Annotated in this window: 69 protein-coding genes (1 of these 69 cut by a window edge); 25 read left to right on the top strand and 44 right to left on the bottom strand. The window is 58.5% G+C overall.

Features of this window, described 5'->3' with window-relative positions; genetic code table 11:
* On the bottom strand, window positions 1-145 hold the 5' portion of the coding sequence (gene grxC, locus R6X40_RS13005) for a glutaredoxin 3 (protein WP_318414137.1). The gene continues 113 nt to the left of window position 1, outside the view; 145 of the gene's 258 nt are visible here — the first part of the coding sequence; the start codon lies at window positions 143-145; its stop codon lies off the left edge, out of view.
* A gap of 48 nt (window positions 146-193) precedes the next feature.
* Window positions 194-982, bottom strand: a complete 789-nt coding sequence (locus R6X40_RS13000; RefSeq protein ID WP_318414135.1) for a ComF family protein — start codon at window positions 980-982, stop codon at window positions 194-196.
* A 68-nt stretch (window positions 983-1050) separates the two neighbouring features.
* Between R6X40_RS13000 and R6X40_RS12995 the strand changes: the two genes are divergently transcribed.
* Complete coding sequence (locus tag R6X40_RS12995; RefSeq protein WP_318414133.1) at window positions 1051-1941, top strand: methyltransferase domain-containing protein; 891 nt, start codon at window positions 1051-1053, stop codon at window positions 1939-1941.
* A gap of 14 nt (window positions 1942-1955) precedes the next feature.
* Here R6X40_RS12995 and R6X40_RS12990 read toward each other — a convergent pair whose 3' ends face one another.
* The 6 genes from R6X40_RS12990 to R6X40_RS12965 all read right to left on the bottom strand — a co-directional run bounded on the left by R6X40_RS12990 (window position 1956) and on the right by R6X40_RS12965 (window position 6231).
* Window positions 1956-2129 (bottom strand): Flp family type IVb pilin, encoded by a 174-nt coding sequence (locus R6X40_RS12990; RefSeq protein ID WP_318414131.1) that lies wholly within the window; start codon window positions 2127-2129, stop codon window positions 1956-1958.
* Window positions 2130-2268: 139 nt separating this feature from the next.
* On the bottom strand, window positions 2269-2589 hold the full coding sequence (locus tag R6X40_RS12985) for a hypothetical protein (RefSeq protein WP_318414130.1): 321 nt from the start codon (window positions 2587-2589) through the stop codon (window positions 2269-2271).
* 193 nt (window positions 2590-2782) lie between these two features.
* The gene (mutT, locus tag R6X40_RS12980; protein ID WP_318414129.1) at window positions 2783-3196 is read right to left on the bottom strand and encodes an 8-oxo-dGTP diphosphatase MutT; all 414 of its coding nucleotides are present in this window, start codon (window positions 3194-3196) and stop codon (window positions 2783-2785) included.
* A gap of 2 nt (window positions 3197-3198) precedes the next feature.
* On the bottom strand, window positions 3199-3978 hold the full coding sequence (locus tag R6X40_RS12975; protein ID WP_318414128.1) for a GNAT family N-acetyltransferase: 780 nt from the start codon (window positions 3976-3978) through the stop codon (window positions 3199-3201).
* Window positions 3978-5219: a bifunctional glutamate N-acetyltransferase/amino-acid acetyltransferase ArgJ gene (gene argJ, locus R6X40_RS12970; RefSeq protein ID WP_318414126.1), complete on the bottom strand. Its 1242-nt coding sequence runs from the start codon at window positions 5217-5219 to the stop codon at window positions 3978-3980. Before argJ ends, R6X40_RS12975 begins: the two co-directional genes overlap by 1 nt.
* A 145-nt stretch (window positions 5220-5364) precedes the next feature.
* Entirely contained in the window at window positions 5365-6231 is an 867-nt protein-coding gene (locus tag R6X40_RS12965) for a peptidylprolyl isomerase (protein ID WP_318414125.1), read from the bottom strand.
* 293 nt (window positions 6232-6524) lie between these two features.
* Between R6X40_RS12965 and secA the strand changes: the two genes are divergently transcribed.
* From secA to R6X40_RS12950, 3 genes are all read left to right on the top strand, one after another.
* A complete protein-coding gene (gene secA / locus R6X40_RS12960; protein WP_318414124.1) occupies window positions 6525-9236 on the top strand; it encodes a preprotein translocase subunit SecA in 2712 nt (903 codons plus the stop codon).
* A gap of 421 nt (window positions 9237-9657) precedes the next feature.
* Entirely contained in the window at window positions 9658-11079 is a 1422-nt protein-coding gene (locus tag R6X40_RS12955; protein ID WP_318414123.1) for a lipopolysaccharide biosynthesis protein, read from the top strand.
* On the top strand, window positions 11076-12359 hold the full coding sequence (locus R6X40_RS12950; RefSeq protein WP_318414121.1) for a GNAT family N-acetyltransferase: 1284 nt from the start codon (window positions 11076-11078) through the stop codon (window positions 12357-12359). The genes R6X40_RS12955 and R6X40_RS12950 overlap by 4 nt, the downstream gene beginning before the upstream one ends.
* Before the next feature lie 27 nt (window positions 12360-12386).
* Here the strand turns inward: R6X40_RS12950 and R6X40_RS12945 are convergent, their stop codons facing one another.
* Window positions 12387-14015 (bottom strand): AMP-binding protein, encoded by a 1629-nt coding sequence (locus R6X40_RS12945; protein WP_318414120.1) that lies wholly within the window; start codon window positions 14013-14015, stop codon window positions 12387-12389.
* Between the two features lie 105 nt (window positions 14016-14120).
* The gene (locus R6X40_RS12940) at window positions 14121-14345 is read right to left on the bottom strand and encodes a hypothetical protein (protein WP_318414118.1); all 225 of its coding nucleotides are present in this window, start codon (window positions 14343-14345) and stop codon (window positions 14121-14123) included.
* A 553-nt stretch (window positions 14346-14898) separates the two neighbouring features.
* Here R6X40_RS12940 and R6X40_RS12935 point away from each other — a divergent pair.
* Window positions 14899-15738, top strand: coding sequence for a tyrosine-type recombinase/integrase (locus tag R6X40_RS12935; protein ID WP_318414116.1), 840 nt, complete (start codon window positions 14899-14901; stop codon window positions 15736-15738).
* A 38-nt stretch (window positions 15739-15776) separates the two neighbouring features.
* A complete protein-coding gene (locus R6X40_RS12930) occupies window positions 15777-16181 on the top strand; it encodes a hypothetical protein (RefSeq protein WP_318414114.1) in 405 nt (134 codons plus the stop codon).
* A 559-nt stretch (window positions 16182-16740) separates the two neighbouring features.
* Here the strand turns inward: R6X40_RS12930 and R6X40_RS12925 are convergent.
* From R6X40_RS12925 to R6X40_RS12905, 5 genes are all read right to left on the bottom strand, one after another.
* Window positions 16741-17067 (bottom strand): hypothetical protein, encoded by a 327-nt coding sequence (locus R6X40_RS12925; protein ID WP_318414113.1) that lies wholly within the window; start codon window positions 17065-17067, stop codon window positions 16741-16743.
* On the bottom strand, window positions 17051-17506 hold the full coding sequence (locus R6X40_RS12920; RefSeq protein ID WP_318414111.1) for a hypothetical protein: 456 nt from the start codon (window positions 17504-17506) through the stop codon (window positions 17051-17053). Before R6X40_RS12920 ends, R6X40_RS12925 begins: the two co-directional genes overlap by 17 nt.
* 30 nt (window positions 17507-17536) lie before the next feature.
* Window positions 17537-17899 (bottom strand): hypothetical protein, encoded by a 363-nt coding sequence (locus R6X40_RS12915; RefSeq protein WP_318414109.1) that lies wholly within the window; start codon window positions 17897-17899, stop codon window positions 17537-17539.
* The gene (locus R6X40_RS12910) at window positions 17899-18894 is read right to left on the bottom strand and encodes a glycoside hydrolase family 19 protein (RefSeq protein ID WP_318414107.1); all 996 of its coding nucleotides are present in this window, start codon (window positions 18892-18894) and stop codon (window positions 17899-17901) included. Before R6X40_RS12910 ends, R6X40_RS12915 begins: the two co-directional genes overlap by 1 nt.
* An 84-nt stretch (window positions 18895-18978) precedes the next feature.
* Complete coding sequence (locus R6X40_RS12905) at window positions 18979-19488, bottom strand: hypothetical protein (protein ID WP_318414105.1); 510 nt, start codon at window positions 19486-19488, stop codon at window positions 18979-18981.
* A gap of 314 nt (window positions 19489-19802) precedes the next feature.
* On the opposite strand from R6X40_RS12905, the gene R6X40_RS12900 reads away from it, so the two are divergent.
* Entirely contained in the window at window positions 19803-20555 is a 753-nt protein-coding gene (locus tag R6X40_RS12900) for a class I SAM-dependent methyltransferase (protein WP_318414103.1), read from the top strand.
* On the opposite strand, the gene R6X40_RS12895 is transcribed toward R6X40_RS12900, so the two are convergent.
* The 28 genes from R6X40_RS12895 to R6X40_RS12765 form a co-directional block, all read right to left on the bottom strand.
* Window positions 20546-20836, bottom strand: a complete 291-nt coding sequence (locus tag R6X40_RS12895) for a hypothetical protein (protein WP_318414101.1) — start codon at window positions 20834-20836, stop codon at window positions 20546-20548. The two genes, R6X40_RS12900 and R6X40_RS12895, sit on opposite strands and share 10 nt — an antisense overlap.
* Window position 20837: 1 nt before the next feature.
* A complete protein-coding gene (locus R6X40_RS12890; protein ID WP_318414099.1) occupies window positions 20838-22631 on the bottom strand; it encodes a hypothetical protein in 1794 nt (597 codons plus the stop codon).
* Between the two features lie 68 nt (window positions 22632-22699).
* Entirely contained in the window at window positions 22700-24739 is a 2040-nt protein-coding gene (locus R6X40_RS12885) for a hypothetical protein (RefSeq protein WP_318414098.1), read from the bottom strand.
* A complete protein-coding gene (locus R6X40_RS12880; RefSeq protein WP_412178376.1) occupies window positions 24739-25134 on the bottom strand; it encodes a DUF6950 family protein in 396 nt (131 codons plus the stop codon). Before R6X40_RS12880 ends, R6X40_RS12885 begins: the two co-directional genes overlap by 1 nt.
* On the bottom strand, window positions 25134-25706 hold the full coding sequence (locus R6X40_RS12875; protein WP_318414094.1) for a hypothetical protein: 573 nt from the start codon (window positions 25704-25706) through the stop codon (window positions 25134-25136). The genes R6X40_RS12880 and R6X40_RS12875 overlap by 1 nt, the downstream gene beginning before the upstream one ends.
* Entirely contained in the window at window positions 25706-26431 is a 726-nt protein-coding gene (locus tag R6X40_RS12870; protein WP_318414092.1) for a hypothetical protein, read from the bottom strand. The genes R6X40_RS12875 and R6X40_RS12870 overlap by 1 nt, the downstream gene beginning before the upstream one ends.
* Window positions 26431-28698 (bottom strand): phage tail tape measure protein, encoded by a 2268-nt coding sequence (locus tag R6X40_RS12865; protein WP_318414091.1) that lies wholly within the window; start codon window positions 28696-28698, stop codon window positions 26431-26433. Before R6X40_RS12865 ends, R6X40_RS12870 begins: the two co-directional genes overlap by 1 nt.
* Window positions 28699-28701: 3 nt before the next feature.
* The gene (locus R6X40_RS12860) at window positions 28702-28872 is read right to left on the bottom strand and encodes a hypothetical protein (RefSeq protein ID WP_318414089.1); all 171 of its coding nucleotides are present in this window, start codon (window positions 28870-28872) and stop codon (window positions 28702-28704) included.
* 134 nt (window positions 28873-29006) lie between these two features.
* Window positions 29007-29363, bottom strand: coding sequence for a hypothetical protein (locus tag R6X40_RS12855; RefSeq protein ID WP_318414088.1), 357 nt, complete (start codon window positions 29361-29363; stop codon window positions 29007-29009).
* Window positions 29364-29375: 12 nt separating this feature from the next.
* On the bottom strand, window positions 29376-30068 hold the full coding sequence (locus R6X40_RS12850) for a phage tail tube protein (RefSeq protein WP_318414086.1): 693 nt from the start codon (window positions 30066-30068) through the stop codon (window positions 29376-29378).
* Window positions 30069-30077: 9 nt separating this feature from the next.
* Window positions 30078-30461, bottom strand: coding sequence for a DUF3168 domain-containing protein (locus R6X40_RS12845; RefSeq protein ID WP_318414084.1), 384 nt, complete (start codon window positions 30459-30461; stop codon window positions 30078-30080).
* Entirely contained in the window at window positions 30462-30911 is a 450-nt protein-coding gene (locus R6X40_RS12840) for an HK97-gp10 family putative phage morphogenesis protein (protein ID WP_318414082.1), read from the bottom strand.
* Complete coding sequence (locus R6X40_RS31600; protein ID WP_412178370.1) at window positions 30911-31234, bottom strand: phage head closure protein; 324 nt, start codon at window positions 31232-31234, stop codon at window positions 30911-30913. The genes R6X40_RS12840 and R6X40_RS31600 overlap by 1 nt, the downstream gene beginning before the upstream one ends.
* Window positions 31234-31806, bottom strand: a complete 573-nt coding sequence (locus R6X40_RS12835; RefSeq protein WP_318414080.1) for a head-tail connector protein — start codon at window positions 31804-31806, stop codon at window positions 31234-31236. The genes R6X40_RS31600 and R6X40_RS12835 overlap by 1 nt, the downstream gene beginning before the upstream one ends.
* Window positions 31807-31808: 2 nt before the next feature.
* The gene (locus tag R6X40_RS12830; RefSeq protein WP_318414078.1) at window positions 31809-32174 is read right to left on the bottom strand and encodes a hypothetical protein; all 366 of its coding nucleotides are present in this window, start codon (window positions 32172-32174) and stop codon (window positions 31809-31811) included.
* 65 nt (window positions 32175-32239) lie between these two features.
* The gene (locus R6X40_RS12825) at window positions 32240-33517 is read right to left on the bottom strand and encodes a phage major capsid protein (protein WP_318414077.1); all 1278 of its coding nucleotides are present in this window, start codon (window positions 33515-33517) and stop codon (window positions 32240-32242) included.
* 49 nt (window positions 33518-33566) lie between these two features.
* Complete coding sequence (locus tag R6X40_RS12820; protein ID WP_318414075.1) at window positions 33567-34166, bottom strand: HK97 family phage prohead protease; 600 nt, start codon at window positions 34164-34166, stop codon at window positions 33567-33569.
* Complete coding sequence (locus R6X40_RS12815) at window positions 34150-35418, bottom strand: phage portal protein (protein ID WP_318414074.1); 1269 nt, start codon at window positions 35416-35418, stop codon at window positions 34150-34152. Before R6X40_RS12815 ends, R6X40_RS12820 begins: the two co-directional genes overlap by 17 nt.
* Window positions 35415-37169 carry a terminase large subunit gene (locus tag R6X40_RS12810; RefSeq protein ID WP_318414072.1) on the bottom strand — a complete coding sequence of 585 codons (1755 nt, stop codon included), beginning with the start codon at window positions 37167-37169 and terminating at the stop codon, window positions 35415-35417. Before R6X40_RS12810 ends, R6X40_RS12815 begins: the two co-directional genes overlap by 4 nt.
* Window positions 37170-37176: 7 nt before the next feature.
* Window positions 37177-37803: a P27 family phage terminase small subunit gene (locus R6X40_RS12805; RefSeq protein ID WP_318414071.1), complete on the bottom strand. Its 627-nt coding sequence runs from the start codon at window positions 37801-37803 to the stop codon at window positions 37177-37179.
* Window positions 37804-37921: 118 nt separating this feature from the next.
* A complete protein-coding gene (locus R6X40_RS12800) occupies window positions 37922-38326 on the bottom strand; it encodes an HNH endonuclease (protein ID WP_318414070.1) in 405 nt (134 codons plus the stop codon).
* A gap of 222 nt (window positions 38327-38548) precedes the next feature.
* On the bottom strand, window positions 38549-39208 hold the full coding sequence (gene nusG, locus R6X40_RS12795; protein ID WP_318414068.1) for a transcription termination/antitermination protein NusG: 660 nt from the start codon (window positions 39206-39208) through the stop codon (window positions 38549-38551).
* On the bottom strand, window positions 39192-40412 hold the full coding sequence (locus tag R6X40_RS12790; RefSeq protein WP_318414226.1) for a helix-turn-helix domain-containing protein: 1221 nt from the start codon (window positions 40410-40412) through the stop codon (window positions 39192-39194). The genes nusG and R6X40_RS12790 overlap by 17 nt, the downstream gene beginning before the upstream one ends.
* 5 nt (window positions 40413-40417) lie before the next feature.
* Window positions 40418-42451 carry a DNA cytosine methyltransferase gene (locus tag R6X40_RS12785; protein ID WP_318414066.1) on the bottom strand — a complete coding sequence of 678 codons (2034 nt, stop codon included), beginning with the start codon at window positions 42449-42451 and terminating at the stop codon, window positions 40418-40420.
* Window positions 42452-42751, bottom strand: coding sequence for a hypothetical protein (locus R6X40_RS12780; RefSeq protein WP_318414065.1), 300 nt, complete (start codon window positions 42749-42751; stop codon window positions 42452-42454).
* Window positions 42748-44178: an MT-A70 family methyltransferase gene (locus tag R6X40_RS12775; RefSeq protein WP_318414063.1), complete on the bottom strand. Its 1431-nt coding sequence runs from the start codon at window positions 44176-44178 to the stop codon at window positions 42748-42750. Before R6X40_RS12775 ends, R6X40_RS12780 begins: the two co-directional genes overlap by 4 nt.
* Before the next feature lie 202 nt (window positions 44179-44380).
* Window positions 44381-44854, bottom strand: a complete 474-nt coding sequence (locus tag R6X40_RS12770) for a phage regulatory CII family protein (RefSeq protein ID WP_318414061.1) — start codon at window positions 44852-44854, stop codon at window positions 44381-44383.
* 229 nt (window positions 44855-45083) lie between these two features.
* Window positions 45084-45245, bottom strand: a complete 162-nt coding sequence (locus R6X40_RS12765) for a Cro/CI family transcriptional regulator (protein WP_318414059.1) — start codon at window positions 45243-45245, stop codon at window positions 45084-45086.
* A gap of 149 nt (window positions 45246-45394) precedes the next feature.
* Between R6X40_RS12765 and R6X40_RS12760 the strand changes: the two genes are divergently transcribed.
* Window positions 45395-46069: a helix-turn-helix domain-containing protein gene (locus tag R6X40_RS12760; protein WP_318414058.1), complete on the top strand. Its 675-nt coding sequence runs from the start codon at window positions 45395-45397 to the stop codon at window positions 46067-46069.
* Here the strand turns inward: R6X40_RS12760 and R6X40_RS12755 are convergent.
* A complete protein-coding gene (locus R6X40_RS12755) occupies window positions 46066-46437 on the bottom strand; it encodes a hypothetical protein (protein ID WP_318414056.1) in 372 nt (123 codons plus the stop codon). The two genes, R6X40_RS12760 and R6X40_RS12755, sit on opposite strands and share 4 nt — an antisense overlap.
* A 134-nt stretch (window positions 46438-46571) precedes the next feature.
* Here R6X40_RS12755 and R6X40_RS12750 point away from each other — a divergent pair, with 134 nt between their 5' ends.
* From R6X40_RS12750 to R6X40_RS31595, 17 genes are all read left to right on the top strand, one after another.
* Window positions 46572-46793 (top strand): Arc family DNA-binding protein, encoded by a 222-nt coding sequence (locus R6X40_RS12750; protein WP_318414054.1) that lies wholly within the window; start codon window positions 46572-46574, stop codon window positions 46791-46793.
* Between the two features lie 313 nt (window positions 46794-47106).
* Window positions 47107-47322 carry a hypothetical protein gene (locus R6X40_RS12745; RefSeq protein ID WP_318414052.1) on the top strand — a complete coding sequence of 72 codons (216 nt, stop codon included), beginning with the start codon at window positions 47107-47109 and terminating at the stop codon, window positions 47320-47322.
* A 5-nt stretch (window positions 47323-47327) separates the two neighbouring features.
* Entirely contained in the window at window positions 47328-47525 is a 198-nt protein-coding gene (locus R6X40_RS12740) for a hypothetical protein (protein WP_318414051.1), read from the top strand.
* A complete protein-coding gene (locus R6X40_RS12735; RefSeq protein ID WP_318414049.1) occupies window positions 47522-47695 on the top strand; it encodes a hypothetical protein in 174 nt (57 codons plus the stop codon). Before R6X40_RS12740 ends, R6X40_RS12735 begins: the two co-directional genes overlap by 4 nt.
* The gene (locus tag R6X40_RS12730) at window positions 47695-47901 is read left to right on the top strand and encodes a hypothetical protein (RefSeq protein WP_318414047.1); all 207 of its coding nucleotides are present in this window, start codon (window positions 47695-47697) and stop codon (window positions 47899-47901) included. Before R6X40_RS12735 ends, R6X40_RS12730 begins: the two co-directional genes overlap by 1 nt.
* Window positions 47901-48071, top strand: a complete 171-nt coding sequence (locus R6X40_RS12725; RefSeq protein WP_318414046.1) for a hypothetical protein — start codon at window positions 47901-47903, stop codon at window positions 48069-48071. Before R6X40_RS12730 ends, R6X40_RS12725 begins: the two co-directional genes overlap by 1 nt.
* Window positions 48071-48304, top strand: a complete 234-nt coding sequence (locus R6X40_RS12720; protein WP_318414044.1) for a hypothetical protein — start codon at window positions 48071-48073, stop codon at window positions 48302-48304. Before R6X40_RS12725 ends, R6X40_RS12720 begins: the two co-directional genes overlap by 1 nt.
* Window positions 48301-48822, top strand: a complete 522-nt coding sequence (locus R6X40_RS12715) for a hypothetical protein (protein WP_318414042.1) — start codon at window positions 48301-48303, stop codon at window positions 48820-48822. Before R6X40_RS12720 ends, R6X40_RS12715 begins: the two co-directional genes overlap by 4 nt.
* Entirely contained in the window at window positions 48819-49979 is a 1161-nt protein-coding gene (dnaN, locus tag R6X40_RS12710; protein ID WP_318414040.1) for a DNA polymerase III subunit beta, read from the top strand. Before R6X40_RS12715 ends, dnaN begins: the two co-directional genes overlap by 4 nt.
* Before the next feature lie 10 nt (window positions 49980-49989).
* A complete protein-coding gene (locus R6X40_RS12705; RefSeq protein ID WP_318414039.1) occupies window positions 49990-50199 on the top strand; it encodes a hypothetical protein in 210 nt (69 codons plus the stop codon).
* On the top strand, window positions 50196-50426 hold the full coding sequence (locus R6X40_RS12700) for a hypothetical protein (protein WP_318414037.1): 231 nt from the start codon (window positions 50196-50198) through the stop codon (window positions 50424-50426). Before R6X40_RS12705 ends, R6X40_RS12700 begins: the two co-directional genes overlap by 4 nt.
* On the top strand, window positions 50423-50869 hold the full coding sequence (locus R6X40_RS12695; RefSeq protein WP_318414036.1) for a hypothetical protein: 447 nt from the start codon (window positions 50423-50425) through the stop codon (window positions 50867-50869). Before R6X40_RS12700 ends, R6X40_RS12695 begins: the two co-directional genes overlap by 4 nt.
* On the top strand, window positions 50859-51146 hold the full coding sequence (locus R6X40_RS12690; protein WP_318414035.1) for a hypothetical protein: 288 nt from the start codon (window positions 50859-50861) through the stop codon (window positions 51144-51146). Before R6X40_RS12695 ends, R6X40_RS12690 begins: the two co-directional genes overlap by 11 nt.
* Window positions 51139-51597, top strand: coding sequence for a hypothetical protein (locus R6X40_RS12685; protein WP_318414033.1), 459 nt, complete (start codon window positions 51139-51141; stop codon window positions 51595-51597). The genes R6X40_RS12690 and R6X40_RS12685 overlap by 8 nt, the downstream gene beginning before the upstream one ends.
* Window positions 51590-51799, top strand: a complete 210-nt coding sequence (locus R6X40_RS12680; protein WP_318414032.1) for a hypothetical protein — start codon at window positions 51590-51592, stop codon at window positions 51797-51799. Before R6X40_RS12685 ends, R6X40_RS12680 begins: the two co-directional genes overlap by 8 nt.
* Window positions 51796-52353: a hypothetical protein gene (locus R6X40_RS12675; RefSeq protein WP_318414030.1), complete on the top strand. Its 558-nt coding sequence runs from the start codon at window positions 51796-51798 to the stop codon at window positions 52351-52353. The genes R6X40_RS12680 and R6X40_RS12675 overlap by 4 nt, the downstream gene beginning before the upstream one ends.
* On the top strand, window positions 52350-52568 hold the full coding sequence (locus R6X40_RS31595) for a Lar family restriction alleviation protein (protein ID WP_412178369.1): 219 nt from the start codon (window positions 52350-52352) through the stop codon (window positions 52566-52568). Before R6X40_RS12675 ends, R6X40_RS31595 begins: the two co-directional genes overlap by 4 nt.
* Window positions 52569-52727 lie beyond the last annotated feature (159 nt).

Genomic DNA, 52727 nt, shown 5'->3' with positions numbered 1-52727 from the left:
TCGACCGCTCGATCATCTTCTGGCGAACATCCGGAGCATAGGTCGCGTCATGCTCCTCGAACGTCACGCCCTTGGTTTCCAGAAGTTTCTTCGCTGCGGAACAATAACCGCAGAACTGACGGGTATAAATAACGACCGAAGCCATGAGTTGATCTGCTCCTTCGCCGGCCCTGCGCCAGCATTACATACCGTGTCATATAAGACCGGACACGGCTCTTGCAAAGGTCAAAACGGTCACATCGGCGGCACCCGCCTTCTTCAGCGCCCGGCTGGCTGCCGATACAGTCGCGCCCGTCGTATAGACGTCATCGACCAGAACGATCCGCTTGCCGAACAGCGCCGCCTTCCCGGCCTCCGTCACAGAAAAGGCACCGCGGACGTTGTCATGACGCTGGCTTGCCCCCAGCCCCACCTGCTGGGCGGTGCGCCGGTTGCGGATCAACGCGGTCGCCAGAAAGGGCTTTTCCGAGATACGGGCAATCGCCCGGGCAAGCTCGGCGGACTGGTTGAATTTGCGGCTCCAGAGCCGGAACGCATGCAGCGGAACGGGGACGATCGCATCACAAGCCAGGACATTGCCGTCGCTGGCCCGGATCATCCATTCCGCCATCATCACAGCCAGATCGGTGCGGTCGCGGTATTTCAGGCCATGGACAAGCGACTTGGCAATGCCGTCATGGATGGCAACAGAGCGCAGCCGCTCGAACGCAGGCGGATTGGCAATTGCATCGGCCGACAGGATGCCAGCCCCGAGATCATGCGAAAACGGCAACCCGAGTACCTCGCAATACGGCCGCTCAATCAGCCGCAGCGTCGCCCAGCAGGCGGGACAGACGCCGCGATGTTGCCCCACCATGCGGCCACAGCCGCTGCAGACCGGCGGATAGACCGCATCGACTGCCGCCGCCCACAGACCGCGCAGGCCTCCACGCAGACCGCTTGCAAGCCGCCACCCAGGATTTTCCGCCCCTTCGTCCCCCATGAGGTTGACTTTACGGCGAGCCGGGTTTCATTGCGATCAGATTTTTGGACGATCGGGGAAGCAAGGCCATGGATATCGTTTTCGACCAGAGGCTCGTCGAAGCCCGCCGCAAGCGCGCCTTTCGCGACGGCGATCCGAAGGCGCAATTCCTGCTGGAGATTGCAGCACAGGAGCTGTCCGAGCGCCTGAGCGTGGTTGAACGCCATTTCGACAAGGCCGTGGAACTGCATGGCTATACCGGCCTGACGGCCCGCTACATCGCCAATACCGGCAAGGTGACGGAAATCGAAAGGGTCGAGACTGATGCGGCCTTTGCCGCAACGGATGAAAAAATCACCGCCGCATCGCTCGAGGCGGTACCGCTCGCACCGGAATCTGTAAACCTGGTCGTCTCGCCGCTGTCGCTGCACCTGACCAACGACACGCCCGGCGTATTCATCCAGGTGCGCCGTGCGCTCAAGCCCGACGGGTTGTTCCTCGCCGCCATTCCCGGGTCCGGCACCTTGCAGGAGTTGCGCGAGGTCCTTCTTGCGGCCGAAAGCGAAATGACCGGCGGCGCCAGCCCGCGCGTCATCCCCTTCGCCGATGTCCGCGATATCGGTGCGCTGTTGCAACGCGCTGGTTTCAGCCTGCCGGTCGCCGATACCGAAAGCTATACGGTGCGTTACGCGTCGCTGTTCTCATTACTGAAAGACCTGCGGTCGATGGGAATGACCAATCCGCTCGCAGCCCGCAGCCGCAAGCCGTTGACCTGGAAGTTCTTCGTGCGCGCCGCTGAAATCTATGCCGAACGTTTTGCCGATCCGGATGGCCGCATCCGGGCAACGTTCTCAATCATCTATATTTCCGGATGGGCGCCGCACGAAAGCCAGCAGAAACCACTGAAACCTGGTTCGGCAAAGCAACGGCTATCAGATGCGCTGAGCACGCGCGAACTGCCACTGAAAGGTGAACAATAGGAATGTCTGCTGACCTAGATAGGCTTGGCAAGGAAGGTGTTGGTGATCGTCTGAAAGACCGCCAGCAGGGAATCCGAGAACGCCCCTAGCCCGGCAATCATCCCGATCGAAATCAAGCTGGCCAGCAGTCCATATTCGATTGCCGTGGCCGCGGATTTGTCGTTCAACAATCGGATCAATGTCGTCATGGGCTCCCCCAGCCTGTCCTGTGCATGCCCGACAGGTGAGATCACCCGAAAAGCAGGAAAATGCGCGCCGTCGTTATCGGTCGATCCCGACCTGGCTGGTAACGGACAGAAACGCCGGATATTCCCGGCTTCAAGGACGTCAGCAGCCGCTTTTGCTTCCATTACCATCGATAATGCAGACGGCACCCGGCATTTCCTGCAGCACGCTGCGGCGCACCGTGTAACGCTTGGTGGGCGGGTTGCTCGGGATAGAGCCGGTCCTGATATTGTCGTAGTCTATCGGCGCGTCAGCCAACACCTTGTTGTCCGTCTTCGACGTCAACATCGGCGTCAGGATGAGGGTCAGCGCGATGACGGCTGTACCGAACAGCAGCGACAGATTGAGCGCACCGGTGCGGCGGCTCTGGGTTGTCACCAGATCCTTGTCCTGAACCGTTCTCCAAAAATCGTCGTCGACCATCGTCTGCCTCTTCGAATACGTGCGTTTTCCTGAAGACGGCTACCTCACCGCTTCACCATGTCGACGCCTATAAAAACCGGCATCGGTTACGGGAAACATCCCCAAACCATTAGACACCGGTACTTACTCGAAGCTGATTTTGCGGGAGGGTGATAAATGTTCGATTAATAAAATAGAAATTTGCGAGATTAGATCAGAGCAAATCCATTAAGTAGGGGATAAGTGGCTCGTCGGCGGGCGGCATCGGATAGTCGCGCAGGGCCTTCGGGCGAACCCATTTCACCGCCTGGCCTTCCCGGCCATAAGCAACGCCCTCGTAGCGCCGGCAGACGTAAAGCGGCATCAGCAGGTGGAAATCGTCGTAGGTGTGGCTGGCAAATGTCAGCGGCGCCAGGCAAGCAACCTTGGTGCGAACCCCCAGTTCCTCGTCCAGTTCGCGGATCAGCGTTTCCTCCGGCGTCTCACCGGGCTCGACCTTGCCTCCGGGAAACTCCCAGAGCCCCGCCAGGGATTTGCCCTCAGGCCGCTGAGCAAGCAGGATCCGGCCATCGCTATCGACCAGCGCGCAGGCCGCAACCAGGAGAATTTTTCGGCCGGTTACTTCCATCGTCAAACTCCTTCGCGCCGGTAAGCATACCGGTAGACATCCCTGAAGCCGAACTTGCGATAGAGCTTGATGGCGGCCTCATTGTCACTCTCGACAGAAAGCCAGGCAGTACGAGCACCTCGCAGACGGGCCCAACGCAACGAGGCGTTGACGATGGCGCTGCCCACGCCCTGCCGCCGCACGCTCTCAGCAACGGCAACCTGCAGAATTCCGGCAAGATCGTTGTCATGCACAGCAAGCGATACCGCGATCGGTCCCTCGTCCTGCGCCTCGAAAAGAAACAGTCCGCATTCCGGCTTGATCGCGTTGATGACTTCGGTGAGACCCGCCTTGTCCTGGCTGCTTTCACCACAGATCTGCAGCCGGGCATCGACGAAACGGCCAACATCGCGCAACGGCAAATGCTCGATCGATTCCGTCGTATCGTTCGGGGGAATATCCGCCATCATGACAATGGTTTCGGAAAAGACCGGCCAGCGATGCTCATTCATGTAAGAAATCAGCAGCGGTGGGGTTAGCGGTGTCTGGCGGACGGTCAGCGGACGGCCATAGTCGGAAAAACGCTTGGCAGCCTTCTGAAGCCGGATTTCGATATCGCGACCGTCGGACGGGTCGAGCGGATTGACCGAATTCAACCGTTTGGAGTCATGTCCCGCCGTCAGGCGGATCAGCCAGCTGCCGTCATACTGCACCGAAGCTGCGGGCCAGGCGCGAAAACCGACGGCTTCCAGGCGGCGCACATTCGGCAGATCGGTTTTCGAAATCGCATCCTGCACTGTCATCAGCTCCGGTAGTCGCCGTTAATCTCGACATATTCCTTCGTCAGATCGCAGGTATAGACAGTCGCCTTGCCGGAGCCGAGACCGATCTCGACGCGGATGGTTATGTCTTCTTCTTTCATCACGGCTGTTGCTGCGGCCTCCGAATAGGTCGGATCGCGTTCGCCATCAACGGCGACGCGCACATCGCCGAACCAGATCGCCAACCGGTCGCGGTCGGCCAGTTCGCCGGACTTGCCGACAGCCATGACCACGCGGCCCCAATTGGCATCCTCGCCGGCAACGGCCGTTTTCACCAGCGGCGAATTGGCGATCGACAGGCCAATGCGCTTGGCAGCCTGATCACTTTCGGCACCTTCAACGGTGACGGCAACCATTTTACGAGCACCTTCACCATCGCGAACCACCTGCAGTGCCAGATCACGCAGGAGGTCGTTCAGCGCCGCACGGAAGCCATCCAGCGCCGGATCGGCCGGGCTGACAATCTTCGCCTGTCCGTCCTTGCCGGCCGCACCTGTGGCAAACAGCATCAGTGTGTCGGAGGTCGAGGTATCGCTATCGACGGTGACGGAATTGAAGGTTGGGCCTGTGCCTTCAGACAGTAAAACCTGCAGCGCTTCGGGCGCAATATTCGCGTCGGTAACGACAAAGGACAGCATCGTCGCCATGTCGGGTGCGATCATGCCAGCGCCCTTGGCGATGCCGTTGATAGTAACCGCGACTCCGCCAATTTCGGCGCTGCGGGTGGCAACCTTCGGATAGGTATCGGTGGTCATGATCGCCTTGGCGGCCTCGAACCAGAAATCGCCGGTCGCCTGCACGGTCATGTCGCTGAGAACGCCCGCAAATTTCGTCGCATCCAAGGGTTCGCCGATGACGCCGGTGGACGCAAGAAACACTTCACCGGTCGAACATCCGACCGCTTCAGAAGCCGACTGCGCCGTAAGCTCGGTCGCAGCCTTGCCCTTCTTGCCGGTGAAGGCATTGGCATTGCCGGAATTGACCACCACGGCACGAGCGATGCCGCCAGACAGGTTCTGACGGCAGAAATCGACGGGAGCCGAAGGGCATTTTGATTTTGTGAAAACACCGGCAACGGCCGCCGGCTCATCGAAAACCATCAACAGCACATCGGTACGGTTCTTGTACTTGATGCCTGCAGCGGCTGTCGCCATGCGGACGCCGCGTACCGGCGGCATGTCGGCGAAGGATTTCGGGGCAAGCGGGGAAACGGAACCGGACATGATCAACCCTGTTTAACGGTGATGGCCCGGCCTGGCGGGCCCACAAACGAAATCCCGAAGGGCCTGACGCCTCCGGGACCTGTGTCGTTCAATTGATATCAGAAAGGCGTGACCGGCCAAAGACGGGCGGTCACGGCCGATCTCATCAGTTGGCGGTTGCGGCTTCCGCCTTGTTGGCCTCGTCGTACGCCTTCTTCAGGGCCGGGTCGGTGATATCAACGCCGGCTTCCTTCTTGGCGGCAGCCAGAAGCTCGATATACTTGTCGCGCATGACGAGCTGCTTGACCTGCGGCTCGACCTGCTCAAACGGCGGCGGTGGCTGCATGCGCTTGTCTTCGAGCAGGATGACATGGAAACCGAACTGCGTCTTGACCGGCACTTCCGTGTACTTGCCCTTTTCAAGCTTGAAGGCAGCTTCCGAGAATTCAGGAACCATGCGGTCCTTGGTGAAATAGCCGAGATCACCGCCATCAGCCTTGTTCGGGTCGGTCGACTTTTCCTTGGCGATGGTCGCGAAGTCCTTGCCGGCGTCCAGATCCTTGATGACGGCCTTGGCTTCTTCCTCGGTCTTCACCAGAATATGACGGGCCTTGGCTTCTTCCTGCGCAGGAATCTTGGCAACTTCCACGTCGTAACGCGCCTTTACCTCTTCCGTCTTGACGGCATCGACAACGTGCTTCTTGAAGAAGGCGTTGTGCAATTCCCGGTCGGTCAGATAGGCGAGACGCTTCTTGAAATCTGCGTCGTTCTGCAGGCCTTCCTTGTCGGCATCCTTGGCCAGAAGCTTGACGTCGATCAGGCCGGAAAGCGCAGCTGCGCGCTTCTGGTCTTCCGGCAGCTGTGCGAGCTGCGGGTCAAGACCGGTGAGCGCATAATCGAGTTCCGACTGGTGAATCTCGGAACCGCCAACCTTGGCAATCACGGGATCCGCAGCGTCCTGCGCTGCTGCCGGGCCTTGTGCGGCCATGACAGCGATCAGGGCAACTGCCGCAAGCATTTTGTATTTCAACATCCTCATACCTTCCACGCTGGTATCCGGAACCGCGGTCACGGCCGGCCTCAAACGCTCCACATCATCAGATTGTGGCCGTTCTGTAGCCTCCTACCAAGCTTCGATGACAAGAACCCATGGAAATAAGGCGTCCTGTTACTAATCCTTGGTATTCGCGAACCTTAACTCCCGTTGACATAATTCGACCCCCCTCTTATCTGTCACGCAACCTCGCGTCCAGAACAGTTCCGGGCGTTTCATAGTATTTCGCGGAAATTGCCCGCGTTGGCGACATAGAAGAAAGGACCATTCTTATGGTCAGTCTCGGCGGCATCGCCCGCAAAATCTTCGGTTCATCGAACGACCGCCGTGTGCGTGGCTACAAAGCCAAGGTCGACGCCGTCAACGCCCTGGAAGCTGAAACCAAAGCGCTTTCTGACGAGGCACTGGCCGCCAAGACCGTCGAGTTCCGCCAGCAGTTCGCCGACGGCAAGACGCTTGATGATCTGCTGGTGCCTGCGTTCGCCGTTGCCCGCGAAGCCGCACGCCGCGCACTTGGCCTGCGACCTTTTGACGTCCAGCTGATCGGCGGCATCATCCTGCACGAAAAATCGATCGCTGAAATGAAGACCGGTGAAGGCAAGACGCTGGTGGCGACGCTGCCGGTCTACCTGAACGCTATTGCCAGCAAGGGCGTGCATGTCGTCACCGTCAACGACTACCTGGCGACGCGCGACTCCGCGACGATGAACAAGATCTACGCGTTCCTCGGGTTGACGACGGGCGTTATCGTCCACGGCCTGACCGATGATCAGCGCCGCGCCGCCTATGCCTGCGACGTCACCTATGCGACCAACAATGAACTCGGCTTCGACTATCTGCGCGACAACATGAAGTACGAGCGCAACCAGATGGTCCAGCGCGGCCACTTCTTCGCCATCGTCGATGAAGTCGACTCGATCCTCGTCGATGAAGCCCGCACGCCGCTGATCATCTCCGGTCCGCTCGACGACCGCTCCGATCTCTACAATACGATCGACAAGTTCATCCCGATGCTGTCGCCGGAAGACTACGAGATCGACGAGAAGCAGCGCTCCGCCAACTTCTCCGAGGATGGCACCGAGAAGCTGGAAAACCTGCTGCGCGAAGCCAATCTTCTGAAGGGCGAAACGCTTTACGACGTCGAGAACGTCGCGATCGTCCACCACGTCAACAACGCCTTGAAAGCGCACAAGCTTTTCCAGAAGGACAAGGACTATATCGTCCGCAACGACGAGATCGTCATCATCGACGAATTCACCGGCCGCATGATGCCGGGCCGCCGTTATTCGGAAGGCCAGCATCAGGCGCTTGAAGCCAAGGAAAAGGTCACCATCCAGCCGGAAAACCAGACGCTGGCCTCGGTCACGTTCCAGAACTATTTCCGTATGTACAGCAAGCTCGGCGGCATGACCGGTACAGCTTCGACGGAAGCCGAAGAATTCGGCAACATCTATGGCCTTGAAGTCGTCGAAGTGCCGACCAATCTGCCGATCAAGCGTATCGACGAAGACGATGAAGTCTATCGGTCGGTGGAAGAAAAATACAAGGCGATCATCGCCGAGATCAAGGAATCGCAGGATCGCAACCAGCCGGTTCTGGTCGGCACCACCTCGATCGAAAAATCCGAGCTTCTGGCAGAAATGCTGAAGAAGGCCGGCTTCACCAATTTCCAGGTTCTGAACGCCCGTTATCACGAGCAGGAAGCCTATATCGTTTCGCAGGCGGGCGTTCCGGGTGCAGTGACCATCGCCACCAACATGGCCGGCCGCGGCACCGACATCCAGCTCGGCGGCAACCTTGAAATGCGCGTCGAGCGCGAACTCGGCGAGATGGAACACGGCCCCGAACGCGACGAAAAGGAAGCCGCGATCAAGGTCGAGGTGCAGCGTCTGAAGGACGTCGCTCTCGCCGCTGGCGGTCTTTACGTTCTGGCGACTGAACGTCACGAAAGCCGCCGTATCGACAACCAGCTGCGTGGCCGCTCCGGCCGTCAGGGCGACCCTGGCCGCTCGAAATTCTTCCTGTCACTGCAGGACGACCTGATGCGCATCTTCGGTTCCGACCGGATGGATTCGATGTTGCAGAAGCTTGGCCTCAAGGAGGGCGAAGCGATCGTCCATCCCTGGATCAACAAGGCCCTGGAACGCGCCCAGAAGAAGGTCGAAGCCCGCAACTTCGACACCCGTAAAAACCTTCTGAAATACGACGACGTTCTCAACGATCAGCGCAAGGTGATCTTCGAACAGCGCATCGAAATGATGGATGCGACCGACATTTCCGAGACGGTCGCCGACATGCGCCACGAAGTCATCGAGGACATCGTCGCCAAGCGCATTCCGGAAAAGGCCTATGCCGAACAGTGGGATGCCGTTGGGCTCAAGACCGACGTGCAGAACTCGCTCAACCTTGATCTGCCGATCGTCGAATGGGCAGCAGAGGAAGGCATCGACGAAAACGATATTCGCGAACGCATCACTGCAGAGACCGAGAAGGCTGCAGCAGACCGCGCCGAACGCTTCGGCCCGGATATCATGCTCTACGTCGAGCGCTCGGTGGTTCTGCAGACGCTCGACCATCTCTGGCGCGAACATATCGTCAACCTCGATCACCTGCGCTCCGTCATCGGCTTCCGCGGCTACGCCCAGCGCGACCCGCTGCAGGAATACAAGTCGGAAGCGTTCGAGCTGTTCCAGGCGCTGCTGGCGAACCTGCGCCAAGCCGTGACGGCACAACTGATGCGCGTCGAACTCGTTCGTGAGGCAGCAGAAGCGCCGCAGCCGGTACCGCCGGAAATGGTCGGCCATCACATCGATCCCGACACCGGCGTCGATGACTTCGCCGACAGCGTCAACCTGAACTTCGTCGACCCGGAAAACCGCAATCCGCAGGATCCGTCGAGCTGGGGCAAGGTTTCCCGCAACGAGGCCTGCCCTTGCGGCTCGGGCAAGAAGTACAAGCACTGCCACGGTACTTTTGAAGCGTAAGCGTCGAAAACTTGATTTTGTAGGCGATATCGCTTATTTCTAGAGTGGCAGACGGGATTGCCGTCCCGTCTGCCTTGGACTTACTTAGCGAAATTGATCCGGACAGCTATTGACCAGCCTGTCCGGGTTTTCCGCATCATAAGCGTGATGCTAAATGGCTTTTGCCACATAGAACACCTCCAGATTCGACAGCAAGGCCGTTGCCTCAGCCGGGGAGCCCGTCTTCCCGGTATCACAAGCTGGTTTTGCGCGCGCTGCTTCTGTCACCGAATACAACCAAAAATTGCAGATGAATATCCAATGTTAGCCGCATAATGCTTGGCGAAACTGGAGACCGATGTATCCCGGCTGCACCCTTTGTTAACGCTGTTCTGTCAAGACTGACGGCCTGTTTTGCGTAGTTTTGGGTACTTCAGTGTTCATGGCAGCCTGTCAAACCGCTGGTCGAATTTTGCCGCCCGCAGTAAGGGACCGGCTGTCGCTGCTGCTCGCCAAGCTTATCCCCTTGCTCACCAGCAGCGATCCCAAGCATATGGCGCAGCGCATGGCGCTCGTTGCCTTTGCCATCCGCGTGGTCAGCGCCGCCATCGCCTTCGTGTCGCAGATCATCCTTGCCCGCGTCATGGGCGAGTTCGAATACGGTATCTTCGTCTTCGTCTGGGTGCTGGTGGTCCTGTTCGGCAACCTGTCATGTCTCGGCTTTCATACCACGATCATTCGCTTTTTACCGCAATATCGGGCCAGAGAGGCGCTCGCGGAAATCCGCGGGCTGACGGCGACCGTGCGCGTTTTCGCCATGCTTTCGGCAACCGGGCTTGCTGCAACCGGGATCGCCGGTCTCTGGCTGTTCGGCGACCACATTGAAAGCTATTATCTCCTGCCGCTCTATCTCGGCGCGTTCTCGCTGCCGATGATCGCACTCGGCGACGTCATGGAAGGAACCTCGCGCGCCCATAGCTGGGCCGTTTCAGCGATGAGCCCGACCTACATCGTCCGGCCGCTGTTGATCCTGCTGCTGATGATGCTGGCGGTCGCAGTCGGTGAGCCGCATACGGCCCGCACTGCGATGATTGCCGCGATGGCTGCTACCTACCTGACCAGCGTCAGCCAGTTCTTCATCCTGACGTGGAGGCTACGCCGGCGCTATGCCAAAGGACCGAGCCGCATCGAATTCGGCACCTGGTTGCGCGTCGCACTCCCGATCTTCCTGATCGAAGGCTTCGGGTTCATGCTGACCAATTCCGACGTTGTCATCGTTGGGCTCTATCTCGATCCGGCCAGCGTCGCGATCTATTTCGCCGCGGCCAAGACGATGGCGCTGGTGCATTTCGTGATGTTCTCGGTCAAGGCGGCGGCATCCCCCCGCTTTTCCGCCGCCATGGCCAATCCGGACCGCCAGCAACTCGCCATCATCGCGGTGGAGAGCGCCAAATGGGCTTTCTGGCCCTCGCTCATCGTCGGCCTGATGGTGCTTGCCGCCGGCTCGTTCCTTCTGTCGCTGTTCGGCCCGGCCTTCGTGTCCGGCTATCCGCTGATGGTGATCCTGTTTGCCGGGATCATGGCAAAGGCCTTGATCGGCCCGGCCGAGGCCTTTCTCACCATGGCCGGCCAGCAGAAACTCTGTGTCGCGCTCTATGCGGTGGCACTCGTCTGCAATCTGGCACTGAATGTCACGTTGATCCCGATGTTCGGGCTGACCGGCGCAGCGATCGCCACCGCCGGCGCCATGTTCCTCGAGGCAATCCTCCTTCACGTCGCTGTCCGTCGTACCTTCGGCATTGTTCTCTTCGCCTTCGCCGACCCGCATGCCCGAACCATCAAAGCAGAGGCACCTCGCTCATGACCGGCAATCCGCACTTTCCAGACGACGCCAACAGCCGGTCGGCACGCATCCTCGGCGGCCTCGCTCAGCCGGTGCCCGATCAGCCCGTTGCCGACAACAGCATCGCCATCGGCCGCCCCGGCCGCCAGCTTTGCTTCTATCCGGCACGCCAGGGCTATGAACTGCAGACGGAACTGGATTTTCTCTCCAACCGGGCGATGGAGCCGAACGTCTTCTTCACCGGCCGTTTCCTCGCACCGGCCATGCCGCGTCTCGAAGACCGCATCATCCGCCTGGCGCTGATCCGCGATACCGACGCCCGCCGCAGCCGCATCCGTTTCCTGATGCCGTTTTCGATCGAAAAGCCGGGGTTTTCGATCGGCGCTCCGATCATCCGTGCCTGGTCCAACCCGTTCGGACCGCTCGGCGTGCCCCTGCTCGACGCAGAAGATGCGGCAGAAACGATCGACAATTTCTATGAGGCGCTGACGAGCCCGGCCGCAAACCTGCCCGGCGTTCTGGTGCTTCCGGATATTCGTCTCAAGGGCAAGTTCGCACAGCTCGCCCGCGCCGTCGCCATAGGCCGCAACCTGCCGCTGACGGTCACCGATACCTTTAACCGGCCAATGCTGGAGAGCCTGCAGGACGGCGAGACCTACCTGCGCCACGCTATCAGCGCCGGGCATCTGCGCGAACTGCGCCGGCAATGGAAACTGCTGGAGCGGGTGGGACGTGTTTCCTACAACGTCGCCCGCCAGCCGGCCGACATCCGCGTTCGCATGGAGGAATTTCTGGCGCTGGAAGCGAGCGGCTGGAAAGGCCGGGCCTCCTCGGCCATGGTGCTCGACCGCTACCGCGCCGCCTTCGCGCGCGAGGCGATCACTAACCTTGCCGAAGCCGACAGCGTGCGCATCCATACGCTCGACCTTGACGGCACGGCGATTGCATCGATGATCGTCTTCATGATGGCGGGCGAGGCGTATACCTGGAAAACGGCTTATGACGAGCAATATGCCAAATATTCGCCGGGAAAATTGCTGGTGGCCGAATTGACGGAATGGCATCTCGACGACGCCAACATCATGCGCTCCGACAGCTGCGCTGTTCCCGATCATCCGGTCATGAGCCGCTTCTGGGAGGAACGCGAGGAAATGGGGACACTGGTGATCGGCCTCAGGCAGAACCGCGACCGCGACGTACGGCAGGTGGCAGCCCAGCTCCACCTCTATCGCAACACCCGCAACATGGCGCGGCTGCTGCGCGAAAAGATTCGCTCGCTGGCACCGCGCGTCCTGCGATAGGCACGGGTTGCGTCCCGCCAAAGCGGATCAGCCTTCTGCGACGGCCCTGTCGCGCAGGATGCGGCGGATGACCTTGCCCGAGGTGGTGAGCGGCAGGCTGTCGAGAAACTCGATCTCGCGCGGATATTCGTGCATCGACAACCGTGTCTTGACCCAATCGCGAATATCCGCAGCAAGTTCAGGACTTGCCGCATTGCCCGGTCTCAGGACCACATAGGCCTTGACGATCTCGGTTCGCACCGGGTCTGGCTTGCCGATGGCCGCCGCAAGCTGCACGGCCGGATGGCCCGCCAGACAGTCCTCGATCTCGCCGGGGCCGATCCGGTAGCCGGACGAGGTGATGACATCGTCATCGCGGCCGAAGAAGGTGACATAGCCCTCCTCATCCTGAACGCCTTGGTCACCCGTTGTCATCCAGTCGCCGATGAACTTTGCCGCTGTCGCTGCGTCATTGTTCCAGTAACCGAGAAACATCACCGGATCGGGCCGGCGCACGGCGACCTGGCCGACAGTGCCGACCGGAAGCGCCCTGCCCTCGCCATCAATGATTGCGACGTCATGACCGGGCGCCGCCTTGCCCATCGAGCCAGGTTTCAGCACGCCAAGATTGGCAGCCGACGACAAGACGATGTTGCACTCGGTCTGGCCGTAAAATTCGTTGACCGGAACCCCGAAAGCCGCACTTGCCTGCTCCCAGGTTTCGCGGCCGAGCGATTCTCCGGCCGAGCCGATGGTGCGCAGGTTGAGCTTGTAGAGCGAGCGCGGATTGTCGACCGATTTCATCAATCGCAACGCGGTTGGCGGGATGAAAGCGTTGCGCACGTCCATCTCCTCAAGGATCCGGAAAGCCATATGCGGATCGAATTTCTGGCCAGGCGAGGACACCACGGGAACGCCGAGCAGCAGTGACGGCAAAAGCGCATTCAGCAGCCCGCCAGCCCAGGCCCAGTCGGCGGGCGTCCACATCCGGTCGCCCGGCTGCGGCAGGAAGGCGTGGTGGAACTGGAAGCCGGGGATATGGCCGAGCAGAACGCGGTGCCCGTGCAGCGCTCCCTTCGGCGGCCCTGTCGTCCCCGACGTGTAGATCATCATCGCCGGATCATCGGGCCTCGTATCGGCAGCAGTAAAATTCGGAGCGGGCGTTTGTGCAAGGGCTGCAAAAGCCATCGTATCCGGCCCGTCGCCATCCACCAGGACAACGGTTTTCAGCTCCGGCAGCTGGTGGCGGATGGCTGCAATTTTCTCATGACCGAAACGGTTGGTGATAATGGCGGCGGCTCCGGCATCCCGCAGCCGGTACTCAAGCGCCTCGACACCAAACAACAATGCCAACGGCAGGGCGATGGCACCAAGCTTGTAGATCGCAGCATGGGCAATGGCCGTCTCGAAACTCTGCGGCAGAAGGATCGCCACGCGGTCTCCTCGCCTGACACCCTGTTGGAGGAGTCCTTGGGCAATTGCGGAGGATTGCGCCGAAAAAGCCCCATAGGTCAGCGACAGGTGCCCACCATCCGGGCTGAAATGCTGCAGACACACCCGGTCGGGCTCGCGCGCCGCCCAGTCGTCGCTGACGGCTATGCCGATATTGAACTTTTCCGGAATCAGCCAACGGAAGTCCCGCCGGAGATTGTCATAGGTGTCGCTGATCGGAAGCATGTGCCCGCCGCAAGAAATTTCGCTGCAGCGCACCTAACACTTCCGGATCATGAAATTCAACTAAAGCCCGCGCCGGTCCTGAAACCGCTGCGTGCTGTCGCCGCCTCAGGACACAAAGACGACCTCGCGGCTATTGCGATCATTCAAAGCGTCCAGCAATTCGTCCTGCGTTGTGTATCCGGCAAAGAACAGGTCGATGACGGCACCGGCAGCACTCACACCCTCCTGGCTGCGCAGGCGAACACCCCGCTCCGCGCACCACGAAAACAGCGCGCCGGACAACGCATCAACATCATCGAAAATGGCGCAGGACGTAGCAGACTGGGACATGCTCGACTCCGTGGTTACAGGCAAGGTGTGCCGATGGGGGATTGATGTGCTCCAGACTGGGCATCGCCGGGAAATTTTGCAATCGCGATGCCCCGGGGCAGTTAACCGTCTTTTCGATCTGTTCTGATTTGGCGCATATCAACGACGTTATCCACGATAAGCACGCCGGATAGTTGTGTTTCGATTAAGCAAGTTGCGTGCCACGCGCAAATCATCAGCGATGTTCAACGGAGACGATTCGGATACTTGAAATTCTGACTGGAAATCGAAGTGGTGCCCCGTGCCGATCTAGCATATTCGGGCGAAATCAAATACTTAGTGTACCCGCACCACCCACTTTTGACCCATTGATTTCTTTATTGAATTTCAAGCGCTCCCCGCACCTTTTCAGGACCGATTAAGCCTTAGAGCCCGTCGTCCCGAACGCCGGGTAGGCGCGCAAAGCCATGTATTGCGGGGAAGCCGTACACCTTGCGGACGCGCTATGTTCCGCCACTGTTCTTTCAAGCTGTGCGGAAACTGTGCGGCGCTCAGGTTTGTCAGAGAGGGCACTATGCTGCATCAGTCCTACAGATCCTTTTCCGAGGCGGCCACCAGCTACGTCGAAAATGGCGGCGACAACCGGTATCTTCCGAGGATCATCGACCATTTCCAAGATCGCGCGCTAGCCTCTATCCATCCGTTCGACATCTATCAAATGGCCGAATCACTTTATCCGCATGCGATCAACTCGACACGCAATCGCCAAGCCTTGACGCCGGCAAGGGCGGTCATGATCCATGGCTACGAGAGGGGATGGTGCAGCTACATCCGGCTGCGGCGGTTTCGGCAAGATCCGCCGAAGCGCAAGAGCCCGGCCGCGCCGGTCTGGCTTCACGCATTTATCCGCCAATGCGAACGCGACCGGCTGCATCACGTCGCGGCGATCGTGCTCTTTATGTCGCAGACCGGCGCGAGGGTGAGTGAGGCGGTCAGGCTGTTATGGGGGCAGGTTGATCTCGAAAGCCGAACGGCCTTGCTCCTCAAGACAAAAACCAGCATCAATTCCCGACGATATCTCACGGACGAACTGGTCACGCGGCTGCGCAGGCTGAGGGGCGATGCAGCAGCCGACGATCACGTCTTCCGCTACACTTGCCGTCATTCCGTCAATGAGAGGATCAAGGCCGTCTGCACCAGGGCGGAGATCAGTTACAAATCGAGCCATGCCTGCGGCCGTCATTCGTTCGCGACCAACGCCATGGACAATGGGATAGATATCAAATCAACGATGCAGGCGGGCGACTGGCGAAGCATCGAGGTTTTCCTTGGCACATACGTGCACCCGAGGCAGAACGCCGGAAGAATGGTCGCCGACCGATTTAACGCCTATCACTATGACGCCGACCTTTGAAGAAGACCGGCTTGACACCTGCAGGAGAAAATTTGGCTATGACCCCAACAATCCAAATGAACGTGGCCGGAGAGCTCTGCTCTTTGGCCGACTGCCCTCCCGGACCTTTCCTGTTCAATGGTATGATCGGCTTCAAAACTGAATATGGCGCTATGTCGGGAAAGGACATTGGTGGAGGAAAGGTCGAATGGGAAGTTACCGGGGGACCTGACGTCTATGTCATGGATAGCGGCGAGACTTTTTGGGGTGGCACCTCCTCCAAAGAAGCAAGAGCCGCATTGCATGTACTCCCATTGAAAATATCTATGGAGGTGGACGGCGACGAGGTGAACGATCTTTGCTTGGTGCCAGGCGCCATCGATCAATACATTCCCCGAGGAATGTTCGATCAACTTTACCCAGGGCAGACACCTGAAGCCACAATGCCAGCAGAGCCTCGGTGAAACTGGTGCCCCGTGCCGGACTGCGGAAAGTGAACCTTTCCAGCAACTCGGCAGCTTTCTGGACACAACAAGATCGTCAGCAATCATTATGCTTTTCGAAAATGTGTCCAGCCGATACCTTTGGCAGATGACCGACTACCAGCCCAAATACCAATGGAACCGCACCCAGCTGGACGAGAATGACCCACCACGGGATACCGACTGGTGCGGGATGGATGAGGCAGCGTATATCGGCCGCATCAGAAAAGAGATGCACGGCCCGACTAAGGGAAAATGGCACTGGGCTGGATCTTGGCCCCGGACGCACAAGGGCACCCCTCCATCGCCAAACGCGGGCTACGCTGACAGTGCTCGGCTTGCCACACAGAAGGTCGAGGAATACTGGGAGCTAAGTGTGCGGGTCATGGAACCGCGCATCCCTAAAGGCACGCAATCGTGATGGCGGCCAAACTATTAAAAAAGCCCCCCTTGCTGGTTAGGGCAAGGAGGCTCGACAGATACTCAGGTCCGCAGCAAAGACTGTATCTGATTCTCATCCGTCACCAAATTGGAATGACGATCATCGACCTCTCCGGATCATCTCTTTTTTCAGGTCATCCACCTCTTCGCAAAGTCGTTCGACGGCGCGGCACAATGCTTCCATGCCTCTCTCGAAAGACTTCCGTCCATTGATGTTCTCCATCGTCTGAGCCTCGATCGCTGCCGTCGCGAGCCTCAGTGCAGTCGGATCGACAATTACAGCCGCAACCTGCGCGCTACCGCTATCCTTCTCACGCGAAATGGTCTGCCCCTGAAACAACCCGAGATATCGAACACCAAAGATCAGGGCGAGGACAGCGCCAAACGTGACCAGGGCGGCCGGAGGAAGTTCAGCCAGCTTTTCCATTCCGCGTCTCTCCCTGATCATGCGCTGCACGATGAATGTTGACGAGCTCGCCAACCGCAAAGAGCGGATAGATGGCGAGCCATGTACTCACGACGCCGGAGGAGGCGTAGCAGTATGTTATGCCCGCCCAGATCAAGCACCCTACCCCTGCCGATACTTGGCGGATCAGTGGGGTCACGTCTTTACGGGCGCCGTTGATGATCAGTCCAAGGAGGCGCAAGACGCCGAGCCCGGTCATAATCCACCCCATGGCGATCTCGTTGATAAAGAGACCACGAAACCCTGCCCATGCCGGCTGGATGAACAGCTCTTCCGGGAGAAGAAGAACATACCCCCATCCGATCGTATGCAGTGCCATGAACCATTCCATCATGCGCGGCCCGAAACGGTGTTTGACGCGAATCCATATACCGGGTCCGGCGTAGCTGTCGGCGATCACTCCCAGCATCCTTTTCGCGCACCGGCTCGATCATTGCCAATGACGCGCTCTGCGCCTGGTCGATCGGCCGTGAGCAGCGCCACCGTGCCGGCTGGTGACAAATTTTTCTTCAGAAACGGGCTGCAGCCTGAGACTGTCGCATTCTGGCACCCTGCCAAGATAACCGACACACAGATCATAGTCAGACAAACGCTGAAGCTTTGCATCATCGCCTTTCCTTTCCAGTTCTTCTCTTTGAGATTGAACAGCCTGCTCGGCAACCTTCCGGTCACCGCCCTCCTCGCGGGCTGCAGGCAACCATATGAGGAAGTTAAGTGCTGCGAACACAAACGCGACCGCAATCGCGCCGGCAGCGGCGCCAATTGCGTAACGTGTCCACCAAAGCCCCAACATCAGCTTTCCACCGCAACGCGGATATCCTTGACAGCCCCGATGATCTGGCGCCGCAGCAGAAGCAGGATGATCATGGCGACGATCGCCACGCCGCCGACAGCAACGACGGTCTGCCAGTCCTGCCCGAACAAACCTGTCAGGGCCGTACCAACTGAACCGAGGATGCCGATCAGCCATCCGGACTGGTTTGTCTTGTTTTTCACCTGCGTATCGACGGCAACCGGCACGACTGCCTTTTCCTCAACAACGGTCTCGATGACCGGCGCCGCCTTCACGTCAGGCCGAGACGCTTCACCTGGAACAAGAGCAATGAGCGCCTGGTGGAGTGCAGCGCGCGTCTTCGGCCCCACATCGTTATCAACCCCGTCCGGCCCGCCAACAGCCTCAAGATGATCCGACTGAAACTGCAGCACGCCGGTGGGCTTGTAACCGAGCAGGACGAGGGCCAAACGACCGTAGCGCGTTACACGGTCCGCGAAGCCGTTCTTCCCGCCGTTGATCTTGCGGGTGACAGTTTCGATGTCGCCCTGATTGGCCCATTTGTTGAGATCCCGCGTGAGCCAATACCAGAGAGGAACGAGTCCTTCCCAAGGGTTGGTATTGACCTTATCGGGATAAGCAACGAAATCTGGCGGGTTATAACCGCGAGCCCGGCACCAGTCGCGGAACTGACGGTAGTTATCCTTCCCGGTCAGTTGCATGCCCGTACGGCCGCGATAGAGGAAACCGTCCCCATCCTTGGCCGGCGTGTTGCCGAGATCGAGGCGGGTATCATACCTCTCCTGCGCCGGCGTCGGACCCCAGATTTCCCGGTCGAACCGGAAGTCACCGCTTTCATGCATGATCTGGGCAAAGAACTGCGCCAAAATGTGCGGCTTGTTCATGCCGAGATCGTCGCCGTAGCGGTCGAGCGCGACCATAACGGAATTCATATTGCTGTCATTGACATGCGAAAGCGCAGCCGTGCGCACCTGCGCGGCAGTGATGGCAAGCATGGTGATGTCCTTTGATATTAGGAATGACCGGGGCCGTTTAAAAACAGCCACCGTAGGAAGTCTCGGCTAAAACGGACCGGTGTACTACACCATCTGATAGACGATCCGAACTCGGTACTCTCCGATTACATTGGCTTCCACCGCCTGATCGGTCAGAGCCCAATCGTCATCATCAGAAACATGGCGGAGCTTAAAAGATGCTGTTGGCAGCGCACTTTCGAAGACGCCGAGAAGGTCGGGGGCTGTGAAAGTTGGAGTAAAGCCGCCGCCCTTACCGTCACAGATAATTGCACCAAAATAATTTTGACTAATACTGCAGACTAGAAACCCACCTGGAGCAAGAACTCTTTTCCATTCTGGGATTGCCGCAGCTATGTGCAAGGCCTCGTCCATGTGGACATGCACAACGAGTGATGCCACCGTCCCGTCATCCCTTGGAACCGGCTCGCTCAAATTCGTTGCTCGAACTTCAATCGCCCTTGCAACGACCGGCCTCGCTTTCGCCGGGGAGTTGATTTCAACCACGATTCCAGAGCGGCAGAAATTGGCGAGAGGGTTTCGTCGGTCCAGATCGTATTGAGCGGTAAGTGGCATATTTAAATCCAGATTGTTGCTTCGTAGCGTGGCCACACTTAACTTAAGGCTGCGTCCGCGACAACTGCACACTCTCTGGTGAAGACATCCGATTGACTTCCTAAGAACTCATCTTCAGGTTGCGCCGAAAGTGGCGGATATCTGGAACCAAAAGATGGAAGGGCTAGGGATCAAACTCTACCGTTGTTCGGTCAGCCGCGCCGCGAGGGGTTTTGAATTTTAGGTGGTCCCTAATGTCGCTAGAGTTATGGAGGTTGCAAAGATCGGAGCAGTGAAATAGAGGGTTATCGACCCAATCCCGGAGATGAAGAAATATGCAAAATTCCTATGCCGCCAAACTCACGTGCAAAGAGGACGAGGCTCAGTCTCTCGTAGAACACATCAATGTCACAAAAGACTGGTTTCATCAGTTCAGCTTCACGAATGGCATAGTCACTCCGGGCCGCGACCCTTCGGCGAAAAAACTGCACCACCTCTGCCTTCCTTCTGATCTTAGCGGCAAAAGTGTAATAGATATCGGCGCTTACGAAGGTTACATGAGCTTTCATTGCGAAGCTCGCGGCGCAGAAAGAGTTGTTGCTTGCGACCGCTTTGTTTGGGACTGGCCAGAGTCCACAGCTCTTCCGAACTTCAACGCTATTCATAAAGCTGTAGGTTCAAAAGTGGAACGTCTTTCGTCTTTCGTAGAAGATTTGCCGTCTGCAACTCAGGAGAAATTCGACATCAGCCTCTTCCTTGGCGTCCTCTACCACACCAAAGATATGATCGGCTATCTGGAAGCCGTTGCAGGCGTCACCAAGGAAGTGATGGTCCTCGAAACATTCGCGGACTGCCTCGATGAAGACGGCGCGAAAGCCGCACTATACGACATTCGTGAGCTGAATAACGATTCCTCTAATTTTTACGGCCCGAATCTGCAGGCGATTGAAGTCATGCTTCATCGGGTTGGGTTTAGGGCGTGGGAATTCGTCAATTTCTGGGATGTGAACACTCGCGAACAGATCGAGGGGAAATCGATGTACCGTCGTGTCAAGAATGGTCGACTGGTCATTCACGCCTATAAGTAGACGTCTTTTACCTCGACAAACACGTCTACTTGAATATCGTTGTCCGGCTCCGCATAAGTGCCGGACAACTCAGCATACACGACGCCGTTTTCCGGCAGATCAACCGATTGGTGATCGGTATGCAACTCGCCAATCACTACATCCTGCCCCTTATCCGAAACACCGAAAATCAGAGACCCACCCATAAGATCGCCCGTGAACGTTCCGGCGCGTTTAGCACCACTGACGCCATCCCGCGACAAAAAAATGTGGCGCTTGTTATAGAAAAACCTGTGTTTCATCCTACACCTCGTATCGCCCGGCCAAGAGAAGCCTTGCGCCGCTAGCTGCAGGATATGCGCCCGCATAATCGAACACCGTCATTGTCGATCCAGCCGCAGAAATGCTTCCGTGCAGCGCTTTGTTCGACAAGCCTGCCTCCCGACCAAAGAAGGCGGTGACAAGCCTTGCCGAGGCCACGGGCATGCCCCCAATTGTTATCTGCCCCGCTCCGGTACCGTTCGTGGTGATAGTCACATCAACATCTACAAATACCGTCCGCCCTACACGCTTATATTTCCCACTCACCGCTCCCACAGTTGTAATTGTTCCGGTGGTCGCAGCGACGGTTGGCGTGAATGATGTCCATGCATCGTTGTCGAGAACCTTTGTGGAGCCGATGAAATAGGCCCCATCTTGGGTGATCCCCCAAGTGCGTGTGCCGCCAGCGTTTAGATGCTGAGTTACAAAATTAGCTGCTTGCGCAGTACCCTTTGTCTGGAATTGCAAGTGAACATTAGCCCCTTGCCCAGTGTTGTTCAGAACCCCTGAAAACGTTGGACCCAAGGTGGCCGTAGCGTCAACAATGTAACCATAGCCGGTTACGCCGTCAGCATTGGTGTAAAATCCGCAGACATAGCTATTTGGTTCAGATCCCTCCGGCCCAACCTGGCATGCGATCAGACTTTGGTAGGTTCCGCCTGCGGCAAGAGTCAGCGTTATGCCTAACGATGCAGAGGTGCCAAATGAACGATTGGGAGGGAATGTCCCTGGTGGACCAAGACTGTAGTTGAAAGTGTTGAGCTCATGTGTCGCAACGCCAGCGGTGTAGAGGTCAGCTCTGCCAAAAAAGCCGAAGACTTGGTTCCCGGCACTATCAAGACGCCCATATCCAACGACACCAATAGGAAATGACCAGTCACCAGGCGCGTTATTTTGATGAACGGAGCCTGATACGCCGTTTGCGTTTGTCCCGTCGCCAGGTATGCCGTCGCACTGCGCCTCAAAGACGGCAGGACCAAAGTTTGGAAACTTGGTCGGGTCAGCCGAGTGGTTCGCTTTCACCATCAAATCAGTCAATGTGACCGTTTGAATAGTGCCGTATTGTGTAGTCCGACCGAATCCAGACAATGTAATGGCGTTTGCATCGGCCTTAGCTCCCTGCAAAGCCGTGGCAAAAGCACCAACATTGATTCCTGCAACAACGGCTTCCACCTGAGCCAACAGCGCGGCGGAGGTTTGGTCACTCAAAAGGCGAAACGTCGAGCCAGAAACCATGCCGAGAACGACCATGCCCGCGACGAAACCGCCAATCGCAGGGTTGTTGCCGCTGTTGGTTTTGACGTTATAAACGGGCCCGGTGCCATTAAATTGAACCGTAACGGAAACCGAGGTATTCGCCTCAAACACGTTCATCCACACTAGCGCCGACGCAGACACCGGAATCGAAGTCGTCGCCTGGATCGCATTCGGGGTGCCGGCGCCAACGTCCGACGCGATAATAAAGCTGTACGGAAGGTCTGCAACACGCGTCCAACTTCCCGTTCCGCTAAAACCCTGCTTCTGGTAAATGCCGTTATTGGCTACCGTTGCGTCGCCAATCACCCAAGCCGAAGACTTGGCGCCATGGAGAAGATCGGCGTCCATCTGCGCCTTGCTCGTGTAGATGAGCCCGCCGTTTGTGGTGAAGGCAGTGATAAGCGCTTCATAATGCTTAAGGAGCCGGCGAATGGCTGCCTTATTTGGATCGTTTTTGCCAGAGGCTGGCACACCATCGGTTACGTAATCGCGATAGACGTTTTCTGCGGTATCGGCCATGCCAATTCCCCATGCTGAAGCACTTCGGCTTGCGGCCAAACGCTCGTTTCAATGATTTCGAATGAATGTCAGCTGACAACAGCAGACCCGGCGGCGACCGCCGAAGCCGGAACGCCGGACCCGTTGATAGCCTGGATGAAACCGTATTTCGTGCCAGCAGTCAGTCCACTGATCGTGCGGGCATCGAGCGCTGCGGGCGACCCATATTCCGTTCCAACCAGCGAGGCCGTCCCGAAAGTATTGACGGTGTTAATATAAAGCCGTGCGCCGAAATAGTTTGCACTGTTAGGTGAGGCCCATGCGAAACTCACCTGCCCGACACCACCCGTCAGACCAGCTCCGGTGACGACGCCAGGCGCGACGGTATCGGCCGTTGCCGTCCGGACCTCGTAATCCGTCCAAGCGGAATCAGTGCCGCCCCCCCAAGCCCGCAGGCGAAAGCGATAAGCAACGCCATCTTCAAGATAACCGGACTGGACTTCGTCATCCCCGGGCTCTGAATTGATTGAGCGCGGCGGCTCGCTTTCATCCGTGGGCTGCCAAGAGAATTCGTATGTCAGCGTACTATCGACGTGATCCCAAGAAGCCAGCGCAAAGGCCGCCTTGGTCCCACCCCCGACGAGCTTTGACTGAATTTCGACATCGAAGCCAATGGGCGCAGGAACCCCACCGTTTTCCACAAGGATGACATCGTTCCCAGGTTCCCCCTCTTCGGTGGGCGCGTCGAACCCGTAGAGATCTGCCGGAACGATGATGCCGGCAAAGTCGATCGTCAGGTTTCGCAGCGACAGCTTGGGTGTCTCGGTGATCTCGACAATAACGCTGTCCAGCTTCGGAGGAATATTGACGCGCACAAAGCGCCGATACGGCACGTTCTCAGCCGGTTCGTAGTGAGCTTTGATGGAAACGCGGGGAGCGTTGGCCCGAATGAAAGCGATCTTCTGCAAGCGCTGAACATGGTTATGTGATTGCACCGCGTTATTATCGATCGTCTTGGTGCGCTCGGTATTGTCGCCATCGGCATAGGGATCACCATAGATCGCTGCGTCGGCAAGATTGTAGTCAAGATCGAGCCGGACGTAGCGACCGAGGACGGCCAGCACATTCGAGGTATCACGGGTGTTTCCGTCCAGTTGAAAACTGATGACGTCATTAAGCGTGAGGGTAATATCCGGCTCGACGAACTCCCCGGCATGACACCCAACCAGCCCGTCCGGCCGCTCGTAGATCACCAGCTCGGCCGCCTGGTCCATGATCCGGCCAACCTCGGTCGGGTCATTGCCGGCCCTAAACCAGAACCCGCCATAGTATCGGGCCTCGCTGCCCCCGTCCCGGTTGATCACGGTCTGGTCGCAGACGTCAGCCGCGTGTGCGAAATCCGGCAAGTACATATCGCTTAGGGCAAGCTTTCCACCAACAGGGTGGGTCAGATGCCACAACCGCATACGAGCAAGGTTGCGGCTGAACGTAGTCAACCCATTGCGAGGGTCATATAGCTTTGCCCCGGCGATCACCGCAGACCATTGCGGCATCTGGTTCGGGTAGATCCGCATATAGCCTTTCTGGTCCGTGCCCAGGCACTTCATCATCACCGACGCGAGCCCATCGCCGCGATGATCGCTGGACCAAATTTCAGGAAAGGTCGCTATAATGTTCGCATAGGCAGTTTCGGAGGGCAGGCCTGTCCGCTCGAGAATCGTGACCACTTCATAGCCAGGAGCATTAAAATGCGCCGGCGCCGTCACAACACCGGTCAAGCTTAGTGTTACCTTCTCGTCGTGCAGGTAGTGCTGGATAAACGCGGAAATCTCATGCGCCGCAGGAACGATGACGTGGTACGCGCTTCCGTCTTTTTCTTCGAGAAAGACATAATCGCCTCCTTTCTTGGACCAGCCGAGTGCATAGGCAAGCGACGGAACGTTCTGCTTCAGATTGAACGTGCCATCATCCGCCTTTGGCACCGCTGGTTGATCGGTGCTCAGCGCCATCTGAGCATAAGCCAGCCCGCCGATCGCCAATGCATAAGTGCCCAGGTAGAGCGCGTTGGCGGCGAATGTCGTGGTAGCTAGCGATGATATAATCAACGCGAGGGTTTCGAGACCCGGCATCAGATGCTCCAGATAGCGAGTGGCGTGGCGATCATGCGATGAACCCCACGGATGAAGCGGACATTCCAGCCCTCCCCGTCATGGATGGCGCCGAACTGTCGGTGAATATTGGATGCACTGCCAATGACGCCGATGCTGCCGCACAATGGGCGTTGCAGGCGCTTGGCATTGATGGACAAAGCACAACGCTCGACGACCGCCGTCACGCTGCCGGCTGTCTCTATGATGCCGCGAAAACCCGCCTCATCCCCATAGACGCCTCGCAGATGCTGGGCAGGATCACGATGTCCGAGCCAGATTGCCCAGGCTGCCAGAAACAGACAGCAATCCACCTTTCCGGGCTCCCATGGCTTCTCACCATAAGAGGCTGAGAACGATTCCCATTGTTCGTGCATCACCAGCGCGGCCAGCGGATGGCTTTGTTGAGATAGATAATAATCCGCTCGGCGAACCTGTCAGGCGGAGCAGAGGGGTTTAGGACAGCCGACCGCGCCTTCTGGTTTGTGTCAGAGAGAACGCCACCGTTCGATTGCTTGCGCAGCGTGAAGCGGTTTGTCACTTCGACGGTGATGATCGAGCGGATCTCTGTATCCGATGCAGCATCACCAAAGATAAGATTATCAATCTTGCCGGTAAACTTGATGGTCGGCGCGCCAATCGGCTGCTCGTACTGATCGCATTTCTGGATCATCAACCGGAAGCGAGAGCCCTTAATCGTCCCGGCCTGATAGTCGAGCCAGATCCCGTCAGAGGTTGGCCCATCGATACCGGAGATCACCAGCGAGAGCGTGAAGGCTTCGGCATTGATGGCCAGTTCGATCTGGTCAAGCGCATCTTCCGTCAGAACGCATGAGCGATAGATCTGCCCATCGCTGTCGACGAAGGGACCACCGGAGCCGTCATACCAGCGCAGCGTGTCGGACGGCAGGTCCACCTGACAAAGAACGCGAAGCGATTTCAGGGCCATTATGGTTCAGCCCCAATCGCAAGAAGGTTCCAGTATTGCGTGTCCTGAACGAACGCGACACCGATCCGCTCATTGCCATCGATGTTGAAACCATTGTCCATGCCGCGATCGTCGTCCAGATTGCACAGACACGTCGGTAGATCGAACTCAAGATCAGCGCCGTCTGGAATAGGAGCCACGATGCTCGGGCTAATACGCATAGTCCAGACATCACCATCCACCTCGATGACTTGGCCTGTGCGATAGAGCGCATGCTCGTAACTGAAAAATACTCCGGAGAGATCCTCGCCAGCATCGATAATCCGCAGCGTGATCGTCGTTGCGCCAATCGCAACGGCGCCTTCGGTCACGATGGAGATTGAAGATTGCTCATACAAACTGCCGTCTGAAAAACTTGTGTCGTCGTCATGCGGCACTGCTGGCGCGGCCTCGTAGCTGACCCCATCACCGCTCACATTTGGCGCGGTCCGGTAGGTCCAGACCGGAACCGCGATCCGTCCGGCCGAGCCGCCAAGGATATCCTTGATGGCCTCCCATGTGCGCAGCTGCGCGCGGTTGTGGAGCAGAATACCGGCATAATCGACGTTCCAGAAACCGACATCCGTGCGAACCGATGGCTTCACCCCGCCAAGCGAGCGACCACCGGTGCGCGTAAACGGCACGAGATTGGGACGGCACTCCGCCGGGATAAGCAGATCGTGCGGCCAGACCAGAATATCCGTCATCACGAGTTCCTGTAGTCGCCGCCGGCTTTGGCGGTCTGGTGATGTGCGACTGTTGGCATGACCCGCTGGGTCGATTGCTGGACCGCAGCCCCGACTATCTTCGGCGAAGCCTGGTCAATCCGGGTATCGACGTATTGCGTGACATTGCCGTTGTTGGGGTCAATACCAACCCAAATCCTTTGCGCCTCGCCGCCGTTGGATATCGTCTGTCCCGGCTTGGAGATATCGACGCGCTCGTTTGGTGACTTTCGGAAGGCGACCACCTGGCTGTCGATGCCACCGGTCCCGCCCGGCATGATCGTGCCGCCACTGGCGAAACCGAGCAGGCCGCCAAGAAGGCCGGAGAAAAAGCCGCCGAAACCACCGCCGCCGCCGCTACCGCCGCCAAATCCGGCGGATAGTTGTTGGAGCGCGATATCTGCCAGCTTGCCAACCACGTCGGATAGAACACTGGACCATTCCTTGGTGCCGTCGATCAGACCTGCAATCGACGATCCGAGACCAGAGAAAACACTGCTCGCCGAATTCCCCGCTTCCTGAAAGGAGTTAGAAACTGCCCCAGCTGTGGATGTCGCGGTGGCAACAACCGTTCCCTTCATGCCTTCCATCCCGTTTCCGAGACCCTGCATGATATTGGTGCCGACCTCATGCATGACGCGAGATGGCGAATGGATGTCGAAGAACCCGGTAAAGCTGTCTTTAATGCTTGAGGCAATCCCGGTGACGTTTGCCTTCAGGCTTTCCCACTTCGCCTGGATACCCTGCCAGAGCCCGTCGATAATCTGACCGCCGACTGCAATCATTTGTGCCGGCACTGCCATAAAAATAGCAACGATCGCCTCTGCGAACTGGCCGATCCTGGCAGTGACCTCATTGAATTTCGCGACCAACGAGTCCAGCAGCCCGGCGCCCGCCTGAAGAAATGCCTGGTTAAGCAGAACAAATATCTCGGCCGCCCGCTTGATCTCTGGCCAGAATGCAATGACAGCGGCCGTAACCGCCGCAAATCCAGCGACAGCCGCGGCGATGGGAACGCCGATCGCCGCGATCGCTGTAACCAGGGTGCCGACGACAAGAACAACAGGACCGATGATCGCAACCAGACCGGCGACGATCGTGCCCCATTTAAGGATTTCTGGGTTGGTTGCAGCAAGCGCGGTCACCCACTCGGCAATCTTTGTCACGAGCGAGGTGATGGTTTCGAGGAGGCCGCTGTCGGCAATCGCCAGCTTCAATTCGTCGAAGGCGCCAGAGAGTTTCTCCAACTCACCGTTGAAACCTTTCATTCGCGCAGCCGCCTGCTCGTCGGCAATGCCCTTCTTATTGATGGCTTCCACCATCGCATCGATACCCGCTGCACCTTCATTGCCAAGCGCAACGGCAGTGCGCAGCGCGTCGGTCCCGAAGATAGTGTTGAGAGCGTCGTTCTTCGCCTCATCGCTGAGACCTGCCAGTCCGTCTTTTAATTCCTGCGCGATGGCAGGCATGGATTTCATCTTGCCGGCGGCGTCGAAAAACTCCAATCCAAGCTTTTCCATTGCAGCAGCTGCGCCATCCGACGCCGGAACCAACCGAAGAAGGAACGTCTTGAACGACGTGCCGGCATCCGATCCGGAATTAAATACGTCCGAAGTCGCCGCAATTGATGCGTTGAAATCCGTCAGCGTGACGCCCAGCGATCCGGCGACGCCGCCCGCTTGCCCGATGGCCTGTGCGTATTCTTCAAATCCGAACTGCGACTGCAGCGTCACGCCCGTGATCTGGTCCACGATCGGACCGAGGTCTTTGGCCTCCTTACCAAACTGTGCCATGATGTTGGTCGCCACATCGGCGGATTTCGACAGGTCGCCACCGGTCGCTTCCGAAAGCTTGATAGCAGCCTCTGCAGCCCCACCAAGGATCTGCCCCGCATTCAGACCGTTCTTGGCCAGCATCTCCAGCATGTCGGCAGCTTCCGACGCCGACTTGGTGGTGGTGCGACCAAGATCCCGCGCCAGCGTTTCCAGTGCTTCGAACTCGGTACCGGTCGATCCGGTCGCCGCACCGACCCGGTTCATCGCCGCCTCGAAATCGCCAGCCGTCTTGACCGTCAAGGCACCAAAGCCGAGGATCGGCGCTGTGAGATACGCCGACATGCTTTGGCCGACGCCCTGCATGGTCTTTCCCATGCCCTTGAGGCTTTTCGAGAGATTGGCCATCTCTTTGTCGAAGATTCCGGTATCAATACCGAGAACAACCCGAAGGCTGCCAATAACGGCAGAAGCCATAACCTACCCCTTCGTGTCTTTTTTGAATGATCCGGCCCATGCCGAAAACGCCGCGAACTGACTTTTCCAGTCATGCTCTTTCTTCACTGCGGTGGGTGAACGCCGCAGCATCTCTTTCAGCCTTGGTAGTTTCTTGGAACGGTGAAGAGCTTCGATGTGCCAGGCGAGCGACATCTGGTCGTTCTGCCCCCGGATGATCCGGTTACGGGCGCCTTCAAGGATGATGCCGATTTCGCGATAGGTGAGCCGCCAGAATTGCGACGGCTCTTGCCCCGCTTCGACCCAGGCCTTGAGTAAGTCGAGAGGTTTCAGGCCCTCGCCTTCGGAGGGTTTGCCTTGGCCTTCGCACCCTTCGGAGCATCTGGAAACGCCAGCTTGAATGCTTCGCGGACGGCCTCCATCGAAGACTGAAAGCCTGCATCCCCAATGATCAGACCAGCATCCTTGATCGACACATCGTCGTGGTGATCCTGGAGACCAGCCCAGACCAGCGCCCTGACGAACTTCATCCGGAGTTTGTCCGGCGTCTGCATAGTCGTGACAATGGATGCGATCGGCAGTTCGAGTTCATCTTCCAGCTCGCAAAGGCTATTGACGGAATAGGACAGCATGTAGTCCAGATTGCCAGCCTTGAGGGCAACCTGACCACGGTTTTGGTTTGCCAATGTGGTCTCTCCTTACGCAGCCGCGACAACAGCAGTGCCGGCGCTTTCGGCTGTCGTGCTGAAGCTGCTGTTGGTCGCCGTCACTACAACGGTAATGACATCGCCGACATTACCAACGAGCGGCACGAAGCTTTCACCGGTTGCACCGGCAATGACGACGCCGTCCGCTTCCCACTGATAGGTGATCGTGGTTGCACCAGCCCAGTCGCCAGCGGTAGCCGTCAGCGGAACACCGACCTTCGGCACGCCGGTGATGGCTGGAAGGATCAGATTTCGTGGCGCGGTCGGGTCGGTCATGTAGGGATCGCCGGAGACCTTCAAGGTGAGCGTCGCCGTCATCTTGTCATCGAGAGGGATTGCCGTTTCGTAGCCCTGCCGCGAACCGTTGAAAATGATCTGGACGCCGTTGGCAAAGGTCTGGCGAATGACCAGGAGCTTGCCCCGGATCGAGCGCAGGAACTTGTCCGTCACCGAACCTGGCACATAGTTCATTTCATAGGCCGCTTCGCCGGAATCAGTGAGGCCGGGAATGTATTCGCGGCGGCGGTTCGGCGACTGCATGTGGGTCGCGTCTACCTGGTCGTCGCTGTCGGCCGGCGGCGTCGCGTCGTACACCTCTTTGATATAGGTGAAATCGGTCGGGGTACTGGCAAGCGCGATTTCGAGAACATGGCCGTAGCCAATGGAGGTGCCTGTTTCAGACATTGTGGTCTCCTACGATGAATGGTGGATCATGAAGTCAAGCGACACGCGGAACAGGTTGGTCACCTCGCCTGCGTCCGCAGCGGGAAGGTCTCTTTCGCCATCGAGAAAGATGGTCTGGATCTGGCCGGTCCTGCGCCCCGAAAGCGCTGATGTCACAGCTCGTGAAACTTTTTTGGCGCCCGTGTAGGTCGGGCTATAGGCATCGGCCTGGACCCGGCTTGGCCGGTATCCGGACGATCCCTGCATGGTGTAATCAGGATTGGCGCTGATCACCTGCAGCACAATATACGGTGCAGGCGCACCCTGAGGTGCACGGCCCAAATGGATGCGCGTCGAGACAAGCGCAGTCAGTCCCGCCGATTTCAGCAGGATGGCAACAAGAGCTTCTTCCACTTACCTGCGCCTCGCAGCTTTCTTCGCCAAACGGGCGGCGGCTTTTTCGATCTCGACCCACGTCATGTTTGCGATCGTGTCGAGGACTTCGGCCTGATGCTGATCCCATGCCGGCCGAAGAAATGGCTGCGCCTGGTGGCCGGGGCCGGTTCCGAATTCCTGCAGATGCGCGGCCGGATCTGGACCAGGACCTATAAACATTTCGACAGGCGATTCTTTCGTATGAAGCTTGCTCTGCCGGCTGGAGAGTTTTGGGCTGACATCAATGCTCTCAGCCAGATAGCCATGCTCTTTCGGAACCAGTGCACGTGCAGTCTTTGCGACGGGCTCCCCGGCCTGTTTCATCGTTCGTCGCAGGACAGCCTTAGCATTCGCCTTCGGCAGCTCCTGCAACGCTCGCTCCAGATCAGCCAAGCCTTCGACCTTCACCGTGAAACCACCGCGCGCCATCAGTCTGCTCTCGCAATTGCATCGATTTCTGTGACAACGCGACGCCCGATTTCCCGAGGTGGAGCAACTATCTCATAGGTCCGCCCCTCGTAGACCAGTCTGTCCATTACCGTGACATCAGAGCGGTGGCGGATATGAAACGTCATAACCGCTGTTCCTGCCTGCTGTTCCGCAGCAAAGCGCTCACTACCCCTATTCGGCCTTTGCTGCGCCCAAACGGTAGCAACGTCAGCCCAAACCTCGACGACCTCGTTGAATTCGTTGGCAACGGTCCCGGTCATCCGCCGTATCGTGACCCTCCGATCAAGCTTTCCCGCGCGCATCAGGTGCCTCGACGGTGATTGATCAACAGTGCATCGACGGCGACGCTCTGAGGCAATTCAGCAACGATCGAACGCCCGACGATGGCAGTCTGCTCGCGGTTTTCAAACCAGGCGCCGATCAAAAGCATCATGGCATGCACGACACTCGCCGGCACTTCGCTGCTACCGACCACAGCAGTCACTTTGATCCGAGAACCGGGCAAAATGGCCGGCCAGACGTTCCCCGATTTCAGGGCGATCGACGCATCGAGGCCATCTGCCCTTAGTTCATAGATGGTATCGTCTACGACTTGTGCCGAACCCGCCGTGTCCGAGTAATCAATTGCGGTGATAGATGTCACCGGGACAACTTCGAGCCGGGCGAAGTCACAAAATCCGTCGCAATAGGTTTCGATTGTTCGCGGCGCAAAATACTGCCCGCATACGTTCTCGACGTGATCCCGAGCGGCCGTGATTAGCCGTCCGATCAGCGTATCTTCGTCAGCCCCTTCGACGCGCACCTGCGCCTTGGCCTGCGCCAAAGTGATTGGTTCGGCAGTGACAGCCGTGGTCGTTTTTGGGGAATACCACATGGTCAGCGCTGTTCCGGAGCCCGAGCCTTGACGGCGGTTTCCTGCCCGGCAGGCTCAACGCCAAGAGCCGAAACGACAGAAGACTTGAAGGCCGACAGCTGGTCGATCTGCATCAACAAATCAGCTTCTCGAGCCTTCAGTGCCTCGTTGGCGGCGAGCAAGCCCGCGTTCTCGTCAAGGATTTGCATCCGCTCTGCATCCCACTCTTTCGAGGTTTCAGGCTTTTTCACCGGCTCATCCGGCGCCTTCTCTGCGATGCCGAGTTTGATGAACCGTCCGGCTTCCTTGTTCGAAAACCGGTCTGTGATATCCCCCGAGGACAGGGAAAAATCCTGACCGGCCATACTTTCAAGCATCTTGATTTTCATGGCTGTCTCCATTGGTTTGAGAAGCGGGCGGCATTGATGCCGCCCACCGGTTCAAGCCAATGCTCTTACGAAGCAGCGGTGATAAGATGCTTGACAGCAGCGGTATCGCCCAGCTCACCGTCGAAGCGGATCAAACCGGCGATGCCGAGGTCAGGCCAAAAACGTTCGCGCAACACGCCGATAACCGGTGCGCCGACCTTGCGAACGAAGTATTTCGACAGGTCACCGAAGATCATGATCTTCTTGGCTGCGGCGAGTGCGTCCATGTCGTCATTGATGCTGTAGGGGTAACCAAGCAGTGTGCCCGGCTGATTGGTCTTGATATCGCCCATGGCCCAGAGATAGTTGCCCTGACCATCCTTGAGCTTGCGGATGGCGGCAAGTGTGGTGTCAGCGAACATGAAACGTGCCTTCGGAGAGCGGCGATAAGCCGAATTCACAGAATGCAGCAGGTCGATGATCTCGTCGCCGGTAATAGCCGCAGTCGCCGCAGCGGTTTTGCCCAGACTGGAAGCAGTCACAACGCCGTTCGGATCGCCGGCGCCGTCGCCGGTCGTCAGTTCCTTGTTGGCAATGCGAGCGAGACGCTCGCCCAGGAGCGCACCGAGCAGTGCTTCCATATTAAAGATCGAATCCTGCGCCAATTCCATCGAGAAGCGCACGAACTCGGTATCGTAAACGTAGGCGTCGAGGCTTTTCTGGCCGAAGGTGGCGTCGGAACCGCCGTCATCGGTCAGTGGCGTATTTTCGGTATGCTTCACGGCAGGCACACCGGTATCGTCAACGGTCGGCAACTTGATCGGATTGCCACTCGCGGTGTTCAGTACGGTGCAGATGTCTTCATCATACATCGGCCCCCATGCTTTCATCGTTTTCACGATTTCATTTGCGAGTTCGGTCGGAACGGTGAAACCGCCGGCCGTGGTCGTGCCAACAGACTGGGCGCGGAATTCCGCCTTGGCAGCAGTGCCAGCGCGCAGGATCGCCCGTTCTTCAGGCTCCAGCTCCGATGGATCGGCGCCGTGCGACAGGAACTTGTGAAAGACTTCACGATAGCCAAGCTTGCCGTCGCCATCATCTTCACCAGGGGTTTGGGTGTCGCGGCCGGTCGGACGCTGGCGAGCGCGCTGTTCTTCCTGGCGCTGTTCGAGCTTCGCAAGATTTTCTTCACGCTCGATCAACTTGTCGATGCGGTCATGTTCGGCCATCGCCGCGTCGTGCTGGGTTTCCAGTTCCTTGGCACGTGTTTCGTCGGTCACACCGGTAATCTGGTCCAGACGTTCGCGAGCTTCGGTGACGAGTGTCGCCTGCTTCTCGCGCAGTTCCTTGATCCGATTTGCCATCGGTCATTCCTTTCCATGGTTTGAAGGGAATTGGGCTTAGGCGCGAGGCCTACGCTTTACTCCGGACACGAAGGTCCAGGTTCGTCTTCAGCCGCAGCCGGGTGGCCGCCGCATTGAAATTCTGTTGGCGCTTTTCCTTGCGAACCTCGTCGAGAGATCGCAGCGCAATGCTGGTGCCGTCGTAGGCGGGCTCCGAAACGATCGATACTTCCCGCAGTTCAATCTCAAGAACGGTGCGTTTGGGCGGATCGATCGTTTCATCCCACTCTTGGTGGAGAACGAGGAATCCGAAAGACATGCCGGTTATGTCACCGCGATCGATCAAGGTGCGCACGTCGCGGCCGTCAGACGTGTCCGGCAGGTCAATCTCGACGGCCAGACCTTTTTCATCTTCCTTGAGCCGCAAGGTTCCCGCCGAAACACGGCCGAGAATACGGCCGGTGTCATGCGCGAAGTAGGCCCGCACATCGGCAGTCAGCAGCGTCTTGGCAAAAGCGCCGCGCGCAATGACTTCGGTAAACCAGCCGCCAATATTTGCCTCGTCACCGAAGATAGCCGCATATCCACTGACGGTGGTCTTGCCACCATCCGCCCGTGTCTCGACGGGTTTGACCAGAGACCGCTTTTCAGCCTCAAGCTTCGCTGTCATTGCCGTCTCCGTTTTCGTTGCCTTTGTCGTTTTCTTTGCCAGTCGGCGGCGCCTGTAGAAGCGGCTGCGAACCTAGCGGCACTGTGGCCCCCTGGATGTACAGAGTGTCTCCGTTCGGCATCGCAGGCAGATTCTCAAGATTGCGCGCCTCGTTTGGCGTCCGGAGGGCGCTATTCACCGCACGGGACAGTGCATCCATTCGCGTTTTGAAGTCACCGCGCATCAGAGCATCGAGATTGTGTTCGGCATAACGGCCATTGCTGCGAGGGCCGAAGACCTTGAGATTGAGTTCTTCCTCAAGCGCCTTCGCCCATTGAGAGATCACATGCTTTACAAGGTGCAAGTCCTGCTGCTCGACGTTCGCCTTAACGCCGTGGGTGTAATCCTGCAGGAATACCGGCGGCAGACTGTAGATGCGGCCTGCCTCCTCGATCTGGAAGCGACGTGCCTCCGTCATCTGCCCCTTCTGTGGGTCGAACCCGACCGCCTCAAGTTTGTAACCTGGCGGTATCGGGAAGATCGCTTCGTCGTTGCTCTTCGCCGAATCAATGGAACGCCGGATATCGGACTGTGCCCGTTTGATTGCATCCGCGCCCGCAGGCAGTGGGCCACTGAGAGCCAGTGGTGGGACACCGCCCCCGGCAAAAAATCCACCCGCATAATCGCCCATTGCGAGCGCAAGGCTGATGGCTTTGGAGCCAAGCATTATGGGGCTGTAAACCGAAATCTGATCCTTCTTGAGAAGGAATGGAACGTCGATCACATCCGAAGCCGGGTATTCTGACTTGCCGTCAAAGACATAGATCCGGCGACCGTTCACCCTTTTGACGACAGTCGTCGATGGGTCCATCGGCCATATGGCAGCCGTTGTCGCGCCGTTGCGCTCGATCCATGAAACGCCACGACCGCCGGTAAACACCTGCTGCCAGAAGTATTTCCGCCATCCGAAGCTAGTCCACTCGGGGTTAGGCGCCTCGTTCAAGAGTTTCTGGATGCCGCCCTTGATGCGTTCCGATCCGTCACCCTTTGGCTTGAAAGCGTGAAGTGGAAGGTTCGCCAGACTGCCCGACAGAAAAGAAACAGCCGCTGCAATCGCTGGCACCCGCAAAGCGCTGTCGATCGTTACAGAAGGCAGGTTTCCCGACTGTACGCCGAAGAACTGCATGAAGTTCTCTGCGCTCACGGGCACCGTGGGGTTCTCGATGGAGCCGGAACGCTTCTCGCCGCCCAGCTGATAACCGAAGATTTTCATGCCGCCGCCAAACTGAATGTTGGATCGTCCCAGGGAGATGTCGGGACCACTTCTTCACCGGCAATGGCAAGGCCAATGCCCATCACCGCCGCCACCATGCCGTCGATCTTATCGAGCGAGTTCTGTTTGTCCGGCACGTAGTTGAGGTTCACGTCGAACCGTACCGAGCAGTGCCCGGCCATCCACGCTAGAACGGGATGGCCGCCGTGCTCTACCTTGCCGGCGAAAACCAGCCGCTCGAATTCCTTTGTCGGCCCTGCGAGGGTTTGGTGACCTTGCCGCATTTCAACCTGCAGCTCAGCGTCCATGCCGTCATGCTGTAGGTCACCGGCCAACTTGCGCGCATTCCACGGATCAAAGCCGAAGGCCTGCACCTCGAAGTTGGCGCAAGCATCTTTGATCATCGATTGTACGAAAGTCTGGTCGACCGCATCGCCCGGGGTGGTCAGCAGTGCTGCATCATCAACCCACTTGCGCCAGTTTACGCGCCGATCCTGTTCTGCGCGTTCGTCGAGCGTGTCTTCCGGCACCCAGAAAACGGGTATCAACACCCACTTTTCGTGCACGTCGTCAGGCGGAAGGACAACCACCAATGCTGTCAGGTCTCGCGTGGATGACACGTCACAGGCCAGAAAGGCTTTCCGGCCCTTGTGTTCGTCCCACAACCGTTTCCACGATGTGGCGTCAGCCGTGCAAGCCTGCCATTTAGCCCGTGGTATCCATCCCGAAAGCTGATCGACCCACCGATTAAGGTGGTAGCATTGGAAGATGGCTTCCTGCGCTGGCCGTCCCTTGGCTTTCTTGTACTCGGTACGCAGGTAATCGAGTGTTGGTGTCAGACCGAGGCTGGGGTTTGCCTTCCGCCATATTGCCTCGTCGGTCCAGTCGTCGTCCTCGCCAATGCCGAAGAAGATGACCAGCGTCGTTGGATCGTCGAGATCGCCGCGCATGATCGCCATCGACTCTTCGAACCACTCGAAGCCTGTCCGGTTCTGCTTGCGTCCGGCAGTCGATGCGTAAAGCTCGACCGGCTGCAGCCTGGCGCCCGTGCCTTGCCGCAAGGTGTCGGCGAGATCGCGGGTTTTCCATTCGTGGATCTCGTCGCCGACGATAACAGTGGGTGACCGGCCGTGTTTCCCGTCTGGTGCCCCCGTTAGAAGCTGGCAAAGCGAGGTGGTTTCACGAAGGAAGATGCTCTTGTCGTGCAGGGAAATGCGCTCATTGCCCTGCGCATCCTCCATCAGGCCATCAGCCTCACGGATGATGTCCTGCATTTTGCCGAAAGGGACGCGGCCCTGATCCTCGTTGCGCCCGAACACATAGGCCTCGGCGCCGTTTACCTTCTCCAGTACGAAGAACAGCACCGCGACCGCCGCTAGAAATTCGGACTTCCCGTTCTTACGGGGAATCCACAAATCAAGGCGGCGGAAAACCCGAACGTGCTCGACGCTTGGCCGATGGGTCGCGGGGTCAATGACCTCGATCGGCTTTTTCCAGCCGACCATCAGACGGACGCCGATTTCCTGCCACTTCACCAGGCGAAACGGAACACCCTTGAACCGATCGTTGGTGAGCCGGAAGATTTCCGGCCAACGCTCGACGACTTTGTCAGCCTTGGCGTAGTCGAACCAAGCATCCTCAACCGCTGCGGCCCTGTTCCATCCCGACACGGCCCACTCGTAGGAGGGATCGTCCGCAACAGCAGCAAGCCAGTCCGGATAGGGCAAGGCCAGCGGATAAGGGGCTGACATTCTCGCCTCAGTTCGGCCGCATGGCGGGCGGCTGGCTGTCTGTAGCGTTCATCAGGTCCATCGGATCGGCAGAACGGGCGCGTGATGGCTGCGAAGCCGGATGCGCACCGCCAAGCGGTAACTTGCCTTGTCCAGCGTTGAAGGATTCGACGCGCACCAAGTCCTGATCGCGTACCGGTGTGAAGCCGAATTCAGCATCGAGCAGGCGCAGTGCCGTCTCCGCCTTGGCCATGAACTCGATATTCGGATGCGTGCGAATGACGGTCTCGCCGTCGCCCTTCTTCACCTTGATGGATGCGCCACCTTTCGGCAGATCGCGGCGCAGCTGCTCCGCCGCCGACACATAGAACTGTGACCAGATGCAATAGCGGGTCAGCGTGCGGCGATAACCAGGGCGGCGACGGCCAGCAGCTCGCAGCACTTCGGCCTGTTCTTGCCAGACCTTGATAGCCTCTTTCCAATAGGCCGGAGCCCGAGCGAATACGTCCGGAACCGGATACGGATCTGCGACGGTGGCCGGTTGTGCTTCCGCTGCCGCTGCCGCGCTCTCGATTTCGCTTTCGACCTTGCTCTGCCGGCGACCGGGAAAACCCTTTGCCGCCTGAAGCAGCGGGTCATCCTTCCGCCGTCCCATGGTTTTCCTGTCCAGAAAAAAAGTTATCGGCGAAAATAGCGCGCCCCGTTTTGACGTGTGAGGCCGCCGGTCAGGAAGCTGCAGCGCTGGATTTCCAGACCACCCCCCTGGGGCACCTTCAGGCGCCCGTTTTTCCGCTTTCGGTTGCGACCCGGACAGCTGTTTTGCTGTTCAGCCAAAGCTCACTTAGGGGCACTCGACCGGAAGCATAGAGCCGTTCAAGCTGTTGCTTCACGCTGTCATGATGCCACTTGCAGCATGGCTGCCACATGGTGGTATCCCAGAACTTTTCAGGATCGCCATGGTGAGGATCAACGTGATCAACCACCGTTGCCGCTATTGACCTACCCATGGCCAGACAACCGATGCACAATGGGTTGCGGGCAACAAAGGTATCACGAGCCTTGGACCAACGATGGTTGTATCCGCGATCGGCAGCATTGCCGCGCCATCGATCGGCCTCGCGTTTCTGTTCCTGCCGTGTCGGCGCACCAACGGGGCGAAACTGTTTTGCGCGCTTCATACTCTAAGAACGCGAAAGGCGACCTCTCGGCCGCCTCAGTCATTCAATCATAGCTCTCGCTTCAGGCTTGAATCGGTCTCTCAATCTGAGGCCTTCAAGAGGGGTCCGACCGGTATGTGCCTGAGGGTTTCCCTCTTTGTCTTCAGCTTCCCGAAGAGATCCACAACGCTTGCGTTGAAGGCGTACCACGAACATCGGATCGTCCGTTGGGAGGATTTGTACTCACAGTTTATCGACATGCGCAAGAGGCATCTCGATCTCCGTCTCCCTCCCGTATAGACGAATGGCGACCGTGCATCGAGCCTTGCGGGCTTTGGTCACCTGAAGCACGCGAGCGTCAAATCCCTCGAATGGACCACACTTGATCTTCACCCGATCACCTGCCGTGATGGACCTATCGGCAGGCAGCCTGTCGAGCGATCCGTCCTCAATCATCGCATTGAAGCGCTGAACGAATTTTCCGGGTACTCGCCATGGATATCGGGCGCCACCAACGATACTAACAACATCGATGACATTGCGTAAGCCCATCATCGCCTCCACCGAATACATGCATCGGACCAGGACATAACCGCGGAAGAATGGTCGGTTTTGATCCTCAATTATCCGGCCATTCTTCACAAAAGCGAATTTTTCAGAGGGTACAGAGGCTTCAATTCCACAGTCACGAAGGCGACTTTCCACACGATATTCGCAACCTGATTTCACCTGAAGGCAAAACCAAGGAGCATCCAGTCCCTCATCGCCACCGATTCGCAGTCGCGCGCAGGCAAGGTGATCAATCAGAATCACCTTCTCCTGCCCGCCGCGATTAGAGCCGAATAGGCTGAGATCCCCGCTGAGACGGACGCCCGTGAACTTTCCCTTATGCTGCATGTTCATCGCCTCGCACTCCCCTTGCTGACCGCTCGAAAGCGTTGAGTGCCGCCGCCACGGCTTCGTCGATATCATCCGGCGATCCATCAGGAATTGCCGGAAACTGCACGTACTCAAGCTTGCCGGGATTGGGGAGAAACGGCCATTGCCGCGCCTCGTGCAACCGTCGCCAAGCCTCGTAGACACTCCCGCCGACCTTGATGCCGGTGAAGCCATCGGCGATCGCTGCCACGTCTGGTGGCACCAGAGATCCCTTCGGTGGGAAATTCGAAGCTCGCGCGTGCAGCTCATTGACAGCCGGCCACCCATGCTGCGCAATCCGGTCTCGCTGCTGGGCCTCTGCATCCAGCCTACCGTCCTCGATCATCTTGCGAACAAACGGCGGAAAGGCTGGGAGGTTCGCCATTGGCTTCAGCAGTTCCACCAGCCTCAGTGCGCACCAGGGACGGCTGAAGGGCTTGGATGGCACAGGCCCGTCTTCAGCGCGCTTGGGTGCTGCAAGCTTCGTCCAGCGCCGCTCCCGTAGGTACTTCGCTGCCGAGCAAAGATACTTGCGACCGGTCGTCAGCGCCTGCTCCTGGTAGTCCGCAGATCTGTCGAAGGCATCGGTACGATCAGACGTAGGCAGAGAAAACCATTCCTTGCGAGCATCGATCTCGCTGTCGGAGATGCTGGTTTTCCAACCAAAGAAGAACTTTCGGAAAGCACGTTCGATCGCAGCAGGGCTTTCGGCCTGTTCGGCCGTCTGCCCCTCTTCGCCTTCCCTCACACCTTCACGCGCATCTCTCTCAGATAATGGTTCTACTAATGGTTCTATTACGGTTCGGGTGACACCGTGACACCCGTCTCTGTCGTCGGTGTCACCCGTCTCCGTCTCGTTTGTCACCCCTCTCGCAGTACCAACGGGTGACACGCTGTCACCCGTTGGGGTAGCCACATAGGAGAACAAGGTGGCCAGGTCGAAGTCGTAGCGGGTTGTTTGTCCCGGACGCCCGCTGGCCTCCTTCACGACCATCAGGATGCCGTCCTCAACGAAGTCGCGAAGGATGCGCTGGATGGTCCGCTCAGACAGCTCAGTCTCCGCAGCAAGGCGCGCGACACCCGGATAGATGCCCCGGCCCTCGTCATCTGCGAAGTCGGCAAGGCGCACAGCCAGAAGCTTCCTGTTGCATCCACCGAGGTTCATACGGAACACCCGGCTCATAATCATGATGCTCACGCCGCCACCGCCTCTCGCACCGCAAGGTGCTCGCAGTTTGCGGCTACCAACGCCCTTGCGACCGGAGGGCAAACGGAATTTCCGACGCATGACACCTGGACGGACTTCGAGAATTCGACCCAAGTCGGGCCGCCATTGTGGCCGATGGCGGGCTCTTTCCACGCTCCGTCGATCTTATAGTCGGCCGGAAAGCCCTGCGCCTTGTAAAGCTCGCGCGGCGTCAGCATCCGCATGCCGATATCAACGATGACGAAGGTCAGACCGCAGATCACGACCGTGACGAACTCCCGGTCATCCCAGAAGCCATGCGACCGCATGAAGGCGGCCACCTGTCGCGCCCGCTCGGCTTGATCCTCGGTAAATGGAGGCGCAGCAATCTCCGCCTGAACGTGGCCGAAGCGGTCCTTCGTCGTCACGGTGTGGTGCGGCTCGTCGAGCCGAGCGCCATCTCCCGTGCCGTAGTATTTTTGCAGGTAAGGCGTCACCAGCTGCGACTTGCCGGCGCCATCGGCCATCACCGTCGCTGACGGCTGGTCTATGGCGTGGCCGGTCGAGGTGCCGAACTGCCGAGCGACGAAGGCCGAGATGACGCCTTGCTGGCTCCCGGACTGTGTCACAGTCGAAAGCGGCTCTGCCATGGAGCGCCCCGGGTTTACCCCTCCTTCGCGGCGGCTATCGTTATTGTGCTGTGCTACGTAGGCGACAGCAACGCACCCGTCAGCCTTGGCCGTGATCGTCGCCATCGGTTCGTCGCCGCCACGCGGACGGCTCTGCCCTGCCCTGCCGCCACAGCCAACCAGCGTCGGCACTATCACCGAGTTCTGATCTTTCTTGCTGGCAGTGATGGTATGATGGGGCTCGCCTACGCTGCGAACTGACCCACCATGCTGCGCTGCCGTCAGAACCGGCGCGATCATACCAAGCGGTGCACATCCACCAGGGCGCTTGATGTAGCTGTTGGCCGTGATCGTCGGAGCAGGATCACGCAGATCCGATCCAGTAGCCCCCGAATTGAACCGTGTGATCGACGGCGAAATCACTGCCTTTTCGCCGCGGTTCGCGCCGGTGATCGTATTGAACGGTTCGGCCAGATCCTCCAGCCTTGCACCATGCGTCAGATTGACGATGAAAGGCCGTTCGGCATCCAGCACGTACCGTTTCATCCCGCGCGCCACGCGGGCCATGGTTGCGTCGGCAAGCGGCCGAACGGCCCGCAGCCCGTGCTTCTGCATGATATCCGGCGCGGTATCGAAAATGGACGGGCAAGGCAGCGACCAGTCGATGCATTCCGCTGCCGTGCGCCATGGCAGTTTGCGTCCGGCAATCACATCGCGGTCGTCGGGCCGTCCGTGCGTGGCCTGCGGCCATGTGATTTTCACGCCGTCGAAACGGATGATGACGAACAGCCGCTTGCGGATCGTCGGCGCGCCATAGTCGCAGCCGCGCAATTCCCGCTTCTGGATCTTGCCACCGAGGGTGCGCAGGCGACGGCACCACTTCTGGAATGTCTCGCCCTTGCGCTCCGGATCGGGCATTAGACCGCGCTCTGTTTCGATCAACGGCCCGTATGTCTGGAATTCCTCGACGTTCTCCATCATCACCACGTCGATCTTGCCGCCGCTGGACTGGATACGCTCGACCCAATGCGGAATGACCCAAGCGAGATCACGGATATTGCGCTCGACAGGCTTGCCGCCCTTGGCCTTGGAGAAATGTTTGCAATCGGGCGAGAACCACGCCAGCCCGATATGCCGACCGCTGACATAGTCGAGAGGATCGACATGATAGATGTTTTCCGACAGGTGCAGCGTATGGGGATGGTTGGCGGCATGCAGCGCCAACGCAGCCGCATTGTGGTTGATGGCGATATCGGGAGAGCGTCCCAGCGCCATTTCGATGCCAGTCGAAGCGCCGCCGCCGCCAGCAAAGCTATCGACGATCAGAGGCGGCGTGCGGCTGAAACCGGCGACTCGCTGGGCCGCATGAAGTTCGGAAGTGCTCATGTCTCCGAAAAGCTCAGTTCTAAACATCTACGCCCCCTGTCCCGCGCCACCGCGCGCAATGATCGCCAGACCGATGCGGGCGTATTCCCGCTCGAAGCGAATGAGTTGTGGAATTGTCCCGCTCGTGTCGCGGATGGCCGACGACGCCGCGACCTCGGCATTCAGTGCCGTGACGCCGTCTTGAAACCGGCATGCGACGAGGAGGTCGTGGATAGCCAGATGATCCCGCGACAGAACATGCTCTGGCACCCGCAAGAGCCACCGCGATCGCATCGCATTGTCTGGGGCATTGGCAAGTTGTTCGATGATCGGAAGCATGGCCGTCATTCCGCCGCCTCCGCCACAGGCGAACTCTCGAATCCCCATGCCGTCCAACCGGGGCGCGGACTGCGGCAGAACATTTCCAGCCGTGGCATGGCGGGATAAAGCCGCTCGATTGTCTCAGCGTAAAAGTCAGGCTTTCGGCTGTGCGGTCCTTTGCGCTCGCGGTGCACGGTCTCGGGCTGGCTTCCCGGCAGGGGCGCTGCCACATCGCCGCGACGGCCAATCAACAGCAGCTCGTGCCGATCGCGGCCCCAATAGCCTGTGCCGGCTACTTCCTTGTCCCAAATCCAATGGTGAACATAGGCGAAGCCCCACGCTTGCATGACGCGCAGCGCATCCGGCAACATCGGATTGGTGGCCCACAGAAACAGGACTGAACCGGCCTTCGCCGGCGCTCCGATCTTGTCGAATAGCTCGCAGATGTCGTCGGTAGGCATGGTCGGGTAGTGATTTTCGGGGCTCTTGTCGCGACCGGTAATCTCGGAATGCACGCCGAACTGCCAAGGTGGATCGGCGTAGATAACCGGAAACTTTTGTGCGACCTGACCGGCCGTCGCATGTCCGTTATCCGTGACATGCGCCATATGAGCGAGGCGAACTGTATGGCGGATTTCCGACTGCTTCCGCCTGATCTCCTTGACACGGGCCGCCAGCTGCTTGTCTTCCATGCGCAGGATCTCGGTCTGCGCCTCGCGCTCCAGAAGGCTGATGGCCTCCCCGGCATGCAGCGACACGCGACCGTCGCGAATTGCTTCGGAAAGTTCCTTCACCCCCTGAGTATCGACCCGCTTGGCCTTGATCACCTGGCGTTCGGAAACCGAGAGATGTTTTGCCACCTCGTGGGTCGGCAAATTTGCTGACCCTGCCGTATGCTGGTTGATGCCGCGTTTCCAGATCGCCAGCTTTGCTGCAACCATGGCTCGCTGGCTGTCGGAGAGGTGCCGCCGGTGCAGGTTTAGGGAGAGCACGAAGCCGAGAGCGTCAGTACCTTCGTATTCCTTCGTCCAGGCATCGATACCCAGGACATGACAAGCCGCCTCGCGGTTCCGACCGTCGAGGATCTGCCCGTCAAGCAGCCACACAGGCTCCTGTTGCCCGACCGTAGCAATATCTTCAGCGAGCTGCCGCAGATCGTCTGGAGACAACATCGGAAAAAGACCGGCCAGCGGATGATGCGACAGGCGAGCAGGAACAGCCGTTGGCATGGATGCCGGTCCACCAACACACAAGTCTGCAAAATCCTGCCTCGCCTTGTCGGTCGGAAACCATAAATGGCCGTCCTTGGTGTCCCGAGAAAGATAGCGCTTACTGTTGAGCGCTCGCGCCGCGACGTGTTCATTCGGCTGGTCGGACCTGACCTGTCCATTTTCGAGCGCACTATGCATCACGCTGGCCTGCGTCGGCCCGAGCTTCGGAACGGCTACCACCATGGCTGCGGCCTCCGCTCGAATGCGGCAATCTCGGCGAGGATCCGGGCATCACGCACGCCACGCTCCAGGCGACCGGCAACGATGCACGGGTCATACGCAAAGTCCGCGCTGGCGATTGCTGCGCGGACTGCTGGTGGAAGGCCGTCAAAAATCGGAAGGGAAACTGCCGGTGGCGCAGGCTCAAGGATGTTGCATCGGGCCATCATTCGTCATCCATCCGGTGGAGGATGTCTTCGGCGGCGCGGATCAACTCCCGCAATTCTTTGCGCAACTGTTTCCGCTCAAGCGCATCAATCTTGCCGTCTTCGAAAGCAGTGATAAGCGCCCTTGAAACATCCATTGCCTCGGAAAGGATCACATGCGCGTCGCGCTCGCTGATCCGTGTTCCGGAGCGCAGCGCATCCTGCAGCGGCACCAGCTGATAGCCCAACTGCCGCGCCGCCTCTTTGATGATGATCGGAGATCCGGCCCGCCGGTCAGCCTCGACGGCAATATCAACCGGGATGAGGCTTTCGCGGAACTCGTCGCTGTTGGAGGCGTATTTCGAAAGGGTCGAAACGCCAACGCGCGTCATCGAGGCAAAGGACGTAACGCCCTTTCCGAGGATGAAGCAGGCTTCGGTGGCCCCTTTCAGGGACAGGATGTCTTCATCCATAATTGTGCGAATTTCGGGCATGCAAAAACACCTCGATGAATCAAGGAAACAAAATGATGAATGGATTCGATGAAGCCGGGTCTATCCCGGCTTAAGGATGCGTCATCAGATCAAGGGGGACCACATGAACATGGCACACAAACTGAAAGACTGGCCCCAGCAGGGAGGATTTGCCGGGGCCAGTCGGCAAGGCACGCGGTCGGAGGCGGGACCACGTCTTCTCTGCCTTGCGGGTGAAACGGGGAATGCATCATTCCGCGCTCTCGATATGGAAAAGATCCGGCCGAAGCATCGGCAGTGGAATGCCCGTCACCCGGCTCACATCCACCATGCGCTCGGCCGGAACCCGCTCCCACTGCGCGACAGCGCCGCGCGTGATGCCGATCTCCCTCGCCAGCTTAGCCAGAGACATGCGGCCTTTCACGGCTTCCATTCCCGATAGCTGTTGCAACGCAGAAAACTCCCAGTAGATAAGGTTCACGGCAGATGTACAGTTTAACTAACGAAGCGTCAAGCGAGACTATCGGAGATTTTGTACAGTTTGGCGACTATGGTCCCGCCATGGAACTCAACCAGCGAATATACAAGGCCCGCAAGGACGCGGGGATGACGCAAGATCAGCTGGCCGCAGCCGTCAAAAAGACGCGCGGCGCGGTGGCTCAGTGGGAGTCTGGCGAAATCCATCCCCGACCAAAGACGCTGGACGCCATCGCCAGAGCGACCGGCAAGCCGATTGCTTGGCTGCAGAACGGTGGAGAGGAGACGGTCGCCACTGCCGCGTCACCAGGACTGAAGGTTGTTGGAGAAGTGGCGGCCGGAACGTGGCTGGAGGCGTCGCTGACGTTCGAAACGTTCTACGAGCCAGTCGCTCCCGATCCAGAGTACCCGGCACAGGGCCAAAGGCTTTATAAGATCTCAGGCAACAGCATCAACCGTATCGCCGCAAACGGTGAATTTCTGCACGCTATTGAATTGCACCAGGGAGGGCTCACTCCCGAACACGGCGACCTGGTCATCGTCCGCCGGCTCCAGCACGGACTGGCGGAGTACACTGCAAAGACCCTCGTTTCCGAGGATGGTCACTGGCTGCTTCGTCCGGAAAGCGACGACCCTGATTGGCAAAATGATATCCACATCGACGGCGACGACGATACCGAAATCACGATCACAGATATCGTCATCGCCAAGTGGTCTCCGATCGCACGCCGTCGCAAGGTGCCGAAGAAAGACGCCTAGGACGGCGTGCCATCAGAAGCGGCAGCGCTTTGTTCAAGATAGGCAAGCGCGGCAGCCACCATTGGCCCTACTATCGCATGATCGTCCTCGTCGTAGGCAACTTTGGCCAAGCGCAACGCAGCGACTGCACTTTCCATCGATCCTGCTGGACGCGACCAGCCTATGATGATCCGCCGCGGAGGCCGATAAGATGTCTCTGCATAGGCCCTAGCTGCATCCTCCCCCAAGGGCGCATTAGTGTTGAAGTCCTCAAAACCCAAACGAAGCTCTTTTATCGCGTGCGATAACGGGTCCGGCTCTCCTTGCGACCTGTCGAAACGGCCATCGTGCGGATTTCCGGTCAATGTACTTTGCATGACTTCGTTCATTTCCTTGAAAATTTCCTCCCCAATCTTCCATTAAGCTTTCTTATGGTAGCTAGCGACCGAGCCGGTGCAATAGGCCTCCGGTGCGGCATTCTGGTGGCATATCAGACAGATTCGTTTTGTGTCATTTGTGCCGCATGCCGAGAGACGACCTCCATTTCAGACTGCGGATACCAGACGGCCTGAAAAAAAAGGTCGAATTGGCGGCAGCTGAGAACCATCGCTCAATCACGGCTGAAATTCTTGTCCGTTTGGAAACAACGTTTTCAACCCCTTCGCCGGATTTGCGCCCACTGATCACGACCGTGGTCCACGAGGTCATTGCCGCGATGGGTGAAACGAATCGCAAAGACTCCTAGATCGCACGAGTTGCCACAGGGCTTCCATTGGCACTTCTCGCATGTCGTTCGGTAACGCTCGACGCCAGCGATAATCTTCAAAACATGATCTCCCAATCGTAACGCACGGCCTGTTTCGGGACACGAATCAGGCCGTTTCCGCCGTTCACGCCCGCTCGGCCTCATCGCGGCTTTTCGCTTGCGTGTAGTTTAGCTAACATTTTTGTTTAGTCCAGCTTGCGCAATGTACAGTTCTTCTGTACGTTTTGGATGAACGGTTTCGTTTCAGCTTCGGAACCGTCCATTCAAACCCCGAACGAGCGGAGCCTCCATTATGAACAAGTTCGACAATGCCACGCCCCAAGAAATAGTCGAGGCTTTGGCGGAAGGTATGATCCGTCGGGGCGACGGCTGCACCGCCGCACTGCTGAAGCTGGACGGATTTAACGACGACCACCTCCGGCTTTACGGTGATCGCGCCCGAGAACGCGCTATGGCGCTGACCGAGCGCTATACCCGCCGGGCGATGCCTGCCCGCCGCGCGGCCTAATCCCGATGGATACGCGCTCCCCGATCCCCATGCGCCCGCCGCTGAAAAAGCGTGATCGGGGCGCCCGCACTCCTGCGGCTATGGAAGTCCAAGCCATCGTCGATGCTGGCTTGATCCGCGCGTATCGCGGTGGCTCCGTTTTCGGAACCGTCATCGCGACCGTCATCTACGTCTGCCTTGAACTTGGGAGGGCATTCCTGTGACCCAACCCATCACCGGCTATCACAAGGCGCGGCTTGCCGCCTGCCCTGGCCGCTTCTTCCTCGCCTGCGTCATCCTCGTCATGTCGATGACGCTCTTTCTCGCTCTTGCCCTCGGTGCTGTCGGTCTCCACCGGCAGGCCGCGTGGCACTACTCGGAGGCGCGCGTCTGATGATCCAGAACCTTACCGTATTCGAAGCCGCAGCCCTTGCTGACTGCCGCCGCGATGGCGTCAAGGGATACCAGGCGGGCACTTTCGCCGAAATCACCGGGCGACATGGCGTCGAGCTTGACCGCCTATGCGACCTCTGGGACGCCGAGCGCAAGCTCATGGCGTCACGGAGCAATGTTATCCAGTTGCGGGAGACGGCCCGCTGATGCCTGAGATCATCAAATTCCCGGCTACCTTTCGCGTCCATTTCAACGACCCGGCAATCGAGCCCTTCGATATAGACGCCTGCACCGCCACCGAGGTGCGCGACCGTATGAAAGCGCTACGCCCAGGCCAGACGATTAACAAGATAAAGATCGTTCGGGAGAAAATCTGATGGCTGATGTGCTCGTCGAGACCGGCGACCTTACCGGCGTTCAGACCCAGCTTGCCCGCGCGATTGCATCTCTGATTGAGGGCTTTGAATTCGCGGACGCCCTCCCCGCCATGATCGCCATTCTTGCCGGCTGCATCATCAAAGGTGCCGACAGTACGAGCGAGGCAGCAACGCTTGCGGAGGCGCTCGGTGAAGTTTTGGTCACGATGGTTGAGTCGGAGCCGCTGAAATGACCGAGCCCGCTGTCAGCGCCAACCAGAAACGCATGGACGCGATCCGTAGCCGCGCGGCATTGGCCGCAAGCGACTGGGGCATCATGGCTGGCGAACGTGGATTGACCTTGACGGCAGCAGGCGATGAGGGAACCGAAACCGTTTCCGTCATCCTCGACGACGCTAGCATCTTCAACCGTGAGTTCGCGATCGCCGCACCAGAGGATCTTCTCTGGCTGCTCGACCAGTATACCAACCTTGCCGAACACTATCGGCGCATCGTCGGTCAGCAGGAGCGCAACCGGCCCAGGCCGAAGAAATACGCGGCCGAATGCGGGATGAAATGCAACGAGAGGGATTTCCTCGACTTCCTGTTTACCTGCCACGGCGTCGACGTTTCCGACAAAGAACGTGTCGTCAGCCGCATTCGCACCATGCTGCGGATCACCTCAAGAGCCGAACTGGACACCGACGACGCAGCTGCAGGCCGCTGGCGCCAGCTGGTCGCCGACTTTGAAAACTGGAGAAAGAGCCGATGACCGAGATGGCACATCAACCAATGGAGAAGGTCGTGAATTTTGTAACCGTCGAGGCCAAGGTTTTGTCAAAGGCCATGAAGATCGCCACGGCAATTGTGGAGCCGCGCAATACCATCCCGATTCTCAGCGCCGTTCGGCTGAACTACGATCGGAAGGGGCTCGTCATCGAGGCGACCGATCTCGACATGACAGCTCGGATAGAGGTCGACGAGATTGATGGAGACGGCACGTGGTCCATCTGCCTCATAGCCAGAGATCTTGCTGCCATTGCTGCCGCCGCTGGCACCGCGCCGTTACGGATCGAGACAATCTCAGATCCGGATGCAAAACCGACTGCCGTGCTTTCGGCTGGCGAGGCAACCTACAACGTTCAGGCCTATAGCCCGAGCGACTTTCCGGAGATCGACGGGCAGCGCATGCAACGCGTCGAGAAGTTTACGAACGGGCAGCTGGCCGCGATGTTCAAGAAGGTGGCTTTCTGCATTTCAACCGAGGAGACGCGCTATTACTTGAACGGGATTAACTGGGCAGCCAAGCCAGACGGCAAGCGCTTTGCCGCCACAGATGGCCATCGCCTCGCCCTGTGCCGCTATTCGGCGAACGAGAACGAAGCGACGTTTTCCTACATCATCCCCCGCAAGACCGTCAGCATCGTGAGCCAGTTCATGGACGGAGCCGACATCGAGATTTTCTCTGTCGGCAAGGGCAACACGATCGTCGACACGCTGCTTGAGCTTAAGGGACCAGGCGTCGCATTGCGAACGAAGCTGATAGACGGCACCTATCCTGACATCGACCGAGTAATTCCGAACAAGGAAAATCACCGGCTCAACGTTCGCCGCGACGAGATGCTCACTGCAATCCGCCAAGCAACCGCCATCGGCGCATGGCGAGGAGCAGCCATAAGATTGCGCGGCATCAGCGGACGCATGCGGGTCGAAACCAAAAATCCTGATTTTGGCACAGCGGACGTATGCACTTCGGCCGCATGGCCGGAAGGCGCACCTGAGTGCGGGGTCAACAGCCGTTACCTCACCGAGATGGTCAGAAATTGCCAGGGCGACATCAGGTTCGGCATGGCCGACGCCGGCGCCCCCCTGACATTGTCCGACGACGACAAGGACATGACGCGCCTTCTCATGCCGATGCGGGTTTAGGAGCAGCGCCATGAAAGAGATTGAACACCACGGCTCGGTCGCAATGACCGACACCCCACCACCCCAAGATCATTTGGTGGGGATGCAAGTCACCGCCCGCATGGTGGACGCCTGCATTGAAGCCAACACCAGGGCCAAACTGTTCGGAGGCGAACCCCGTGAATGGGTTCGGGTCGGGATTCAAGCCGCCCTCGCCGTAGCATCGGAGGACGGACAATGAACCTTTCCCAACTCCTCGCGACCTATGGCGACGACAAGGTGGTGTTCCAAGCGCTCGATACCTGCATGGAAACTATGAATATGACCAAGGGCCATACCAAAATTACCTTTGGAACTGAGCAGCCAATTAACTTGGATGGAACAGTTAAAATGGGCCTTGTCGTCTGGCTCGACCGTGGCCGGGTCGCTGAGATCGTCGCAGTAACCACAAAAGGCGAAAAATCATGAGAAAACTAAACTTAATGCCTGAAGACCCTACGCCTGCGATGATCAAAGCGGCTCTCCGTATTGACTGGAACCATGAGAGTGAATTGGCAACGTTGCACGAGATTTGGCACGCTATGTACTGCGCCCACCTGCAAGACGACTGCATTACAGACGAGTTCAAGCCACATGATTTGCGGAAGGTCGAGCCGCCAGCGCCCGCACCGAATGTGGTGCCGCCAGAATTGTGCGGCCTGACATTTGCGGTCCAGCATAACCCGAACTGCCCGAGCCGCTGGCTTGTGCGGCTGCCGGGCAAGTCTGGTGTCATCGACATGAAGCCGTATCGGGATCAAATTGGCATCGTTCCGCATCAAACCGGCGACGTTCTCGGCTTCGGCAGGACGCTGGATGAAGCAGCTCGAGCCGCCCTCGCAGCTTCGGAGGGCTCGACCGATGCAGTTTAACGACATGGACGGCAACCCCGTCACGGCTGGCGACACGATCGTCTTTTGCTACGGCATTCCGCCAGTTCGTGTGGAAGCCAAGCTTGCTGAAGCTAACGGCGAGATTTGGGCGATGACACCCGGCCACAAGCCAGACCGCTGCAAGCTCAAAGAGCTGCGGAAGCACGTCGGCGAATTTCACAAGCTGCAACCGGCAAGAAAGCAACTGGCAGATCCTTCAGACAAATGGGATCGCCGTGCCGCCTTAGCTGAAAAGGAGGGCTCAACCGATGCGTGAGTTGAAACTCTGGTTCTTCCGAGATCTTACCGATGATCAGCGCTTGAAGCTGTTTAGCCTGTTCGGCTTGCCTGTTGGTGAAATCGGCAATGTCCACGGTCGACAGACAGTCGCCCTTGACCACATCGCAAGCAAGCTCGTGAAGCTTGTCCAGGATGAGACGCCATCGCCCCCGCAGAGGGCAGTGAGGGTGTATCCGCAGGATCTAACGGCCGATATCCGCGACATCCTTTCCATGATGATGTGGAACACCGGCCCGATTGCACACGCCCTTCGGGACGGTGGCCAGGACATCAAGCGGAAGGCCGAGGAAGAGCAGGCCGAAGTCATGCACTGGTTGATCGGCCTCGCCCTGGAGCATGGCAGCGAATGGCGCGCCAAAGCATCAGACCGCATCCGGGAAATACAGGCTTTCGTCAAAGCCGCAGCGTCGGAGGGCTCCGATGTCTGACACTTTCATCCAAGAGAAGCTGAAAGACCCGAAGTGGGCTCCGTTCTGCCTCGTTTGCCCGACCATGGGCCGCATGACCAAAACAGACTTTGGTTTCCGTTGCGATGGTATCGGCGACATGTTCGCCCGCCGTGGCTGCGGCAATACGATCGGTTTCGACTTGAAGCATCATGACGCCCCGGCCATGGAGGGCGACCGATGAGCATGGATTACGTTCGCAGCACCTATGGCGTGCCTGCTAAGCGCGGCGGCCGCGTCGAGTATTCCGGAGACAAGACTGGCCTTCGACTAGGTACCATCATCGGTACCTATAGCGCTCGCCTGAAAATCCGACTTGACGGCGACCAAGACGCCGGGTGCTACCACCCCACGTGGGAGCTTCGCTATCTGGACGCTCCCGTGATCGCCGAAAGCTTCCTTATCTGCGACTTGCGCGAAGACTGGATGAGGCGGCCATACATCACCTTTTGGCGGCCGAACAACGCCAACTATGCTTACCCGCTCACATGGTCCGGTGACTATCCCAGGGCGACTGTGGATGAGAAAGCGAACTATTACACCGAGCGCCGTGGCCGCATCCTTTTGCGGTTTGCTGTCCCTCGCGATGTAGCGGAGGCAATTTCCGAGGCGCCAGAGCCCGGCCGCATAGACGGCGATGCAGGCCCGGTTGTCCGCAACTCCGGCGTCAATCGTCGGATCCTTCGCAAGGCGGCCTACGTTCCCGCCACCTTCAAAGATTGGAGTGCCGCATCGTGACCGACAAGCTATTGCCATGCCCGTTCTGCGGCGGAACCCCGAAGCTCCGCTGCCATCGCAGCGGCGAGGACTCCGAGGAATGCTACGTCGAGTGCCCAACTTGCGAGGTCCGCACCACTTATTATGAGGACGCCTACGCACCCACCGCCGATGCTACAGGGGCTTGGAACAGTCGAGCAGCCATATCTCCGCCCGCGCAGAAAAGGGAAGCCTAATGGGACAGCCAATCCATTTCGAAGGCTGCAACCTTGTCATGCGCGCTCCAGATGGGGCGGAGAACGTACAAGACATGCACGTTTTCCAAACACGCCACTCATGCGTTTCGTGCTGGACCGTCTCTGCAGAGGAGCTCGCCGAGATAAACCGAACGGGTC

Source organism: Rhizobium sp. PL01 (genome assembly GCF_033447125.1).
Lineage (GTDB): Bacteria > Pseudomonadota > Alphaproteobacteria > Rhizobiales > Rhizobiaceae > Pararhizobium.
Note: the sequence above shows the minus strand (reverse complement) of the source record. Positions and strands in the feature narration are given on the sequence as shown.

Coding starts and splice junctions, on each gene's coding strand:
- R6X40_RS13000 (WP_318414135.1), bottom strand. CDS start 982: ATGGGGGACGAAGGGGCGGAAAATCCTGGGTGGCGGCTTGCAAGCGGT.
- R6X40_RS12995 (WP_318414133.1), top strand. CDS start 1,051: ATGGATATCGTTTTCGACCAGAGGCTCGTCGAAGCCCGCCGCAAGCGC.
- R6X40_RS12990 (WP_318414131.1), bottom strand. CDS start 2,129: ATGACGACATTGATCCGATTGTTGAACGACAAATCCGCGGCCACGGCA.
- R6X40_RS12985 (WP_318414130.1), bottom strand. CDS start 2,589: ATGGTCGACGACGATTTTTGGAGAACGGTTCAGGACAAGGATCTGGTG.
- mutT (WP_318414129.1), bottom strand. CDS start 3,196: ATGGAAGTAACCGGCCGAAAAATTCTCCTGGTTGCGGCCTGCGCGCTG.
- R6X40_RS12975 (WP_318414128.1), bottom strand. CDS start 3,978: ATGACAGTGCAGGATGCGATTTCGAAAACCGATCTGCCGAATGTGCGC.
- argJ (WP_318414126.1), bottom strand. CDS start 5,219: ATGTCCGGTTCCGTTTCCCCGCTTGCCCCGAAATCCTTCGCCGACATG.
- R6X40_RS12965 (WP_318414125.1), bottom strand. CDS start 6,231: ATGTTGAAATACAAAATGCTTGCGGCAGTTGCCCTGATCGCTGTCATG.
- secA (WP_318414124.1), top strand. CDS start 6,525: ATGGTCAGTCTCGGCGGCATCGCCCGCAAAATCTTCGGTTCATCGAAC.
- R6X40_RS12955 (WP_318414123.1), top strand. CDS start 9,658: ATGGCAGCCTGTCAAACCGCTGGTCGAATTTTGCCGCCCGCAGTAAGG.
- R6X40_RS12950 (WP_318414121.1), top strand. CDS start 11,076: ATGACCGGCAATCCGCACTTTCCAGACGACGCCAACAGCCGGTCGGCA.
- R6X40_RS12945 (WP_318414120.1), bottom strand. CDS start 14,015: ATGCTTCCGATCAGCGACACCTATGACAATCTCCGGCGGGACTTCCGT.
- R6X40_RS12940 (WP_318414118.1), bottom strand. CDS start 14,345: ATGTCCCAGTCTGCTACGTCCTGCGCCATTTTCGATGATGTTGATGCG.
- R6X40_RS12935 (WP_318414116.1), top strand. CDS start 14,899: ATGCTGCATCAGTCCTACAGATCCTTTTCCGAGGCGGCCACCAGCTAC.
- R6X40_RS12930 (WP_318414114.1), top strand. CDS start 15,777: ATGACCCCAACAATCCAAATGAACGTGGCCGGAGAGCTCTGCTCTTTG.
- R6X40_RS12925 (WP_318414113.1), bottom strand. CDS start 17,067: ATGGAAAAGCTGGCTGAACTTCCTCCGGCCGCCCTGGTCACGTTTGGC.
- R6X40_RS12915 (WP_318414109.1), bottom strand. CDS start 17,899: ATGTTGGGGCTTTGGTGGACACGTTACGCAATTGGCGCCGCTGCCGGC.
- R6X40_RS12910 (WP_318414107.1), bottom strand. CDS start 18,894: ATGCTTGCCATCACTGCCGCGCAGGTGCGCACGGCTGCGCTTTCGCAT.
- R6X40_RS12905 (WP_318414105.1), bottom strand. CDS start 19,488: ATGCCACTTACCGCTCAATACGATCTGGACCGACGAAACCCTCTCGCC.
- R6X40_RS12900 (WP_318414103.1), top strand. CDS start 19,803: ATGCAAAATTCCTATGCCGCCAAACTCACGTGCAAAGAGGACGAGGCT.
- R6X40_RS12895 (WP_318414101.1), bottom strand. CDS start 20,836: ATGAAACACAGGTTTTTCTATAACAAGCGCCACATTTTTTTGTCGCGG.
- R6X40_RS12890 (WP_318414099.1), bottom strand. CDS start 22,631: ATGGCCGATACCGCAGAAAACGTCTATCGCGATTACGTAACCGATGGT.
- R6X40_RS12885 (WP_318414098.1), bottom strand. CDS start 24,739: ATGCCGGGTCTCGAAACCCTCGCGTTGATTATATCATCGCTAGCTACC.
- R6X40_RS12880 (WP_412178376.1), bottom strand. CDS start 25,134: ATGCACGAACAATGGGAATCGTTCTCAGCCTCTTATGGTGAGAAGCCA.
- R6X40_RS12875 (WP_318414094.1), bottom strand. CDS start 25,706: ATGGCCCTGAAATCGCTTCGCGTTCTTTGTCAGGTGGACCTGCCGTCC.
- R6X40_RS12870 (WP_318414092.1), bottom strand. CDS start 26,431: ATGACGGATATTCTGGTCTGGCCGCACGATCTGCTTATCCCGGCGGAG.
- R6X40_RS12865 (WP_318414091.1), bottom strand. CDS start 28,698: ATGGCTTCTGCCGTTATTGGCAGCCTTCGGGTTGTTCTCGGTATTGAT.
- R6X40_RS12860 (WP_318414089.1), bottom strand. CDS start 28,872: ATGTCGCTCGCCTGGCACATCGAAGCTCTTCACCGTTCCAAGAAACTA.
- R6X40_RS12850 (WP_318414086.1), bottom strand. CDS start 30,068: ATGTCTGAAACAGGCACCTCCATTGGCTACGGCCATGTTCTCGAAATC.
- R6X40_RS12840 (WP_318414082.1), bottom strand. CDS start 30,911: ATGGCGCGCGGTGGTTTCACGGTGAAGGTCGAAGGCTTGGCTGATCTG.
- R6X40_RS31600 (WP_412178370.1), bottom strand. CDS start 31,234: ATGCGCGCGGGAAAGCTTGATCGGAGGGTCACGATACGGCGGATGACC.
- R6X40_RS12835 (WP_318414080.1), bottom strand. CDS start 31,806: ATGTGGTATTCCCCAAAAACGACCACGGCTGTCACTGCCGAACCAATC.
- R6X40_RS12830 (WP_318414078.1), bottom strand. CDS start 32,174: ATGAAAATCAAGATGCTTGAAAGTATGGCCGGTCAGGATTTTTCCCTG.
- R6X40_RS12825 (WP_318414077.1), bottom strand. CDS start 33,517: ATGGCAAATCGGATCAAGGAACTGCGCGAGAAGCAGGCGACACTCGTC.
- R6X40_RS12820 (WP_318414075.1), bottom strand. CDS start 34,166: ATGACAGCGAAGCTTGAGGCTGAAAAGCGGTCTCTGGTCAAACCCGTC.
- R6X40_RS12815 (WP_318414074.1), bottom strand. CDS start 35,418: ATGAAAATCTTCGGTTATCAGCTGGGCGGCGAGAAGCGTTCCGGCTCC.
- R6X40_RS12810 (WP_318414072.1), bottom strand. CDS start 37,169: ATGTCAGCCCCTTATCCGCTGGCCTTGCCCTATCCGGACTGGCTTGCT.
- R6X40_RS12805 (WP_318414071.1), bottom strand. CDS start 37,803: ATGGGACGGCGGAAGGATGACCCGCTGCTTCAGGCGGCAAAGGGTTTT.
- R6X40_RS12800 (WP_318414070.1), bottom strand. CDS start 38,326: ATGAAGCGCGCAAAACAGTTTCGCCCCGTTGGTGCGCCGACACGGCAG.
- nusG (WP_318414068.1), bottom strand. CDS start 39,208: ATGAACATGCAGCATAAGGGAAAGTTCACGGGCGTCCGTCTCAGCGGG.
- R6X40_RS12790 (WP_318414226.1), bottom strand. CDS start 40,412: ATGATTATGAGCCGGGTGTTCCGTATGAACCTCGGTGGATGCAACAGG.
- R6X40_RS12785 (WP_318414066.1), bottom strand. CDS start 42,451: ATGTTTAGAACTGAGCTTTTCGGAGACATGAGCACTTCCGAACTTCAT.
- R6X40_RS12780 (WP_318414065.1), bottom strand. CDS start 42,751: ATGACGGCCATGCTTCCGATCATCGAACAACTTGCCAATGCCCCAGAC.
- R6X40_RS12775 (WP_318414063.1), bottom strand. CDS start 44,178: ATGGTGGTAGCCGTTCCGAAGCTCGGGCCGACGCAGGCCAGCGTGATG.
- R6X40_RS12770 (WP_318414061.1), bottom strand. CDS start 44,854: ATGCCCGAAATTCGCACAATTATGGATGAAGACATCCTGTCCCTGAAA.
- R6X40_RS12765 (WP_318414059.1), bottom strand. CDS start 45,245: ATGTCTCTGGCTAAGCTGGCGAGGGAGATCGGCATCACGCGCGGCGCT.
- R6X40_RS12760 (WP_318414058.1), top strand. CDS start 45,395: ATGGAACTCAACCAGCGAATATACAAGGCCCGCAAGGACGCGGGGATG.
- R6X40_RS12755 (WP_318414056.1), bottom strand. CDS start 46,437: ATGAACGAAGTCATGCAAAGTACATTGACCGGAAATCCGCACGATGGC.
- R6X40_RS12750 (WP_318414054.1), top strand. CDS start 46,572: ATGCCGAGAGACGACCTCCATTTCAGACTGCGGATACCAGACGGCCTG.
- R6X40_RS12745 (WP_318414052.1), top strand. CDS start 47,107: ATGAACAAGTTCGACAATGCCACGCCCCAAGAAATAGTCGAGGCTTTG.
- R6X40_RS12740 (WP_318414051.1), top strand. CDS start 47,328: ATGGATACGCGCTCCCCGATCCCCATGCGCCCGCCGCTGAAAAAGCGT.
- R6X40_RS12730 (WP_318414047.1), top strand. CDS start 47,695: ATGATCCAGAACCTTACCGTATTCGAAGCCGCAGCCCTTGCTGACTGC.
- R6X40_RS12725 (WP_318414046.1), top strand. CDS start 47,901: ATGCCTGAGATCATCAAATTCCCGGCTACCTTTCGCGTCCATTTCAAC.
- R6X40_RS12720 (WP_318414044.1), top strand. CDS start 48,071: ATGGCTGATGTGCTCGTCGAGACCGGCGACCTTACCGGCGTTCAGACC.
- R6X40_RS12715 (WP_318414042.1), top strand. CDS start 48,301: ATGACCGAGCCCGCTGTCAGCGCCAACCAGAAACGCATGGACGCGATC.
- dnaN (WP_318414040.1), top strand. CDS start 48,819: ATGACCGAGATGGCACATCAACCAATGGAGAAGGTCGTGAATTTTGTA.
- R6X40_RS12705 (WP_318414039.1), top strand. CDS start 49,990: ATGAAAGAGATTGAACACCACGGCTCGGTCGCAATGACCGACACCCCA.
- R6X40_RS12700 (WP_318414037.1), top strand. CDS start 50,196: ATGAACCTTTCCCAACTCCTCGCGACCTATGGCGACGACAAGGTGGTG.
- R6X40_RS12695 (WP_318414036.1), top strand. CDS start 50,423: ATGAGAAAACTAAACTTAATGCCTGAAGACCCTACGCCTGCGATGATC.
- R6X40_RS12690 (WP_318414035.1), top strand. CDS start 50,859: ATGCAGTTTAACGACATGGACGGCAACCCCGTCACGGCTGGCGACACG.
- R6X40_RS12685 (WP_318414033.1), top strand. CDS start 51,139: ATGCGTGAGTTGAAACTCTGGTTCTTCCGAGATCTTACCGATGATCAG.
- R6X40_RS12680 (WP_318414032.1), top strand. CDS start 51,590: ATGTCTGACACTTTCATCCAAGAGAAGCTGAAAGACCCGAAGTGGGCT.
- R6X40_RS12675 (WP_318414030.1), top strand. CDS start 51,796: ATGAGCATGGATTACGTTCGCAGCACCTATGGCGTGCCTGCTAAGCGC.